Below are 55049 nucleotides of genomic sequence, written 5' to 3' on the forward strand. Positions count from 1 at the left end.
CAGCAGGGGGAAGTTCCACGGCACGATGGCCGCTACCACACCCACAGGCTCGCGGGTTACCAGGCCTAGCTGGTCGTGCGGGGTGGCCGCGACTTCGTCGTAGATCTTGTCGATGGCTTCGCCGTTCCAGCTCAGTGCCTGGGCAGCGCCCGGCACGTCGATGTTCAGCGAGTCGTTGATCGGCTTGCCCATGTCGAGGGTTTCGAGCAGGGCCAGCTCCTCGACGTTCTGCTTGAGCAGCGCGGCGAAACGGATCAGGGTAGCCTTGCGCTTGGCCGGGGCCAGGCGTGACCACACGCCGGACTCGAAGGTGGCGCGGGCGTTTTCCACGGCGCGCTGGGCGTCGGCCTCGTCGCAGCTGGCGACCTGCGCCAGAAGGCGTCCGTCAACCGGGCTCAGGCACTCGAACGTGGCGTTGGAAACGGCGGCGGTGTATTCACCATTGATGAAAGCACGGCCTTCGATCTTGAGTTGCTGGGCACGCTGTTCCCAGTCCGCACGAGTCAGGGTGGTCATACGAAACTCCTCCTGTTGTTGAAATGCAGCGCCGCACGAGGGGCCAGGGCGCTGTCAGAATACGGCCGGAGCGATTGTCGCTCTACGGCACTCGACACCCTAAACTCTGGCACCTGAATTATCAATATATTTGACAATACATGGCCAAATGCCTAGTGATGTGCACTTTATTTAACAATCAGGGGACCCAAACATGAATATCCAGCAGATTGTCGACTTCGCACAGGTACTGACCGAGGCCGAGCGCTACCGCCCGGCTGCCGAAAAAGTGCTCAAGGGCGACCCGGAGCAGGCGGTCTACAACCATTACGCCAGCCCTTGCGGGCAATTCGCCGCTGGCGTGTGGGAGGGAGCGCCCGGGCAATGGACCGTCAATTACACTGAACACGAATACTGCGAGATCGTGCACGGCGTATCGGTGCTGCGCGACGAAGAAGGCAACGCCAAGACCCTGCGCACCGGTGACCGCTTCGTGATCCCGGCCGGCTTCAAGGGCACCTGGGAGGTGCTGGAGACCTGCCGCAAGATCTACGTGATGTTCGAGCCCAAGGCATAGGCCATAGATAGATACCGCCGCGCCAGCCCTCCCTGGCGCGAGCATGGCGAGGTCCTTATCCGGACCCACCTGAACTCAAGGAGCCTCACCATGCAAAAGGATCAACCGGTCGTCTGCCCCATCGAAGCGTTGCAACTGAGCAACGACGAAGTGCTCACCTGCATCGGCCGCCTGGTCGGCACCCGCTACGTGCCGACCGTGAAGGCCTACATCAGCGAACTGACCGGGCGCCAGCGCGTGGTCGGCATCGGCGAGATGTCGACCCGCGAAATGGACCCGCAACGCGTGAACATCAGCGGCAACGAGGCGGGCCTGATCAGCGGTTTCCATTTCGGCTGAACAGAAAATCGCCATAAAAAAAGGCCCGCATCGTGAGATGCGGGCCTTTTTTCGTAAGCCGGGATCAATTACTTGATCTTGGCTTCCTTGTAGATCACGTGCTTGCGAACAACCGGATCGAATTTTTTGATTTCGATTTTGTCCGGAGTGGTGCGCTTGTTCTTGTCGGTGGTGTAGAAGTGGCCGGTATTAGCGGTCGACACCAGACGGATCAATTCACGCATGATTTTCTCCCTTAGACCTTGGCGCCGTTACGGCGAATTTCGACCAGAACGGCATCGATGCCGCGCTTGTCGATGATACGCATGCCTTTGGCAGAAACGCGCAGACGCACGAAACGCTTCTCCGACTCGACCCAGAAGCGGTGATGCTGCAGGTTCGGCAGGAAACGACGACGGGTTTTGTTATTCGCGTGGGAAATGTTATTCCCGGTTACCGGACCCTTACCGGTAACTTGACAGACTCTCGACATGCCTCAGCCCTCTAAAACCACATGCCCAACCCGGCATGGGTTGGCCGCTTAATCTCTCAGTCTTTGGCGCCAGGCGCCGTGTTTCTTCAGGGTCTTATCGGCAAGATCTGCAGATGCGACAAACCGAGCCCCTAGAAAAGAGCGCTGCTTTATACCAGAAAGGCCGGGGTACAACAACATTTGATGTGATCGCACGATGCATGAATCAACCCAGGCCGCCCGGATGCAGGGCTTCCAGCGACAAAACCGCTCGTCGCAATATTCCTTGAAAAAGGAGTTGGCCATTTACGGCCTTGCGCACTAGGGTAGGAGTTTTCCAGACTGCACGGGCAGATGGGCCATTGATCAGCCAAGGAGTCACCATGCGTCGTGCCGCTTTACCCCTGTTGCTCGCAGCGCTGCTAAGCCCCGCACTGGCCCAGGCAGGCGCCTTGAGCGTATGTACCGAGGCCAGCCCCGAAGGCTTTGACGTGGTGCAGTATAACGCGCTGACCACCACCAATGCTTCTGCCGATGTGCTCATGAACCGGCTGGTGGAATTCGACGCCACCAGCGGCAAGGTGGTGCCGAGCCTGGCCGAAAGCTGGACGGTATCGGCCGACGGCCTGGTCTACGACTTCAAGCTGCGCCCGGGGGTAAAGTTTCACAGTACGCCGTACTTCAAGCCCAGCCGCGTGCTGAACGCCGACGACGTGCTGTTCAGCTTCCAGCGCATGCTCTACCCCGCCCACTCCTGGCACAAGATCACCCAGAGCGGCTACCCGCATGCCCAGTCGTTGCAGCTGCCCAGCCTCATCAAGCAGGTGGAGGCACCCGATCCGCTGAGCGTGCGCTTTACCCTCGACCATCCGGACGCGACCTTCCTCGCCACCCTGAGCATGGGCTTCGCCTCGATCTATTCGGCCGAATACGCCGACCAGTTGCTCAAGGCCGGCACCCCGGAGAAGCTCAACAGCCAGCCGATCGGCACCGGCCCGTTCGTGTTCCAGCGTTTCCAGAAGGACGCAGTGATCCGCTACCGCGCCAATGCCGACTATTTTGCCGGCAAGCCGAGCGTCGACCCGCTGATTTTCGCGATCACCCCCGACGCCAACGTGCGCCTGCAGAAACTGCGGCGCAACGAGTGCCAGATCGCCCTGTCGCCCAAGCCGCTGGACGTTGCGGCAGCCGCCGAAGACGCAAACCTGAAGGTCGAGAAGACCGAGGCGTTCATGACCGCGTTCGTCGCGATCAACAGCCAGCACCCGCCGCTGGACAAGGTCGAGGTACGGCAGGCGATCAACCTGGCGCTCGACAAGACCAGCTACCTCAAGGCCGTGTTCGAAGGCACCGCAGTCGCCGCTGAAGGCCCCCTGCCGCCCAACACCTGGAGCTACGCCAAGGACTTGCCGGGTTACCCGACCGACGCGACCAAAGCCAAGGCGCTGCTGGTCAAGGCCGGGTTGCCGGACGGCTTCAGCACCACAATCTGGACGCGCCCTTCGGGAAGCCTGCTCAACCCCAACCCGAGCCTGGGGGCACAACTGCTGCAGGCAGACCTGGCGAAGGTCGGCATCAAGGCCGAGATTCGCGTGATCGAATGGGGCGAGCTGATCCGCCGTGCCAAGGCCGGTGAGCACGATTTGCTGTTCATGGGCTGGGCCGGCGACAACGGCGACCCCGACAACTTCCTCAGCCCGCAGTTTGCCTGCCCGGCAGTCGAGTCGGGGACCAACTTCGCGCGGTACTGCGACAAGCGCCTGGACCAGTTGATCAGTGCCGGCAAGACCACCAACGACCAGAGCGTGCGCAGCCGCCTGTACCAGCAGGCCCAGGGGCTGATCCAGCAGCAGGCGCTGTGGCTGCCACTGGCGCACCCCACGGCAGCGGTGCTGATGCGCAAGGATGTGGAGGGCTACACGGTCAGCCCGTTCGGCCGGCAGGACTTTGCCACGGTGAAGACCGCACGCTGAACGACTCGCGCCTGCAGGCTTCTGACAGCGTCCTCTGGTAGCCCGAAGGACACTGCAGCAGCCTGCAGCGCGTGTTCAGCCGCCAGGTGACTCTCGCCATCGACTTACGATGGTTGCCCAGCGAACCGCACCGTACGGATAGCCGCATTGGATATTGAATACTGGACCGAAGCGGCTATCGCCGGCCTCACCGTGGCACTGATACTCGGCCCGGTGGTCTTCGGCGCACTGCTTCTCTACATTGCCACCCAGCGATTGGCCGAAGCACTCGAGCACCTTCACAACTCGCCGCTGGTTGACGCTCATCGGTACAGCCTCAACCTGGGCCTGCGCCAGCGATTCAGGGCAGTGGGCGACATTGCCGGCCTGTTGGCCTACCCCGATTGCCCGGTCGAGTTCGGGGGCCTGAGCGCAGAGGACATCAAGCGCTTCCCCGGCAACCTCAGAACGCTGCTGGTTCTTAGCCACCACCTCAGGCTGGCAATGCTGGCCGTTCTGGTGCTGCTGGCCCTTGCCCTGCAGGTGCTCAAAGCCGTTCAGCACCAGGGCGAGCCGACGGAGTTCGGGCTCGGCGGGTATTCACCCTATTGGCTGCCCCTTGCACTGCAACTGCCTTGCATCGCCGGCCTGGGGTGGGTCGCCACCCAGTACGCACAGGCTGGCATGCGCTACATGACCAGTGCATCCCGGTACCTTGCCAACTGCAAGGCGGTGGTGAATCGACAGCGCCCGGTGATGTACAACACGGTGTTTGGCAGAATCGTGTTTACCGTATGCATCGCTGCGCTTCTGGCTCATGCGAAGCTCTTCATCAGAACAGGATCGCTGCAGGCCGCAGACGTGGAGTCCTTTCCAGCCACGATCAGAACCGAGCTTGTGGTGCGTCACTACCTGCTGCTGGCTTCGGTTGTCGGGCTGGCTGCGTCGTTTGTTGCAACAAAGCTGATCGACTAGTACCGCCCACGCACAGCAGCGTCAGGCAGCGAACAAGCCCCGCTCCACCATCGACAATGGCTCCCCATCGCCGATGATGATGTGATCCAGCACCCGCACCTCGATCAGGCCCAGGGCTTTCTGCAAGCGCAGGGTCAGATTGATATCTGCCTGGCTTGGCTCGGAAACACCTGACGGATGATTGTGGCAAAGGATCAATGCTGCGGCATTTCTGGCCAACGCACGCTTGATGACTTCCCGAGGGTAGACGTTGGCACTGCTGATGGACCCGCGGAACAACGCCTCGAACCCTAGAGGACGGTGCTTGTTGTCCAGGTACAGGCAGCCGAACACCTCGCTTTCTTCATGACGCAGCATCGATTTCAGGTAACGCCGGACCGCCCCCGGGCTCTGCAACGCCGGGTCGCGGATGATGGTTTCGGCCAAGTGCCGGCGCCCAATCTCCATCACCGCCTGCAGTTGCGCATACTTCGCCGGGCCCAGCCCCAGCTCGCGCTGAAACGTCGGCTGATCGGCCTCCAGCAGTTGCCGCAAGCCGCCAAACTGCTGCAACAGGTGGCGCGCCAGGTCCACCGCGCTCTTGCCTGCCACACCGGTGCGCAGGAACACCGCCAGCAACTCGGCGTCCGACAGGCTCGCGGCCCCTCGCTCCAGCAACTTCTCCCGCGGGCGTTCCGCCGACGGCCAATCCCTGATACCCATAGCTGTCCCTCTGTCTGTGTGTGGCTGCTCCCCATTTCAGCCCTGTGCTATCGTAGCCCCCTCTTTTTACGCGACGATTCGGCCTGGGGAGGCGTCGTCGCCGCGTGCAAACACTGATCAAAGAAAGGCAAGCCTATGCAGCGGCTGTATCGGAAACGCATCGTTCTTGGCGTCGGCGGCGGCATTGCTGCCTACAAGAGCGCCGAGCTGGTTCGCCGACTCCTGGAGCACGGCGCGCAAGTGCGCGTCGTCATGACCCACGGCGGGGCCGAATTCATCACCCCGCTGACCATGCAGGCCCTGTCCGGGCACCCCGTGCACATGGACCTGCTCGACCCTGCCGCCGAAGCGGCGATGGGCCATATCGAACTGGCCAAGTGGGCCGACCTGGTGCTGATCGCACCTGCCACCGCCGACCTGATCGCGCGCCTGGCGCAAGGCGTTGCCAACGATCTGCTGACCACCCTGGTACTGGCTACCGACGCCACCGTGGCGCTGGCACCGGCCATGAACCAGGCCATGTGGCGCGACCCGGCCACCCAGGCCAACCTGCAGCTGCTGCAAAGCCGCGATATCCAGGTGTTCGGCCCGGCCTCCGGCAGCCAGGCCTGTGGCGACGTGGGCCTTGGCCGCATGCTCGAAGCCACCGACCTGGCCTGGTGCGCCGCCGAAACCTTCAAGCGCCAGTCGCTGACCGGCAAGCACGTGCTGATTACCGCAGGCCCGACCCAGGAAAACATCGACCCGGTGCGCTACATCACCAATCATAGCTCGGGGAAGATGGGCTTTGCCCTGGCCGAAGCGGCGGTGGAAGCCGGTGCTCGGGTAACCCTGGTGACAGGGCCGGTGCACCTGCCCACACCCGACCGGGTGACCCGTATCGACGTGGTGAGCGCGCGGGACATGCTCGCCGCGTGCGAAGCGGCGATCCCGTGCGATGTGTTCATCGCATCGGCTGCGGTTGCGGACTACCGCCCCGAAGTCGTCGCCCCGCAAAAGCTCAAGAAAGACCCTACGACAGGTGACGGCCTGCTGCTGCAGATGGTGCGCAACCCGGACATTCTGGCCACCATCGCCACCCGCCCCGACCGCCCGTTCAGCGTCGGCTTTGCCGCCGAGACCGAACACCTGCTCGATTACGCCGCGCGCAAGCTCAAGGACAAGAACCTCGACCTGATCGTCGCCAATGACGTGGCCAACCCCAGCATCGGCTTCAACAGCGAGGAGAACGCCTGCAGCGTGATCGATCGCCAACTTCAAGCAACACTCTTTGCACAGACCAGCAAGGGCAAGATCGCCCGTCAGCTGGTAGCCTTCATCGCCGAACGTCTCAACCAGGTTTAACTCTGCATGCACGCCTTACAAGCCAAGATTCTCGATCCGCGCCTTGGCAGCGAATTCCCGCTGCCGCAATACGCCACCCCCGGTTCTGCCGGCCTCGACCTGCGCGCCATGCTCAAGGAAGAGACCGTCCTGGAGCCGGGCCAGACCATACTGATCCCTACCGGCCTGTCGATCTACGTCGGCGACCCGGGCCTGGCCGCGCTGATCCTTCCGCGCTCGGGCCTGGGCCACAAGCACGGCATCGTGCTGGGCAATCTGGTCGGCCTGATCGATTCGGACTACCAGGGCGAGCTGATGGTGTCGTGCTGGAACCGCGGCCAGACCCCTTTCACCATCGCCATCGGCGAGCGCATTGCGCAACTGGTGCTGGTACCGGTGGTACAGGCGCACTTCGACATCGTCGAAACCTTCGACGAAACCCAGCGTGGCGCTGGCGGCTTCGGCCATTCGGGCAGCCATTGAACAACGCGCGAGCCCTGCTGCCAGGCCTGTATTGGGGCCTGGCCGGCATGCTCGTCGCCGGGCTCGCGGTGTGGCTGACGCTGGTAATCCCTCTGCAACGCGAGCAACGTAACCTGCAGACGTATTTTCCGGCCTTCGGGCTGGTCATTGCGCTCGACCAGCAGATCGCCCGTCTGGTGTCCGAGGTCGACATCGTGGCCCGCCATCCGGCCCTGCTTGCCGCTGCCAAGGCGGCTGACGCCCGCCAGGCGCGCCAGGTGCTGGACGACTTCAGCTACCTCGAAGGGTTGGTCAGCAGTCGGTTGCTCACGCCCGGCCAGGCCAGGCGCGAGAGCCTCCACGACCGCTCACTCAGCCCGCCATTGCTGGACATGATCGGACGAGCCGAACGCGGGGTACCACCGAACCTGGAGGCCCACCCGACCAACGGGCAACTGCATATCCACAGTGTCACGCCCATTCGAGGCAGTGCGACAGGCCCGGTGCAGGCCGTGCTGCTCATGACTTTCGAGCTGCAACGTGTAAGTGCTGCTCTGAAAATAGACATGCCGGAAATCGGCAAGGCCAGCCTCGTGCAAGGCGTGTTCGACGACCCTCAGGCCGTACTGGCCAGCGCAGGCGAAAGTGATAGCCCGGCAATAACCCCGATAGGGACCTTCAACGATGCATGGAGCCTGCACTTTCAGCCCGGGGCGATCTTCCAGAGGTGATCGACGGATGAATCGCCCGGCTCAAGAACTCTATGTCGAAAATGCCGTCAAAGCCGGACATCTTTAGCCGCGCGGCGCGCCGGGTGCCTGCAGCGCATGCGACCGTCGACCCAACATAGCCCCTTCCAATTGGAGTTTCCCCAGGTGAGCAACATGGAACGCATGACCCCGAACCTCCCCGCCAGCATCTTCCGCGCCTACGATATCCGAGGTGTGGTCGGCGAAGGCCTCACCGCCGAAACCGCCTACTGGATCGGCCGCGCCATCGGTGCACAGAGCCTGGCCCAGGGCGAGCCGCATGTATCGGTTGGCCGCGACGGTCGCCTGTCCGGCCCGATGCTGGTCGAGCAACTGATCAAGGGCCTGGTCGAGGCCGGGTGCAAGGTCAGCGACGTCGGCCTGGTGCCCACGCCAGCCCTGTACTACGCCGCCAACGTGCTGGCCGGCAAGTCCGGGGTGATGCTCACTGGCAGCCACAACCCGCCGAACTACAACGGCTTCAAGATCGTCATCGCTGGCGACACCCTGGCCAATGAGCAGATCCAGGCCCTCCTGATTCGCCTGCAGACCAACGACCTCACCCGCGGCGAAGGCAGCGTCGAGAAGGTCGAGATCCTGGACCGCTACTTCACCCAGATCACCGGCGACATCAAGCTGGCGAAGAAGCTCAAGGTGGTGGTGGACTGCGGAAACGGCGCCGCCGGGGTGATCGCCCCGCAGCTGATCGAGGCGCTGGGCTGCGAGATGATCCCGCTGTTCTGCGAGGTCGACGGCAACTTCCCCAACCACCACCCCGACCCGGGCAAGCCGGAAAACCTGGTGGACCTGATCGCCAAGGTCAAGGAAAGCGGCGCCGACCTGGGCCTGGCCTTCGACGGTGACGGCGACCGTGTCGGCGTAGTGACCAACACCGGCAACATCGTCTACCCCGATCGCCTGCTGATGCTGTTCGCCCAGGACGTGCTGGCGCGCAACCCGGGCGCCGAGATCATCTTCGACGTCAAATGCACCCGCCGCCTGACCCCGCTGATCGAACAGTACGGCGGCCGCGCGCTGATGTGGAAGACAGGTCATTCGTTGATCAAGAAGAAGATGAAGCAGACTGGCGCCCTGCTGGCCGGCGAGATGAGCGGGCACATCTTCATCAAGGAGCGCTGGTACGGTTTCGACGACGGCATCTACAGCGCCGCGCGCCTGCTGGAGATTCTGAGCAAGGCCGATAGCGATGCCGAAACGCTGTTCGCGGCGTTCCCGAACGATATTTGTACCCCTGAAATCAACATTGATGTGACGGACGAGGGTAAATTCAGCATCATTGAGGCACTGCAACGCGACGCCGACTGGGGCCAAGACGCCAACCTGACCACCATCGATGGTGTACGGGTCGACTACCCCAACGGCTGGGGCCTGGTTCGCGCCTCCAACACCACGCCGGTGCTGGTACTGCGCTTCGAGGCCGACAGCGAAGCCGAGCTGCAGCGAATCAAGGACGTGTTCCTTGCCCAGCTCAAGCGCGCAGCCCCTGATCTGCAACCAACGTTCTGACCGACCCCTTGTTCCAACTGGAGCCCTGCATGACCCTTGATCGTGATGCCGCCACCCATGTCGCCCAGGTACTGTCCGAAGCGCTGCCCTACATCCGCCGCTTTGTCGGCAAGACGCTGGTGATCAAGTACGGCGGCAACGCGATGGAGAGCGAAGAGCTCAAGACCGGCTTCGCCCGCGACGTGGTGCTGATGAAGGCAGTCGGCATCAACCCGGTGGTGGTGCACGGCGGCGGCCCGCAGATCGGCGACCTGCTCAAGCGTCTGTCCATCGAAAGCCGGTTTGTCGATGGCATGCGCGTCACCGATGCGCAGACCATGGACGTGGTGGAGATGGTGCTCGGCGGCCAGGTGAACAAGGACATCGTCAACCTGATCAACCGTCATGGCGGCAGCGCCATCGGTCTGACCGGCAAGGACGCCGAGCTGATTCGCGCCAGGAAGCTCACCGTCACCCGCCAGACGCCAGAGATGACCAGCCCTGAAATCATCGACATCGGCCATGTGGGCGAAGTGGTCGGGGTGAACACCGACCTGCTGAACATGCTGGTCAAGGGCGACTTCATCCCGGTGATCGCGCCAATCGGCGTTGGTGCCAACGGCGAGTCGTACAACATCAACGCCGACCTGGTGGCAGGCAAGGTGGCCGAAGCGCTCAAGGCCGAGAAGCTGATGCTGCTGACCAACATCGCCGGCCTGATGGACAAGCAGGGCACCGTGCTCACCGGCCTGACCACCGAGCAGGTTGACGAACTGATCGCGGACGGCACCATCTACGGCGGCATGCTGCCCAAGATCCGTTGCGCACTGGAAGCAGTACAGGGCGGCGTGCACAGCTCGCACATCATCGACGGCCGCGTGCCGAATGCGGTACTGCTGGAGATCTTCACCGACAGCGGCGTAGGTACCCTGATTACCAATCACGAACCGCGCTGAGGTATCCGCCGGCAAGGCCGGCTCCTACAGGAGCGGGCCACCACAGGTACAAAAAAGGCGACCCGCGGGTCGCCTTTTTGTTTGCCTCAGATACCGTACTGGGCCCGGTAGGCCTCGACGGCCGGCAAGTGCTGCTTGAGCGCCGGGTCATCGGCGAGGAACTGCAGCACCTGGGTCAGCGATACGATGCTGACCACCGGAATGCCGAAGTCACGCTCCACTTCCTGGATCGCCGACAGGTCGCCGTTGCCACGCTCCTGGCGATTCATCGCGATCAGTACGCCCGCCGCCCTGGCCTGCTGGCCCTGGATGATCTGCATCACCTCGCGGATGGCCGTGCCGGCAGTGATCACGTCGTCGATGATCAGCACGTCGCCTGCCAGTGGCGAGCCCACCAGGCTGCCACCCTCGCCGTGTGCCTTGGCTTCCTTGCGGTTGAAGCACCACGGCACATCCAGCCCATGGTGCTCGGCCAGTTGCACCGCCGTCGCGGCAGCCAGGGGGATGCCCTTGTAGGCCGGGCCGAACAGCACGTCGAACGGGATCTTGCTGTCGACGATCGCCGCCGCATAGAACCGACCGAGCTGAGCCAGGGCAGCGCCACTGTTGAACAGGCCGGCGTTGAAGAAATACGGGCTGATGCGGCCCGACTTGAGGGTGAACTCACCGAAGCGCAGAACCCCACGATCGATGGCAAAACGAATGAATTCGCGCTGATACGGCTGCATGAAGAGTCCCGGCTACCACAGATTTAGCTAAATGAGTACAGCTCGGGTATCATACACGCACGAGATTTTTGGGGCCATTTATGCGGATCATCAGTGTGAACGTTAATGGCATTCAGGCTGCAGTCGAGCGTGGTTTGCTCAGCTGGCTACAAGCCCAGAATGCCGACGTCATCTGCCTTCAGGATACCCGCGCCTCGGCCTTTGAACTCGACGACCCAGCTTTCCAGCTCGATGGCTACTTCCTTTATGCCTGCGATGCAGAAGTTCCAGCCCAAGGCGGCGTGGCACTCTACTCGCGTTTGCAGCCCAAGGCAGTCATCAGCGGCCTGGGCTTCGAGACAGCCGATCGCTACGGGCGTTACCTGCAGGCCGATTTCGACAAAGTCAGTATTGCCACCTTGCTGTTGCCTTCGGGCATGAACGGTGACGAAGACCTCAACCAGAAATTCAAGTTGATGGACGACTTCGGCAAATACCTGGACAAGCAGCGCCGCAAGCGTCGCGAGTACATCTACTGCGGCTCGCTGTATGTGGCGCAGCAGAAGCTCGACGTGAAGAACTGGCGCGACGGCCAGCAGTCGCCGGGTTTCCTGGCGCCAGAGCGGGCCTGGATGGACGAGATCGTCGGCAACATGGGCTATGTGGATGCGTTGCGCGAAGTCAGCCGTGAGGGCGACCAGTACAGCTGGTGGCCGGACAACGAGCAGGCCGAGATGCTCAACCTGGGCTGGCGTTTCGACTACCAGCTGCTGACCCCGGGCCTGCGCCGCTTCGTACGAAGCGCTCGCCTGCCGCGTCAGCCACGCTTCTCCCAGCATGCGCCACTGATCGTGGACTATGACTGGACGCTGACGATCTGATCGCTCAGCCACAAAAAAGCCGACTGCGTGTCGGCTTTTTCGTATCTGGCCTTTGGGCCCTTTCGCCAGCAAGGCCGGCTCCTACCGGGTCAACGCAACCGCCGTAGGAGCCGGCCTTGCCGACGAAGCATGTCAGGTCAGCACACGCCAGGCCCACGGATAACGAAAGGCCTTGCCCTGCTTGACCTTGACCGCCGCAATGACGATCAGTACCGCCACCCCCAGCGAGATGATGGTCAGCGCAAGCTTGGCCATCGGTACGGTAAACCCCACCACGCACACCATGCCCAGCAGTGTCATGGTCAGCTGGAAGTTCACCGCCTCCTTGCCCTGGGCGTCGACGTACGGGTCGATGCCGCGCTTGAACCACCACAAGGCCAGCGGCGCGATCAGGTTGGCGAACGGCACCACCATGCCGGCAGCCGCCGCCAGGTGGCACAACATGCCCCAATGACGGGCTGCATCACCGGGCATCGGCGCGTTGGACGGATCGGCCATGTCGACTCCCGATCAGTCCGCCAGCGCGGCCTGCTGCAGTTGGAACAGGTCGGTCATGCCCTTCTGCGCCAGCGCCAGCATGGCGTTGAGCTCTTCAGGCTGGAACGGAGCACCTTCGGCGGTGCCCTGGACTTCGATGAAACCACCGGCGCTGGTCATCACAACGTTCAGGTCGGTTTCGGCCGCCGAATCTTCCGGGTAGTCCAGGTCGAGCACCGGCACGCCCTGGTACATGCCGACCGATACGGCCGCAATCATGTGCTTGACCGGGTCGCCGCCCTTCAGGCCGCCACGCTTCTTGACCACGCGCAGGGCGTCGACCAGCGCAACCATGGCACCGGTGATCGACGCGGTCCGGGTACCGCCATCGGCCTGGATCACGTCGCAGTCGACGTACAGGGTGATGTCGCCCAGCTTGCTCATGTCCAGCGCGGCGCGCAGCGAGCGGCCGATCAGGCGCTGGATTTCGAGGGTACGACCACCCTGCTTGCCGCGGCTGGCTTCGCGCTGGTTGCGCTCGCCGGTGGCGCGCGGCAGCATGCCGTACTCGGCGGTCAGCCAGCCCTGGCCCTGGCCCTTGAGGAAGCGCGGTACGCCGTTCTCGACGCTGACCGTGCAGATGACTTTGGTGTCTCCGAACTCGACCAGTACAGACCCCTCGGCGTGTTTGGTGTAGTTGCGGGTGATGCGGATCGAGCGCAGCTGATCGGCAACGCGACCACTTGGACGTTTCATTTGGGCTACCTGTACTGGATATGAATCTGCCCGGCATTATAGGGCTACAGGGCCCTCGGTGGACATGCCTGCGGCCAAATGCACGGCCAGCCGATCATCGGCGCACCACGCCAAAAGCCCCGATCTGCCCGCGCCGCCCGGTATTTGCGGCGCCCTGCCCGCTGCTTTGTAGCATCAGCGCATTGGGAGCCGGCGCCGCACTGCGTTACAATCCTGCGCCTTTGCAGGCTGTCGGCTTGCTCCCTAATCTGCGAGGTACTTCCCATGGTGCACAGCATGACCGCCTTCGCCCGCGTCGAGCAGGCCGGGACCCAGGGCACACTGATCTGGGAACTGCGCTCGGTCAATCATCGCTACCTCGAGCCGCACCTGCGCCTGCCCGAAGCCCTGCGCGACCTCGAAGGCGCGGTGCGCGAGTCCCTGCGCCAGGGCCTGTCGCGCGGCAAGGTCGAATGTACCCTGCGCTTCAATGAAGAGAACGCCGGCAAGCCGCTGCAGGTCGACCGCGAGCGTGCCGCTCAGCTGGTCGCCGCCGCCGAGACCGTGGCCGGCCTGATCAAGCAGCCCGGCCCCCTCAACCCGCTCGAGGTGCTGGCCTGGCCGGGCGTGCTGGTGGCCGATGCCAGCGACCCGCAGGCGCTCAATGCCGAGGCCATGGGCCTGTTCGAACAGGCCCTCAAGGAGCTCAAGAACGGCCGCAACCGCGAAGGCGCGGAACTCGCCCGACTGATCAACGAGCGCCTCGACAGCATGAGCGAGGAAGTCACCACCCTGCGCGCCCTGGTGCCGCAGATGCTCGCCGCCCAGCGCCAGAAGGTGCTGGACCGCTTTGCCGACATGCAGGCCGAACTCGACCCGCAGCGTCTGGAGCAGGAGATGGTGATGCTGGCGCAGAAGAGCGATGTGGCCGAAGAACTCGACCGCCTCAGCACGCATGTCACCGAAGTGCGCCGCGTGCTCACGTCGGGCGGCGCCGCCGGCCGGCGCCTGGATTTCCTGATGCAGGAACTCAACCGCGAAGCCAACACCCTGGGCTCCAAAGCCTTTGACACACGCAGCACCCAAGCGGCGGTCAACCTCAAGGTTCTGATCGAGCAGATGCGTGAACAAGTACAGAACATCGAGTAAGGCCACCCCTACCATGACCCACAGCAGCGGCACCCTTTTCATCGTCTCGGCCCCTTCGGGCGCCGGCAAGACCAGCCTGGTCAAGGCGCTCACCGACGACCTCAACCACATTCGCGTGTCGGTCTCGCACACCACGCGGGCCATGCGTCCGGGCGAGCATGACGGGGTGAACTACCACTTCGTCGACCGCGCCGAGTTCGACCGCATGATCGCCCAGGGCGACTTCCTGGAGCAGGCCGAAGTCTTCGGCAACTGCTACGGCACCTCGCGCAGCGCACTGCAGCAGACCCTTGACCAGGGCCATGACCTGATCCTGGAAATCGACTGGCAGGGTGCACAGCAGGTGCGCAAGCTGATGCCCGAGGCGCGTTCGATCTTCATCCTGCCGCCCAGCCAGCAGGCCCTGCGCCAGCGCCTGACCAACCGCGGCACTGACAGCGACGAGATCATCGAAGGGCGCATGCGCGAGGCGGTCAGCGAGATGGTGCATTACGACGAATACGAGTTCGTCATCATCAACGACGACTTCGCCACGGCACTGGACGACCTCAAGGCGGTGTTCCGTGCCAACCGCCTGCAGCGCGGCCAGCAGCAGCAACGTCACAGCGAACTGCTCAGGCAACTGCTTGCCTGAGCAGCGTGCCTCGGCCGCTTAACCGCGGCCGGGCACCGTTGCGTGACGGCGCAGGGTCATGCCCAGGAAGAACGCCGGCGCACGCAGGCGCGACAGCATCATCAGCACCAGGCCCAGCAGGGTGATAATCATCGCGATCACGAACACCAGCCCCAACCCCCCTACATGCGAACCGCTGCCGAACGACGGCGAAGCACTGTCATAGGCTGTCTGCAGGAAAATCACCGAAAGAATGCCGCCGCCCAGCAACGGGCACAGGCCGCGCATCAGGAAGTGACGCAGGCTGTCGGTGAGGCTGTGGCGGAAGTACCACACGCAGGCGAACGCGGTCAGCGAGTAGTAGAAGCAGATCATCATGCCCAGGGCAGTGATGGTGTCGGCCAGCACGTTCTCGCTCAGGGTACGCATGGTCACGTAGAACACGCCTGCGGCCACGCCGGCACAGATGGTGGCATAACGCGGGGTTTTCGAACGCGGGCAGACGCTCGCGAAGCGCTCCGGCACTGCGCCGTAGTACCCCATCGCCAGCAGCGTGCGCGCCGGCGAAACGAAGGTCGACTGCAACGAGGCCGCGGTGCTGGCCAGTACCGCGATCGACATCAGGATCGCCAGCGGCCCCATCACCGGGCCGGCCAGGTGGGCGAAGACGTTTTCCTGGATACGCGGGTTGCCCAGGCCCAGGCCGATATCGCTGATGCCGGCAAACTGCAGGGTGGCAATTGCGGTCACCAGGTACAGGCCCAGAATCAGCAGCACGGTCAGGGTCGCTGCCTTGCCCGGTACGTCATCGCTGCCCACCGATTCTTCGCTGATGCTCAGGCACACGTCCCAGCCCCAGAAGATGAAGATCGACAGCGACAGGCCGGCGGTGAAGGCCGAGAACGACTCCACCCCGAACGGGTTGAACCAGTCCATCTCGAAGGTCAGCGGCGGCGCCTCCGACGACCCGCCGAATGCGGCCATGGCAAAACCCAGCAGCACGATCAGTTGCAGCGCCACCAGGCCGTACTGCACGGTCATGGTGGTGGCGATGCCGCGACAGCAGATCCACACGGCCATGGCGATGAACACGCAACAGGTGGTCACATTGACCAGCAGGTTGTCGGCCAGCGCCGCCACCTCGTGTTTGCCGGTGATCTGCCCGAGGAACAGATAGAAGAAGTCCACCGCCACACCGGCGAGGTTCGACAACACGATGGTGGTGGCGGTGACCAACCCCCAGCCACCGATCCAGCCGATCATCGGGCCGAAGGCACGTACCGACCAGGTGAACGAGGTGCCGCTGTCGGGTTCGGCGGCATTCAGCTCGCGATAACCCAGCGCCACCAGCAACATGGGCAGGAAACCGACGATGAACACCGCCGGCAGGTGGGCGCCGACTTCGCGTACGGTCGGGCCGAGGGCGCCGGTGAGGGTATACACCGGCGCAATAGTGGAAATGCCCAGCACGATGCTGGCCAGCAGTCCGAGCCGGCCCTTGGCCAGCCCTTTGGATCGCCCGCCCACACCTGGGGACAGGCCTGCTTTGTGTTCGCTCATGAGTAGTTGCCGTCACTATTGGTATTATTTTCCGGGCCCCCCGTGGGGTGCCCGCTATCACTCAATGAAACTTGTTGCAGTGCATCGCCGGTTCAGCCGGGTGACCTCATAGGGCCTTCTCCCGGCGCAGCGCATGGGCGATGCAGGCTTCGCGAAACGCCTCGAACAGGCGCAGCGACACCGGGTTTTCGGCAAAGCGGTATTCCGGGTGCCATTGCACACCGACCACAAAGCCTGGGGCGTCATCCATGGACACGGCTTCGATCAGTCCATCGGGAGCTAGGGCTTCGGCGCGCAGGCCGGCGGCCAGGCGATCGATGCCCTGGCTGTGCAGCGAGTTGACCATGAAGCGGGCAGGCAGCCCCATCTGCTCGAATTTCCCCCCGGGCTGGCATGTCACCAGGTGGCGGGGGCTGTATTGCTCTTCCAGCGGCGCATCCTGCGACTCGCGATGGTCCAGGTAGCCTGGCAGCTCCTGCACACGCTGGTGCAAGGTGCCGCCCAGGCTGACGTTGAGTTCCTGGAAGCCCCGGCACACGCAGAACACCGGCACACCCCTGGCAATCGCGGCCTGCAGCAGCGGCAGGGTCAGCCGGTCACGAAACACGTCGTGGCGGGTGCCTTCCACGCTGGGGGCGCCATTGTAATGATGCGGCTCGACATTAGAAGGCGAACCGGTAAAAAGAATGCCATCCAGATGCTCCAGCACAAGGTTCGGGTCGCTTGCGACGTCCCGGGCCGGGAGAATCAGCGGCAATCCGGCAAAACCGGCCGCCTCGACATACTTGTCGCCCACGGTATGCGACGAGTTCTTGCCCAGTTGCTGGCGGCAAGCACTCACACCAATCAGGGGCAGCCGCCCTGCGCGCTCGTTCATCGGTTAAGCCTCCGTTGCAGCTTTATCCAGCCATCACACCGTATGCAGGTACCAGTTGTATTCGAGGTCGGAGATCGACACTTCGAACTCCGCCATCTCGCTTTCCTTGCAGGCCACGAAGATGTCGATGTAGTCGGGGCTGATGTACTGGTTCAGCACCTCGCTGTCATCGAGCTCGCGCAGCGCATCGCGCAGGTTGTTCGGCAGGCTCTGCTCCAGTTGCTCGTAGGAGTTGCCCTCGACCGGCTCGCCCGGGTCGACCTTGTTGGTCAGGCCGTGGTGAATGCCGGCCAGGATCGAAGCCATCATCAGGTACGGGTTGGCATCGGCGCCGGCCACGCGGTGCTCGATACGTACGGCATCGCTGCTGCCGGTAGGCACGCGCACGGCCACGGTACGGTTGTCCAGGCCCCAGCTCGGGGCATTGGGCACGTAGAACTGCGCGCCGAAACGGCGGTAGGAGTTCACGTTGGGGCACAGGAAGGCCATCGATGCCGGCATGGTTTCGAGCACGCCGCCGATGGCGTGGCGCAGGGTTTCGCTGTTTTCGGGGTCGTCGGTTGCGAAGATGTTCTTGCCGGTCTTCTTGTCCAGCAGCGAGATGTGCACGTGCAGGCCGTTGCCCGCCTGGCCAGGGTACGGCTTGGCCATGAAGGTGGAGTCCATCTCATGGTCGTAGGCGATGTTCTTGATCAGGCGCTTGAGCAGCACTGCGTAGTCGCAGGCCTTCATCGCGTCAGCCACGTGGTGCAGGTTGACCTCGAACTGCGCCGGGGCGCTTTCCTTGACGATGGCATCGGCCGGGATACCTTGCTCCTTGGCCGCTTCGAGCATGTCCTGCAGGCAGTCGACATACTCGTCCAGGTCATCGATCAGGTAAACCTGGGTCGATTGCGGGCGTTTGCCGGAGATCGGCGAGCGCGGCGGCTGCGGGCGACCGTTCAGGTTGTCCTGGTCGATCAGGTAGAACTCCAGCTCGAACGCGGCGCAGATATCCAGGCCCAGCGCGTCGAACTTCTCCACCACGCCGCGCAGCACTTCGCGCGGGTCGGCGAAGAATGGCGTGCCGTCCAGTTCATGCATGGTCATCAGCAGCTGCGCGGTGGGGCGCTTCTGCCAGGGCTCGAAGCTCAGGGTGCCGGGGATCGGGTAGCAGATACGGTCGGCGTCGCCGATGTCCAGGCCCAGGCCGGTGCTTTCGACGGTGGAACCGTTGATGTCCAGGGCGAACAGCGAAGCCGGCAGGTTGATGCCTTTTTCGTAGACCTTGACCAGGCTCGCACGCTCGATGCGCTTGCCACGCACCACGCCGTTCATGTCTGCAATCAGCAGATCGACAAATTGCACCTCAGGGTGGGCCTTGAGAAATTCACCCATCTCGTCGAGAGGGATGGCGCACGGGGAGACCGACGTCATGGCTAGGCATCCTTTGATTTTTTATCGGGCGGCAATGGAGGAGGTGTTACTGCGCTATCGGGAGCGGCGATGGTTTCATTTGTTCTTTTTAAGGTTCCCATCGTGGGGAATGCCGAACGCCGCGGCATTGCACGGTCGTTCCAGGTTCTGACAACGTCGCGGGTTGATTCACGACTGCCGCCTCACTATAGAATGGCCCCCACGCAACAGACATTGGCATTTAGGCAAGCAAAGAGTGCACCCATGCAATATCAGATCAGTCACGCCGACCTTTCCCTGGTGCTCGCGCTGGTACGCGGACGCTCCCTGGCCAAGGCTGCAGACCTGCTGCGGGTCGATGTGTCGACGGTGTTCCGCTCGATCCGGCGCATGGAGGCCGCACTGGGCACCGCGCTGTTCGTGAAGAGCCGCAAGGGCTACATCCCCACCGGCACCGCCCAGGCCCTGGCCGAGCAGGCCGAACGCGCCGAGCAGGCGCTGGATGCGGCGCGGGTGGCGCTGGAGCACGGCGAACAGGTGGTCAGCGGCACGGTGCGCCTGACCTGTACCGATGCGGTGCTGCACAGCCTGCTACTACCCGCCCTGGCCGACTTCATGCCGGCATACCCGGCCCTGTCACTGGAACTGGCGACCTCCAACACCTTCGCCAACCTCAGCCGGCGCGACGCCGACCTGGCGCTGCGCCTGACCAATTCGCCACCCGAGCACCTTGTGGGGCGCTGCCTGGGGGCGGCCTCGTATGTGGTGTGCGGGCGCGAGGAGTACCGCGAGCGGCTGGCCGAGGCCCCGGCCAGCGTGCCCTGGATTGCCCCCGACGACTCCATGCAGGACCACGCCACAGTGGTGTGGCGCAGCCAGCAGTTGCCGGGGGTGATGCCGCGCTATCGCTGCAGCGGAATCGCGGCGATTGCACAGCTGGTGGCGGCCGGGCTGGGGGTGGCTGCCCTGCCCGACTACATGGCCGATACCTTGCCGGGGGTGGAACAGTTGAGCGGTGCCCTGCCCGGGTGCAATACCGAACTGTGGCTGCTGACCCGCCCCGATTGCCGTGCGCTGCGTTCGGTGCAGACCCTGTTCGACGAATTGACCCCGCGTTTGCGCGGGATGCTGGGGCGCCAGGAGGGCCAGGCCTGACTTTCGGGCCCCTTCGCCGGCAAGGCCGGCTCCCACGGGGCAGGTGCGCAGTTCTGCAGGCGCCGACCTTGCCGGCCAAGCATTTGAATCCACCCCCACAAGACAGTTGTGCTAGAGCCTCACAACTGGTTATTGTCGGCTTACACAGGTCTCGACGTGAAATCAGCGCTTCCCTAAAGGCTGGTGATTTTTTAAACTATCGAGTCCGCTCGCCCATTCGGGCTGAACACCGCATTTGCTACTGAGGAAGACCATGGCCCGCGTAACCGTTGAAGATTGTCTAGAACACGTGGATAACCGCTTTGAGCTGGTCATGCTGTCTACCAAGCGTGCCCGCCAACTGGCCACCGGCGGCAAAGAGCCGAAAGTGGCGTGGGAAAACGACAAGCCGACCGTCGTCGCCCTGCGCGAAATCGCCGAAGGCATCTGCACCCCAGAATTCATGGCCGAACAGGACATCGTCCACGAAGACCCGGTCTTCGCTGCATTCGGTGAGGACGAGGCCAACGAGGCCGTCTAAGTCCATGCCTGGTCGACGTTGTACGGCGCAGGGCCCACTTTCTCGGCAGGAGCTAACATCGTGCCGAGCATAGACGCCCTCGCCGATCGCCTCTCGACCTACCTCGGCGCCGACCAGGTCAACCTGGTACGCCGGGCGTATTTCTACGCCGAACAAGCCCACGACGGCCAGCGCCGTCGCAGCGGCGAGCCATACGTCACGCACCCGCTGGCGGTGGCAAGCATTCTTGCCGACATGCACATGGACCATCAGAGCCTGATGGCCGCCATGCTGCATGACGTGATCGAAGACACCGGCATCGCCAAGGAAGCCCTCAGTTCCCAATTCGGCGAAACCGTCGCCGAACTGGTCGATGGCGTCAGCAAGCTGACCCAGATGAACTTCGAGACCAAGGCCGAAGCCCAGGCCGAAAACTTCCAGAAGATGGCCATGGCCATGGCCCGCGACATTCGCGTGATCCTGGTCAAGCTGGCCGACCGCCTGCACAACATGCGCACCCTGGAAGTGCTGTCGGGCGAAAAACGCCGGCGCATCGCCAAGGAAACCCTCGAGATCTACGCCCCCATCGCCAACCGCCTGGGCATGCACACTGTGCGCGTGGAGTTCGAGGACCTGGGCTTCAAGGCCATGTACCCGATGCGCTCGGCGCGTATCTACCAGGCAGTCAAGCGTGCCCGCGGCAACCGCAAGGAGCTGGTCAACAAGATCGAGGAATCGCTCAGCCACTGCCTGGCCGTGGACGGTATCGAAGGCGAGGTCAGCGGGCGGCAGAAGCACATCTACGGCATCTACAAGAAGATGCGCGGCAAGCGCCGCGCCTTCAACGAGATCATGGACGTGTACGCCTTCCGCATCGTGGTCGACAAGGTCGACACCTGCTATCGCGTGCTCGGCGCCGTGCACAACCTGTACAAGCCGCTGCCGGGGCGCTTCAAGGACTACATCGCGATCCCCAAGGCCAACGGCTACCAGTCGCTGCATACCACCCTGTTCGGCATGCACGGTGTGCCCATCGAGATCCAGATCCGCACCCGCGAGATGGAAGAGATGGCCAACAACGGCATCGCGGCGCACTGGCTGTACAAGTCCAGTGACGACGAGCAGCCCAAGGGCACCCATGCCCGGGCGCGCCAGTGGGTCAAGGGCGTGCTGGAAATGCAGCAGCGCGCGGGCAACTCGCTCGAATTCATCGAAAGCGTGAAGATCGACCTGTTCCCGGACGAGGTCTACGTGTTCACGCCCAAAGGCCGCATCATGGAGCTGCCAAAGGGCTCCACGGCGGTCGACTTTGCCTACGCGGTGCATACCGACGTCGGCAACAGCTGCATCGCGTGCCGCATCAACCGCCGCCTGGCACCGCTGTCCGAACCGCTGCAGAGCGGCTCGACGGTCGAGATCGTCAGCGCCCCGGGCGCACGACCGAACCCGGCCTGGCTGAACTTCGTGGTCACCGGCAAGGCGCGCACCCATATCCGCCATGCCCTGAAGCTGCAGCGCCGCTCCGAATCGATCAACCTGGGCGAGCGCCTGCTCAACAAGGTGCTCAACGGTTTCGACAGCGCGCTGGACAAGATCCCCCAGGAGCGCATCCAGGCCATGCTGGCCGAGTATCGCCTCGAAGTGATCGAAGACCTGCTCGAAGATATCGGCCTGGGCAACCGCATGGCCTACGTAGTGGCCCGCCGCCTGCTCTCCAGCGAAGGCGAGCAGTTGCCCAACCCCGAGGGTCCTCTGGCCATTCGCGGCACCGAGGGCCTGGTGCTCAGCTACGCCAAGTGCTGCACGCCGATTCCGGGCGACCCGATCGTCGGGCACCTGTCGGCGGGCAAGGGCATGGTGGTGCACCTGGAGAACTGCCGCAACATCAGCGAAATTCGCCACAACCCGGAAAAATGCATCCAGCTGTCCTGGGCCAAGGATGTCACCGGCGAATTCAATGTCGAGCTGCGCGTCGAGCTGGAACACCAGCGCGGCCTGATTGCCCTGCTGGCCAGCAGCGTCAACGCCGCCGACGGCAACATCGAGAAGATCAGCATGGACGAACGTGATGGCCGCATCAGCGTGGTCCAGCTGGTGGTCAGCGTGCACGACCGTGTGCACCTGGCCCGCGTGATCAAGAAACTGCGTGCCCTGACCGGGGTGATTCGCATCACCCGCATGCGCACGTAGCCCTCCCCCTGCAAGGAGTCACCATGACCAAGACCGTCATCACCAGCGACAAGGCCCCAGCGGCCATCGGCACCTACTCCCAGGCGATCAAGGCCGGCAATACCGTGTACATGTCGGGCCAGATCCCGCTGGACCCGAAAACCATGGAGCTGGTCGAAGGCTTCGAAGCCCAGACCGTACAGGTGTTCGAAAACCTCAAAGCCGTGGCCGAAGCTGCCGGCGGCTCGTTCAAGGACATCGTCAAGCTGAACATCTTCCTGACCGACCTGAGCCACTTCGCCAAGGTCAACGAGGTCATGGGCCGCTACTTCGAACAGCCCTACCCTGCCCGCGCCGCCATCGGCGTCGCTGCGCTGCCACGCGGCTCGCAGGTTGAAATGGACGCGATCCTGGTCCTCGAGTAATACCTCGCGCGGCGGGCCGGCCGGCTCGCCGCCGCACTGTTCTGGAAGGACCCCGCCATGCGCCACGCGCTTGCCCTGGCTCTGGCCGCCGCACTGTTGAGCGGCTGCGCCAGCCACAAACCCGAAGACTACAACGGCATCTGGATCAACCAGCAGGCCATCGATGCTGCCGCCAAAGGCGTGAGCCTGCGCAAGGCGCTGCAGGACAGCGGCGGCAACCTGGAATGGAAGGTCAACGTCGCGGCCGAACAGGCCAGCTACACCAACGGTTTCGAGATCGTCGAAGGCCAGCTCAAGGCCGGCGAAAAACAACGGGACGTGGTATTCCCGGGCAATGAGATACAGACGTTGAGCCTGGATGGCGACGAACTGGTGCAGCACGCCACCCCGATGGCGCCGCAGCACAGCTTCCAGAAGGCCAGCTCTCCCGCCCCAATGGAAGCCCGCACCGGGACCACCTTCGAGCAGGCGCTGTACGGCGCCTACCTGAAGGGTGACTGGAAGGTGATCGAGGGCCCTGGTCAGGGCAATGTCGTACGCTTCGGCGACACGGGCAGTGTCGAGGGCCTGCCCAATCTGGACCGCTACGCACTGTGCCTGGCCGGCGACTGCGCCAGCATGAGCGGCGAGTACGACAGCCTGTGGCTGGAGCGCAACCAGCAGGGCAACCCGTGGATCTTCAAGCGTGATGGCAAGACGCTGGAAATCCTGCGTGCCCTCAACAGCGCCCAACCAGACGAGATGCCGCAGCTGTATCCCGGCGCCCGGCAATGGCTGCTCGAGCGCGACTGATCGGGTGAGCCCTCAGGTTTGCGCCGCCAGAATCGCCGCGTAGCCTTCCTTGTAGCTCGGGTACTGTGGCACCCAGCCCAGTGCCCGGGCACGCGCATTGCTGCAGCGCTTGCTGCCGGTGCGCCGCACACGCTGCTGCTCCGACCAATGCGTGACGCCCATGTACTCGCGCAACCAGGCCACCACGTCGGCCAATGGCGCCGGCGCATCGTCCACCCCGATGTAGCAGTCCTCCAGCGCACGCCCTGCCGCATCGGCCTTGAGCAGGAAGGCCAGCAGCCCTGCCGCGTCCTCGGCATGGATGCGGTTGCCGTACAGCGGCGGCTCTTCGGTCACCCGATACCCCTGGCGCACCTGGCTGAGCAGCCATTCGCGGCCCGGCCCGTAGATACCGGTCAGGCGCACGATGCTGGCCGGAATGCCGCTGGCCAGTGCCAGCTGTTCGGCCTGGAGCATGACCTGCCCCGAGTAACCTGACGGCAAGGTGGCGGCGGTTTCATCGATCCACTCGCCGTCCTGCTGGGCGAACACACTGCTGCTGGACACGAACAGCAGGCGCTGCGGTCGCTGGCCACGCTCGGCCAGCCAGCCCAGTACATGCTTGAGGCCCTGTACATAAGCCGCCTGATAGCCCGCCTCGTCATGCTGGCTGGCGGCCACGCAGTACACCAGGTAGTCGGGTGCGACCAAAGGCCAATCGGTCGGGCACTGCGGGTTTTCCAGGTCTGCCGCGATGCCGGCAACCCCCGCGGGCAAGGCCGCCACATTTCTGCGCAAACCGCTTACCGACCAGCCAAGGCCCAGCAATTGCTGGGCCAGACGGCCACCCACATCGCCGCAACCGACGATCAGAACTGAAGGCGAAGACATCCGCACACTCCGTCAGACAAAGCCACAGCCTATCTGTGGAAATCGATAGGCGGCTAGTTAATATGCAAAAAAAGATACTGTGTATCTTCTGTTAACAAGAATTACTTGCAATAATGGCCGCCCAAATTTTGTTCTCGGCCCGACTCGAGGCCTGGAAGGACAACCACCCATTTCTTCTTCATCAGGTCCGGCCAGCATGACACGTATTCAACCTTCCGCTTCGCCAACCCTGTCGCGCGCCTGGCGCGCCATTGCCGCGCTGATGTTCAGCCTGGTACTGGCCCCCGCCGCCATGGCCGATGAGCCCGCCGCACAGAACGCCACACCGGCCGCCGCCGTTGCCCCTGCCGATGCTACCCCGGCCGCACCTGCTGCCCCGGGCGCCGAGCCTGCGGATGCCGCCGCCGCGCCGGGCGCTGCCCCTGTCGAAGGCCAGGCCGACGACGCCACCCAAGCGCTGGTCGAAGACACCAGCCTGGGCATGGCCCACGACCTGTCGCCATGGGGCATGTACCAGAACGCCGACATCGTGGTGAAGATCGTGATGATCGGCCTGGCCATCGCCTCGCTGATCACCTGGACCATCTGGATTGCCAAGGGCTTCGAACTGATGGGCGCCAAGCGCCGCCTGCGTTCTGAAATCGCCCTGCTGAAGAAGGCCACCAGCATCAAGGACGCCAGCGAAACCGCCGACAAGCCCGGCACCCTGGCACACCTGCTGGTGCACGATGCCCTCGAGGAAATGCACCTGTCGGCCAATGCCCGTGAAAAAGAAGGTATCAAGGAGCGCGTGAGCTTCCGCCTCGAGCGCCTGGTCGCGGCCAGCGGTCGCAACATGAGCAGCGGTACCGGCGTGCTTGCCACCATCGGCTCCACCGCTCCGTTCGTCGGTCTGTTCGGTACCGTGTGGGGCATCATGAACAGCTTCATCGGCATCGCCAAGACCCAGACCACCAACCTCGCGGTGGTTGCACCCGGTATCGCCGAGGCCCTGCTGGCCACCGCCCTGGGCCTGGTTGCCGCGATCCCCGCAGTGGTCATCTACAACGTCTTCGCCCGTTCCATCGCCGGTTACAAGGCACAGGTTTCCGACGCTTCGGCGCACGTGCTGCTGCTGGTCAGCCGCGACCTGGACCACCAGCCAGGCGAGCGTTCCGCTGCGCCACACATGGTGAAAGTGGGGTAAACCATGGGCCTGCATCTTAACGAGGGCGGCGACGATCTCGCCGAGAACCACGAAATCAACGTCACGCCGTTCATCGACGTGATGCTGGTACTGCTGATCATCTTCATGGTGGCGGCGCCCCTGGCCACGGTCGACATCAAGGTCGACCTGCCGGCCTCGACCGCCAAGCCCGTGCCCAGGCCGGAGAAGCCGGTGTTCCTCAGCGTCAAGGCCGACCAGAACCTGTACGTCGGCGACGATCAGGTGCAACGCGACCAGCTGGGCGCGGTACTGGACGCCAAGACCAAGGGCGACAAGGACACCACCATCTTCTTCCAGGCTGACAAGGGCGTCGATTACGGCGACCTGATGGAAGTCATGAACACCCTGCGCGCAGCCGGCTACTTGAAGGTCGGCCTGGTGGGACTTGAGACGGCAGCCAAGAAATGACCAATACGCGGCATAAACTGGCGCGCTACGGCGTCAGCCTGGCGATTGTGCTGGCCGTGCATGCCGTTGCCGTGGTGCTGATGCTCAACTGGTCGGTGCCCCAGGCAATCGAACTGCCGCCTGCGGCGATGATGATCGAGATGGCGCCGATGCCCGAGCCGGCCCCACCACCGCCGCCGAAGGTCGTGGCCCCGCCACAGCCGCCGACGCCGGTCGAGGAGCCACCACTGCCCAAGGTGGCAGAAGCGCCCAAACCGAAAATCGCGATACCCAAGCCACCGCCCAAGCCCAAGGCCAAGCCCCAGCCTCCGAAACCGGAGAAAAAACCGGAGCCGCCGCAGGACAAGCCGGTCGACCAGGAAACCGTGGATTCCCCGCCAAGCAACGCTCCGGCGCAGAAATCCGCAGCACCGGCGCCAAGCATCGCCGCCAACAGCAATGCCCTGCCGACCTGGCAGAGCGACCTGTTGCGTCACCTTGGCAAGTACAAGCGCTACCCGGAAGACGCGCGTCGACGGGGCCTGCAGGGCATCAACCGGCTGCGCTTCGTGGTCGACGCCGAAGGCAAGATCCTGTCGTACTCGCTGGCCGGTGGTTCAGGCAGCGCGGCACTGGACCGGGCAACCCTGGAAATGATCCGCAAGGCTCAACCCGTGCCCAAGCCGCCTCAGGAACTGCTCAACAACGGCAGTATCGAAGTGGTCGCGCCGTTCGTGTACTCGCTGGACAAGAAACGCTGAGTTGTTTGTTTCTGTCACACGCACGCAAGTCTGATAACGTGCGTCTATCGATTGCAGCCGCTATGCTGGGCTCGCAACTTCATGGACGCACGTTATGACCCTCACAGAATTGCGCTACATCGTCACCCTCGCTCAGGAACAGCACTTCGGCCACGCGGCCGAGCGTTGCCACGTCAGCCAGCCGACCCTGTCGGTGGGCGTGAAGAAGCTGGAGGACGAGCTGGGCGTGCTGATCTTCGAGCGCAGCAAGAGCGCGGTGCGCCTGACCCCGGTCGGCGAAGGCATCGTGGCCCAGGCGCAGAAGGTACTGGAGCAGGCCCAGGGCATCCGTGAACTGGCCCAGGCCGGCAAGAACCAGCTGACCGCGCCGCTCAAGGTGGGGGCCATCTATACCGTCGGCCCGTACCTGTTCCCGCACCTGATTCCGCAACTGCACCGGGTTGCCCCGCAGATGCCGTTGTACATCGAAGAAAACTTCACCCATATCCTGCGTGACAAGCTGCGCAACGGCGAGCTGGACGCGGTGATCATCGCCCTGCCGTTCAATGAAGCCGACGTGCTGACGCTGCCGCTGTACGACGAGCCGTTCTACGTGCTGATGCCCAGCGAGCATCCCTGGACAAAGAAAGAGACCATCGACGCCAGCCTGCTCAACGACAAGAGCCTGCTGTTGCTCGGCGAAGGCCACTGCTTCCGCGACCAGGTGCTGGAGGCCTGCCCGACCCTGACCAAGGGCAACGACGGCGCCAAGCACACCACGGTGGAGTCCAGCTCGCTGGAAACCATCCGCCACATGGTCGCCTCGGGGCTGGGCGTGTCGATCCTGCCGCTGTCGGCCGTGCATAGCCATCACTACGCGCCGGGCATCATCGAAGTCCGCCCATTGAGCCCGCCGGCACCGTTTCGCACCGTGGCGATCGCCTGGCGCGCGAGCTTCCCGCGGCCCAAGGCCATCGAGATTCTGGCCGACTCGATCCGCCTGTGTTCGGTGGCCAAGCCACCCGCCGCACCTTAGGGCCCGAGCATGACCGAGTTGTCGAAGGTGTCGGTCACGGCACTGAAGGGCGTTGGCGAAGCCTTGGCCGAGAAGCTGGCCAAGGTTGGCCTGGAGAACATCCAGGACGTGTTGTTCCACCTGCCCCTGCGCTATCAGGACCGCACCCGCGTGGTGCCGATCGGCGCCCTGCGCCCGGGCCAGGATGCAGTGATCGAAGGCGTGGTCAGTGGCACCGACGTGACCATGGGCAGGCGCCGCAGCCTGCTGGTGCGCCTGGGCGATGGCACAGGTTCGCTGAGCCTGCGCTTCTACCACTTCAGCAACGCCCAGAAAGAAGCGCTCAAGCGCGGCACCCACCTTCGCTGCTACGGTGAAGCGCGCCCCGGCGCCTCGGGCCTGGAGATCTACCACCCCGAGTACCGCGCCCTGACCGGCGACGAGCCGCCCCCGGTCGATACCACCCTGACCCCGATCTACCCGACCACCGAAGGCCTCACCCAGCAGCGCCTGCGCCAGCTGTGCCAGCAGAGCCTGGGCCTGCTCGGCCCGCGCAGCCTGCCCGACTGGCTGCCGCTGGAACTGGCACGCGACTACCAGCTGGCACCGTTGGCCGATGCTATCCGCTACCTGCACCACCCGCCGGCCGATGCCGATGTCGAAGAACTTGCCGTGGGCCACCACTGGGCCCAGCACCGCCTGGCCTTCGAAGAGCTGCTGACCCACCAGCTGTCGCAGCAGCGCCTGCGCGAGAGCCTGCGCGCCCAGCGGGCCCCGGTGTTGCCCAAGGCGAGCAGGCTGGCGGCCCAATACCTGGCCAACCTGGGCTTCGCTCCAACCGGCGCACAGCAGCGCGTGGGCAACGAGATCGCCTACGATCTCAGCCAGCCCGAGCCGATGCTGCGCCTGGTGCAGGGCGATGTGGGTGCCGGCAAGACAGTGGTCGCCGCGCTCGCAGCCCTGCAGGCACTGGAAGCCGGCTACCAGGTGGCGCTGATGGCCCCCACCGAGATTCTTGCCGAGCAGCACTTCGTCACCTTCAAGCGCTGGCTCGAACCGCTGGGCATCGAAGTCGCCTGGCTGGCCGGCAAGCTCAAGGGCAAGGCGCGCACTGCCGCGCTGGAGCAGATCGCCGCCGGCGCGCCAATGGTGGTGGGTACCCATGCGCTGTTCCAGGAAGAGGTGAAGTTTCACAACCTGGCCCTGGCGATCATCGACGAACAGCACCGCTTTGGCGTACAGCAGCGCCTGGCCCTGCGCCAGAAAGGCGTGGGCGGCCAGTTGTGCCCGCACCAGCTGATCATGACTGCCACGCCGATCCCGCGCACCCTGGCCATGAGCGCCTATGCCGACCTCGACACCTCGGTGCTCGACGAGCTCCCGCCGGGGCGTACCCCGGTCAACACTGTACTGGTGGCCGACAGCCGCCGCATCGAAGTGGTCGAGCGCGTGCGCGCCGCCTGTGCCGAAGGGCGCCAGGCCTATTGGGTATGCACCCTGATCGAAGAGTCCGAAGAGCTGACCTGCCAGGCCGCCGAAACCACCTTCGAAGAGCTCACCAGTGCCCTGGGCGAGTTGCGCGTGGGGCTTATCCACGGGCGCATGAAGCCGGCCGAGAAGGCTGCGGTGATGGCCGAGTTCAAGCAGGGCAACCTGCAACTGCTGGTGGCCACCACCGTGATCGAGGTGGGCGTGGACGTACCCAACGCCAGCCTGATGATCATCGAGAACCCCGAACGCCTTGGTCTTGCCCAGCTGCACCAGTTGCGCGGGCGAGTCGGACGCGGCAGTGCGGCCAGCCATTGCGTACTGTTGTATCATCCGCCACTGTCGCAGATCGGGCGTGAACGCCTGGGGATCATGCGCGAAACCAATGACGGCTTTGTCCTTGCGGAGAAAGACCTGCAACTGCGTGGCCCGGGCGAAATGCTCGGGACCCGCCAGACCGGCCTGTTGCAGTTCAAGGTCGCCGACCTGATGCGCGACGCCGACCTGCTGCCGGCGGTGCGCGATGCTGCACAGGCCCTGCTGGCACGCTGGCCGGACCACGTCAGCCCGTTGCTCGACCGCTGGTTACGCCACGGGCAGCAATATGGCCAGGTGTGACGTACCTCCCATGTCGACGCGGGCCGCCCCCATCGAGCCGGCTATACTGGCCGCTGAAAAAATACTGGATACAGACCATGACTGAAGTTGCCCTGGATACCGCAACCCCCCACACACCGTCTGTTATCCGGTTGCTGCTCGACAAGCTCGGCATCGCCTACCGCGAGGTCATCGACCACCCGCAGCTGGCGCCCGAGGCCAAGGTCCAGGCCGTGCTGCTCGACGACGCGGTCGGTGCGCTGATGGTGCTGTTCCCGCAGAACCAGCTGCTGGACCTCAGCCACCTGACCGAGCTGACCGGCCGCAAGCTCACCGCCGTGCCGCTCGAGCGGCTCGAACTGATGCTCAAGAAGCACGGCCTGACGATCCTGCCCGCCATTCCGGCGCTGACCAGCTCACCGTGCCTGTACGAGGAGCGCCTGCTCAAGCAGCCGGCCCTGCTGATTCATTCCGGAACCCCCGGCCTGCTGCTGGAAATCCACAGCGAGCACTTCAGGAAGATGCTGGCCAAGGCCAGTGCCGGGCATTTCGGTGTAATGCTCAGCGAGATCCGCCCCAACCTCGACCGTCCGGCCGATGACAGCAAGGAGATCACCGAGGCGGTGCAGGCATTTACCGCACGACGCATCCAGCAGCGCCTGGAATCGACCATCGAGATCCCGCCGCTGGCCGAGACCGCACAGAAGATCATCAAGCTGCGGGTCGACCCCAACGCCACCATCGACGACATCACCGGTGTGGTCGAGACCGATCCGGCGCTGGCCGCGCAGGTGGTCAGCTGGGCCGCCTCGCCCTACTACGCCTCCCCCGGCAAGATCCGCTCGGTGGAAGACGCCATCGTGCGGGTGCTGGGCTTCGACCTGGTGATCAACCTGGCGCTGGGCCTGGCCCTGGGCAAGACCCTGAGCCTGCCCAAGGATCACCCGCAGCAGACCACCCCCTACTGGCAGCAATCGATCTACACCGCCGCCGTGATCGAGGGCCTGACCCGCGCCATGCCCCGCGCCGAGCGTCCTGAGTCGGGCCTGACCTACCTGGCCGGGCTGCTGCACAACTTCGGCTACCTGCTGCTGGCGCATGTGTTCCCGCCGCATTTCTCGCTGATCTGCCGCCACCTGGAGGTCAACCCGCATCTGTGCCACAGCTATGTCGAGCAGCACCTGCTGGGCATCAGCCGCGAGCAGATCGGTGCCTGGCTGATGCGCTTCTGGGACATGCCCGAAGAGCTGGCCACCGCCCTGCGCTTTCAGCACGACCCGCATTACGCGGGCGACCATGCCGCCTTCCCCAACCTGGTGTGCGTGGCGGTACGCCTGCTGCGCGCGCGCGGCATCGGCTCGGGGCCGGACGACCGCATCCCCGACGCGTTGCTGGAGCGCCTGAACATCAGCCGCGAGAAGGCCGAGGACGTGGTGCACAAGGTGCTTGAAGCCGAATCGCTGCTGCGTGAACTGGCGTCACAGTTCACCCCGCACTGACAACCTGAAGCCTGGGCGCTGCGCTCAGGCTTTCTTCTTGCGCGGCATCAGGTACTTCATCAGGCCCTGGAACCAGATCACCAGGGCCGGGTTGCCCTTGATCTGGATCGACTTGTCCTGAATCCCCTGCATGAACGCCAGCTGCTTGTTCTTGGCCTGCAGCGTGGCGAAGCCGTAGGCGGCATCCTTGAAGGCAATGGCGAACGCAGGCTCGGCATGGGTGCCACCCTTGCTGCGGATGCGCTGGTTGCTGACGATGAAGTGCCGGGCGACCTTGCCGTCGAGGGTCTGCAACTGGAACACCAGGTCCTTGTCCTTCAGTTGCTGCTGGAACGCCGGGTTGTTGCGGCTGGCCCGGGCCATCAGCAAACCCATGGCCCAGAGCAGAAAACGAAACTTCATATGCGCCCCTAGGCGAAAAGTGACTGAGGGGCGCAGTTTAGCTTTTTTGCGACCAAAGGCTACAGCCGACTTCGCTTTGTTGAAGGCGACTGTATGTCAGGGTGTGCGGCCTACCGGTTGGGGTCGGCAGCCGGTACCGCATCCAGGCGCAGTTGCACCCGTGACGGAATCTTCTGCGCCGCGCCGGCCTCCAGCATCTGCTGGCGATAGCGCGCGTAGTAAGGGCCGGCTTCGCGCGAGTTGCCGTAGCCCCAGAGAATGTCGGCAATGTTCAGCTGCAGCGCCCGACGCCCCTGGGCAAAGGGCTCGATGGCGCGATAGATGCGCAGCATCAGGTTGGGGTTCCAGTCGTCGCCGATCAGGTAGCCCATGTCGTTGTAGCCGGGCACGTTGTCCTGGGGCGCATGGCAGGCCATGTAGGAATCCAGGCCCATGTACACCTCTTCGGCCAGTACGGCGTGACGCGCGGGTATCTCGCGGTTCTCGCTGCTGTGCAGCAGGCCTGCGACCTTGGCCGGCTTGATGGTTTCCAGCTTGGTAGCCCAGGGCAGCTTGTTCTCCGGCTGCCAGGCGCCGTTCTGCCAACGGCCCACGCAGTACTGAGCCAGCCGCGTGGCCATCACACAACCGGTGTCCATCGCCACCATGTCGCAGCGCAGCGTGGGGGGCGTGAACTGCCGCCCCGACTGGCGCAGGCGGTAGAGCATCACGAAGCGCCCGTCAGGCGACACTGCCGAAGCGTCGCCATCGATCGCATCCCGCGCAAACTCGTGCGGGTACAAGGTGAAGCTCTTGCCATTGGCGCCTTGCCACTGCACCGCATGCCAGCCGTTCTCCTCGGCGCTCCATTTGGAGAACGAAAGCTTCGCCCCGCCTGCGCCCTCGATGGTTTTTTCGGCAGGTACTGCGGCATGGGCAGTGCCTGCCAGTGACAACGCCAAGGCAACGGCGTGAGGGGTACGCTTCATTTCGAACCCTTGAAGATGAGGTTGAGAAAGTGACGGTGCAGCTGCGCATTCGCGCCGATGGCCACCAGGGTCACACTGGCAGACAGTGTGCTGTAGAACAGCGCCCGCAGCGGATGCTCGGGCCACAGGTAGAAGCCGATGATCGCCGCCATGAACACCGTGGCCTGTACCTTGCCCCACACCCGTGGCAGCAGGGCGATCAGCAGGTTCATGCCGACGAAGAACCAGAACACCATGTACATCGCTATGCCAACGGCTACACCGCGCGACGTCAGCCCGCCGGCGTACTGCTTGTACCAGCTCACCAGCGTGCCGTTGAGCGCCACGTAGGCCACCACCGCAAACAGGTGCACCACTATCGGCAGCACCCAGCGCAGCAACTGGCGATGGGTGACCGGGCTGTCGCCACGCCAGTGTTCGGGCAGTGGCGCCAGCCCGGGCGACGGAGGCTGGTGGTCGATGTGCGCCAGATACTCTGCCCAGCCACGCGGTGCGTTGTGGCGCAGCAGGTAGGCCTGCTGGCGGGCCTTGCCCAGGCGCAACCAGAACGGCCACCAGCAGTAACGCCAGTAGTGTTCGAAATCGCCCTGCAGGCTGCCCAGCCCCTGCGGGTCGAGCTCGGGAAAGCTGACCCAGGGCGCGGGCGGGCTCAGCGTCGGGTCTTGCAGGCATTCGCGCCAGTTGTGGGCTACAGGCATGGCTGGTCCTTGTCGGCGCGGGCGCCGCGTTTGATCATCTCCTGGGCATTGAAGTCCGCCCAGTCTGCACCGTGCGCCACCGCCTCGGTGTAGCAGGCCAGCGAGCGTGCCGGTTGAGCGGGCACGATTTCACCGCGCGCATACACGCTGCCCAGCTCGTTGAAGGCATTGCCCGAGCCCATCGCGGCGGACTGACGCAAGGCGTCGAGGGCCTTCTGCGGGTGTTTGCAGGTGTTGTCGTCGGGGCGGTACTGGCCCTCGTCGCAATAGAAGCTCGCCAGCATCAGTGCCCCTTCAGGGACAGTGGCCGACGACAGGCGCAGCAACTGCTCCAGGCGCTGGTTGCTCAGGCGCGGCGCCATGCCCGACAGGCTGATTGCCGCAGCGCTGTAGGCAGCGTAGGCAGAGCCCTGGTCCACGGCATCGAGGTAGCTGTTGAGCGCAGCGATGAACAGCTGCTTGTCGATGGGCTTGATTTCACCCTGGCCCAGTTGCTCGTAGGCATCGCCGCGCAGCAGCGCACGCACGCCGGGGGCGGCATCATCGCGGGTTTTCACGCTCTTGAGCGCGTCGCTCGGCGACCAGTCCTCGACCCGCGCCAGCGCCCAGCAGTCGGCCTGCTCGAAGATGAATGCCTGCAACACCTCGCCGCGCTGGTCGCGCAGGTAAACCCGGTCGGGCAGCGCGATTTCACGGATCAGACCGTTGGCCGCCACCCGCTCCGACGACAGCTGCGAAAGATCAGGACGCAGGGCTGGCTCGAGCTTGCGTACCACCGGTTGCGGCCCCTCGGGCCCGGCCTGGAGGCGCTGCTCGACCAGGGTATGGGCGGTAAAGTCGGCCTGCAGCTGCGCATCCTCGGCAAACGCCTTGAAAAACATCGCGAAGTCGCGGCTGGGGCAAACCGGCGCGGCCTGCGCCAGCGCACTTGCCAGCAGGCCGGCCAGCAGCATCGGGATACTCGACTTCATGGCTGATACACCGGAGGCGGGTTGATGTAGTACTCGGTTTGCGTGCAGGGGTAGTCGCTGACCCACACCAGCCACAGCCACAGGTCCCAGAAGTAGCGCACCAGGTGCTCGGGTTTGCGGCAGCGGGCCTGTTCTTCGGCCACGGTGTAGTCGGTATTGGCGATGAAGCTGTTGAGCCAGTGCGGCTCCCATTGCGGCATGGCGATGTCGAAATGTCGGTCGCGCTTGTTGAAATTGATCCAGTAGATGCCCACTTCGGCTTCATCCTCGAAGTCGCGCATGTCCAGCGACTGCAGGTCGTACAGCGGCGTGCGCCAGACCTCGCCCGGGCGCTCGCGATCGGTCACGCGCATGTAGCCCATGCCGCCGAAGGGTATCAGCCAACTGCGCGCCGGCACGTTCTGGAAACGGTAACGCCCCGACTCGCTGACGAACGAGGTCTGGCCGGGTGCCTCGATCAGCGCGTGAATCTGATAGCCCACCCACGCCAGCACGCCCAGCACCACCAGCCAGCGCCACAGTTGCTGCTTTACGGTCGGGCTGCTCATTTACGCCTCAGCCAGTGCGAGATCAGCACCGCCGACAGGCTGAGGCCGCCCGCCAGGCAACTGAAGAAGTACGCCCGCACCGGGTGCTCGGGCAACAGCCACCAGAGGATCAACACGATTTGCGCGGCCACCAGCCAGTACTTGAGCTTCCAGTTGGTCAACAGGGGCAGCACCACATTGAGCGGCACGAACACCCACATCACCAGGAACACAATGCTGCCGGAGGACACGCCACGGGCGGTAAAGCCGCCGTAGTGGCCCTTGTACCAGTCCACGGCAATATCGTTGAGCACCCCGTAGAGCACGATGGCCAGTGCATGCAGGGCGACATTGATCAGCAGTTGTCGCTTCATTTGGGCGGCGTTCCTTGCAGCGCATTGCACCAGCTGCGCACATCGTCACGGTCGAACGCCGGGCAGTGATTGTCCTTGGCGATATAGCGATAGGGGTGAGCGGGCTCATGCGTGAAGTGGTAGTAGTAACGGTCGTCCTCGCCGTACAGCCAATAGTTCGATGAGCCCTGGGACACCTGATACGGCTCGAAACTCAGCAGCGACGATTCGGCGGGGATGAAGTTGTCGCGGTCCATCAGCAGCATCAGCAGGTTGCCGAACAGCGGCGTGCCCACCCCCAGCGCCAGCACGGCCACCAGTATCACCCCGATTACTGCCTTCATCACGGTACCTGGGTATTCATGCAGTAGGTGCCCACACCGTGCAGCAGCACCACCGACAACAGGCAGCCAAACGTCAGCAGCCTAACCCAGCGCGTGTTGCGCTGGCGCTCGCCGAGGTTCAGCAGCAAGGCGAACAGGCACAGGATGGCCAGGCTGCCGAACAGGTTGCTGTCGGCGAGACCTGCCAGGTAATTCTTCAGCTCAAGATCCATTGCACAGGCGCCTTTGCGCCGCCAGCAGCAGCGCGGTCAGGGTGACGAAAAAATAGCCGGCGCCCAGCAGGTAGGGCACAAAGGCCACCCACATCAGCATCAGGCCCAACCCGGCGATACGACCGGTGAGCAGGTAGACCAGGCCATACAGCACCCAGGGCAGTGCGTAGAAAGGGACGCACCACAACGGCGCCCACCACAGGTGCCGAGGCGCCAGGTGCAGGCGGCGGCTGGCCCACAGCGCGAACAGGGGGTAACCAAGCAGGCCGAAGCCCAGCAGGTAGATTTGCAGGAACGGCTCGAAACCGGCCACGCGCAGGCCGTACTGGTAGACATCCAGGCACAGCAGCGAAACCAGGCATACCCAGGGTAACCAGACGTAGAAGCGATAGGGGGGCGCACAGCTCACAGGCATGAGCCGAACGATTCGATGAATGATGAGTTGCCCATGCCGCTCCCTCCCTGGAACACCGCCGCGCGGGTGTGGGCGGCGGCGTATGCTAGTCACAAGCACGGGGCACGGCAATAGCGCACTGCACGGTGGGTTCCTCGCCGGCAACGCCGGCTCCTGCAGACGGCGGTTATCTCCTGCAGGCGCCGGCATTGCCGGCGAAGAGCCGCCACACAAACAAGAACGGGCACCTTGTAGGGGTGCCCGCTCTTCAATGCAATCAGTAGCCCACGGCCTTACGGATTGACGCTGTCCTTGAGGAACTTGCCTGGTTTGAACGCCACGGTGTTGCTGGCCTTGATCTTCACCGGCTCGCCCGTCTGAGGGTTCTTGCCGGTGCGCGCGCCACGGTGGCGCTGCAGGAACGTGCCGAAGCCTACCAGGGTGACGCTGTCTTTCTTGTGCAGCGCGTTGGTGATTTCTTCCAGTACGGCATTGAGCACGCGGTTGGCCTGCTCCTTGGTAAGGTCGGCTTTCTCGGCAATGGCTGCGGCGAGTTCTGGTTTACGCATGGTGAAGCCCCTCTGACGGATTTTTTGTTGTTATGCCGTGCTGCCTTGCAGGCAGCGCCTAAGGCACCGCAGGCTCTAAACTGCGGCAGACGGGTGTGAGAATGGCACGCCGCCAGTGGCCGCGCCAGTCTCTGGGCGGCCATTGTTCAGGCAATGGCAGGGTATATCCGACAGAACGACAGCTATTTATGCCAGCAACGGCGGAAGTTGACGGTTCAGCGCCAGCTTTTCCATCACTGCCGTACCGGTCAATACATAGCCCAGCAGTTGGCCATCGGCATCCCGGCAGAGCACCTTGATGTCGCTGCCCTGCCCTTCGACCTGCCACTGGCCTTCGCGGGCGCGTGGCGGCGGCGAAACGACCAGCGGGCATACCGGGGTCTTCACCGTGATGGGCATAGGCCCGTAGCTGACCACCGTCGGATTGCCCGCCAGGGTCTGCGCCAGCGCGCGCGCGCAGGCCATCAGCGGCATCACGTACAGCAGGTTGATGCCGTCGACCTCGGCACAGTCGCCCAGGGCATGGATATTGGCGTGCGAGGTGCGCAGGTGGCGGTCGACCACCACCCCGCGATTGACCTGCAGGCCAGCGGCGGCAGCCAGGTCGATGCGGGGGCGCAGGCCGATGGCCGATACCACAAGGTCGCAGACGATCACACTGCCATCGGACAGATGCGCTTGCAGGGCATCGGCCGAACGTTCCAGGCGGGTCAGCACCGGGCCCAGGTGAAAGCGCACACCAAGCCCTTGCAGCCCAGCCTGCACCGCAGCCGCGGCGGCCGGGTGCAGCAGGGTCGGCATGACCTGCTCGCAGGGGGCGACGATGTCGATCTCGAAGCCACCCAGGTGCATGTCGTTGGCGAACTCGCAGCCGATCAGCCCGGCCCCCAGAATCAGTACCCGGCGCTTGCCGGCCGCCGCGGCGCGAAAGCGCGCGTAGTCTTCGAGGTCGTTGATCGGGAAGATCGCATCGGCTGCGTCGCCCTGCACCGGCACCTGGATGGTCTGCGCGCCCAGCGCCAGCACCAGGTCGCGGTACGGCACCTGCTCCTCGCCGATCCACAGGCGCTTGTGGCCCGGGTCGATGCCGCTGATGCGCGTATGGGTACGCACCTGGGCCTTGAGCTGCTCGGCCATGGCCCCCGGCTCGGCCATGCTCAGGCCGTCGGCGTCCTTGTCCTTGGCAAAGCCGGTGGACAGCATCGGCTTGGAATACGAGCGACCATCATCGGCGCTGATCAGCAGCAACGGCGTCTCGCCGTCGAGCTTGCGAAATTCGCGGGCGAGGTTGTAGCCCGCCAGCCCCGTACCGACAATCACCACCGGATCGCTCATGCCTTCATCCCTTCCCTGTATAAAAAATGATCAGTTGATTTCGATCATCTCGAAATCCATCTTGCCCACACCGCAGTCCGGGCACAGCCAGTCTTCCGGCACGTCCTGCCACAAGGTGCCCGGCGCAATGCCGTCATCCGGCCAGCCATCGGCCTCGTTGTAGATAAGCCCGCATACCACGCATTGCCACTTCTTCATGATCGCTCTCCCTCCAGTAATCCAGACGCACATCGGTTGTGATCATTACAGTCTTGGCGCTGCATGGATCGTCAGGGGGCTTTGTACTGAGGCTGGTGGCGCGATGCAAGCGCAACCGGCAAACATGCTAAGCTCGGCGCCTCACTGGCTTGTAACCGCATACCTACCGTGCCGTACGAAACCTCGCAAGTGCCCGCGCCACACTGGCTGCAGCAGCAAACGCCGCTGGCCGCAAGCGCCGACCCCCTTACCGCCGACTGGCTGTTCGACCAGGGCTCGTTGACCCGCCGCCTGACCCGATTATCCGCCGATCACTTCAGCGTGACCCCCCTGTACGAGGGCTGGCAGCCGCTGCGCGCCGACGAGTGCACCAGCCTCGGCCTGGCCCCGGGCAGCGAAGGCTGGGTGCGCGAGGTGTACCTGCGCGGGCATGGCCAGCCGTGGGTGTACGCACGCAGTGTGGCCGCGCGCAGCGCCCTGCGGCAGGGCGGCCTGGACATGGAAGCGCTGGGCAGCCGTTCGCTGGGCGAGTTGCTGTTCTGCAGCCCCGGGTTTGCCCGCCAGGCCATCGAGGTGTGCCACTACCCTGCCGCCTGGTTGCCCCGCGAGCAGCGCCATGACGGCCTGTGGGCACGCCGTTCGCGGTTCGACCAGGGTGAACTGAGCATCCTGGTGGCCGAGATCTTCCTGCCCGCCCTGTGGCAGGCCACCGACACCCGCCTGGAGGACCGCTGATGTACCTGAGCCTGCTCAAGTCGCTCAATCGCCTGCACCCCCGGGCGTGGGACTTCATCCAGCTCAGCCGCATGGACAAGCCGATCGGCATCTACCTGCTGCTGTGGCCCACCCTCACGGCGGTATGGATCGCGGCCAAAGGCACGCCCACCGTGGCCAACGTGCTGATCTTCCTGTTCGGCGTGGTGCTGATGCGCGCCGCAGGCTGCGCGATCAACGATTTTGCCGACCGCAAGGTCGACGGTCACGTCAAGCGCACCGCCGAACGCCCGCTGGCGGCCGGACGCATCAGCGGGCGCGAGGCGCTGGTCCTGTTCGCGACCCTGGTGGGGCTGAGTTTCGTGCTGGTGCTGTGCACCAATGCGCAGACGGTATGGCTGTCGTTCGGCGCCGTGGCGCTGGCAGCCTGCTACCCGTTCATGAAGCGCTACACCTATTACCCGCAGGTGGTGCTGGGCGCGGCCTATTCCTGGGGCATCCCCATGGCCTTCACCGCCGCCACCGGCGAGCTGCCGGCCATCGCCTGGCTGCTGTACATCGCCAACCTGCTGTGGACCGTGGGCTACGACACCTACTACGCGATGGTCGACCGCGACGACGACCTGAAGATCGGGGTCAAGTCCACCGCGATCCTGTTCGGCGAAGCCGATCGCGCCATCATCCTGACCTTGCAGCTGCTGTCGCTGGGCTGCCTGCTGATGGCCGGCAACCGCTTCGAGCTGGGTGGCTGGTTCCACCTGGGGCTGGTAGGCGCGGCGCTGTGCTTCGCCTGGGAATACTGGTCGACCCGCAGCCTGGATCGCGACGCCTGCTTCAAGGCCTTCCTGCACAACCACTGGGCCGGACTGCTGGTGTTCATCGGCGTGGTACTGGACTACGCCCTGCGCTAGCCGCCCCCGGGGGCGGCCGCGCAAGGCCGGCCTCATGGCTTGGCGGCGTGCCAGACGTCCTTCATGCCGTCGCCGGTCATGTCACCGCCCTTCTTGTCCTTGACGAAGGTGTACAGCGGCTTGCCATCGTAGGCCCACTGCATCGAGCCGTCTTCGCGCTTGATCTGCGTCCACTTGCCCTCGGCGGCGTCGCCCGCCATGGCCTTGAGGGGCGGCCAGTTCTTGGCGCAGTCGTCATTGCACATGGATTTGCCGCCGGCATCCTTGTCGAAGGTGTACAGCGTCATGCCGGCAGAATCAACCAGCACGCCGTTCTTCTCCATCCCCGGCGCGGCCGCTGCCACCCCCGGCAGGGCCAGTGCTGCAACAGCAAAGAGAGCCATCCAGTTCAGCGTATGTCGTGTCATTGGATTCACCGTTTTTGGTGATGGGTGGGAGCTAAAGCGTAGCTCAGCCAAGGAATGTTGCCGCCAGGCCACACGACCTGTCACACGACTGCAATAATTCCGTTATCTAATGCGGGCCAAGACACCTTAATGGGAAGAGGTTTGAGCATGGTTGGCAGGAACATTCTGATCGTTGACGACGAGGCGCCGATTCGCGAGATGATCGCCGTTGCATTGGAAATGGCCGGCTACGACTGCCTGGAGGCGGAAAACTCGCAGCAGGCCCATGCCATCATCGTCGACCGCAAGCCCGACCTGATCCTGCTCGACTGGATGCTGCCGGGCACTTCGGGCATCGAACTGGCGCGGCGCCTCAAGCGCGATGAGCTGACCGGCGACATCCCGATCATCATGCTCACCGCCAAGGGTGAGGAAGACAACAAGATCCAGGGCCTGGAAGTCGGCGCCGACGACTACATCACCAAGCCGTTCTCCCCGCGCGAACTGGTGGCCCGCCTCAAGGCCGTGCTGCGCCGTGCCGGCCCCAGCGATGGCGAGGCCCCGATCGAGGTCGGCGGCCTGCTGCTCGACCCGATCAGCCACCGCGTGACCATCGACGGCAAGCCTGCCGAGATGGGCCCTACCGAATACCGCCTGCTGCAGTTCTTCATGACCCATCAGGAGCGCGCCTACACCCGTGGCCAACTGCTCGACCAGGTATGGGGCGGCAATGTGTACGTGGAGGAGCGCACCGTCGACGTGCATATCCGCCGTCTGCGCAAGGCGCTGGGTGAAGCCTACGAAAATCTGGTACAAACCGTGCGCGGCACGGGATACCGGTTCTCAACCAAGAGTTGAGAACACGGCAAGCTACAAGCCTCAAGTAAGAGCAAAAGCAAACGCAGATCCGCTTCAATCTTGCAGCTTGCCGCTTGCAGCTTGCAGCGGGTCCTAAGGACCCACCGTGAACCAAAACTGGCATGGCACCCTGATTCGCCACATGCTGCTGCTGACCACCGTCTGCCTGCTGGCCGGGCTGATCAGCGGCCATTACGGCTGGAGCCTGGCCCTGGGCCTTGGCGTGTATCTGGGCTGGACCCTCAAGCAGCTGCTGCGCCTGCACGACTGGCTGCGCCAGCACAAACCCGACGAGGCCCCGCCCGACGGCTATGGCCTGTGGGGCGAGGTGTTCGACAGCATCTACCACCTGCAACGCCGCGACCAACGCGTGCGCGGGCGCCTGCAGGCAGTGATCGACCGCGTGCAGGAGTCCACCGCCGCCCTCAAGGACGCGGTGATCATGCTCGACAGCGACGGCAACCTGGAGTGGTGGAACCGCGCCGCCGAGACCCTGCTGGGGCTCAAGACCCCACAGGACAGCGGCCAGCCGGTCACCAACCTGGTGCGCCACCCGCGCTTCAAGGAGTACTTCGAACAGGAGAACTACCTCGAGCCGCTGGAAATCCCCTCGCCCATCAGCGACCGCCTGCGCATCCAGCTGCACATCACCCGCTACGGCAACAACGAACACCTGATGCTGGTGCGCGACGTGACCCGCATCCACCAGCTCGAACAGATGCGCAAGGACTTCGTCGCCAACGTCTCCCACGAGCTGCGCACGCCACTGACGGTGATTGCCGGGTACCTGGAGACCCTGCTCGACAACGTCGAGGAGGTGAACCCGCGCTGGGTGCGGGCCCTGACCCAGATGCAGCAGCAAGGCGTGCGCATGCAGACGCTGCTCAACGACCTGTTGCTGCTGGCCAAGCTGGAGGCCACCGACTACCCCTCCGACAATCAGCCGGTGGCCATCGACAGCCTGCTGCAGTCGATCAAGGGCGATGCCCAGGCCCTGTCCGGCCAGCGCAACCAGCGCATCACCCTGGACGCCGAGCCGGGCGTGCGCCTCAAGGGCAGCGAGGCGGAACTGCGCAGCGCGTTCTCCAACCTTGTGTTCAACGCCGTCAAGTACACCCAGGATGAGGGCCAGATCCGCATCCGCTGGTGGGCCGACGCCCAGGGCGCGCACCTGAGCGTGCAGGACTCGGGCATCGGCATCGACCCCAAGCACCTGCCACGCCTGACCGAGCGTTTCTACCGCGTCGACTCCAGCCGCAACTCCACCACCGGCGGCACCGGCCTTGGCCTGGCGATCGTCAAGCACGTACTGCTGCGCCACCGCGGCCGGCTGGAGATCAACAGCGTACCGGGCCACGGCAGTACCTTTACCTGCCATTTCGCCCCCGTTCAGGTGGCAACCCGCACCGTTTCCTGAGCGACCGCCCTTTAAATTTGCGCAGTCAGCCGCTACATTGGCTGACTCGCGCCAGTACCTGCTGGCATTGCCACACTCCCTTATTTCAGAAGACGGACCCCGTAAAACTCCATCATGGACCCTTCCCCTGGTATCACCCTCGCTTCACTGTTCGCCGATTTCGGCATGATTCTTTTTGCTCTGCTGCTGGTTCTGCTCAACGGATTCTTCGTTGCGGCCGAGTTCGCCATGGTCAAGCTGCGCTCGACCCGGGTCGAGGCGATTGCCGGCAAGAACGGCTGGCGCGGGCATATCCTGCGTACCGTACACAGCCAGCTGGACGCCTACCTGTCGGCCTGCCAGCTGGGCATCACACTGGCCTCGCTGGGCCTGGGCTGGGTCGGCGAGCCGGCCTTCGCGCACCTGCTCGAGCCGCTGCTGGCGGCGGTGGGCGTGCAATCGCCCGAAGTCATCAAGGGCGTATCGTTCTTCAGCGCCTTCTTCGTGATCTCCTACCTGCACATCGTGGTCGGCGAGCTGGCGCCCAAGTCCTGGGCCATTCGCAAGCCCGAACTGCTGTCGCTGTGGACGGCGGTACCGCTGTACCTGTTCTACTGGATGATGTACCCGGCCATCTACCTGCTCAACGCCAGTGCCAACGCCATCCTGCGCATCGCCGGCCAGGGCGAGCCCGGCCCGCACCACGAGCACCATTACAGCCGCGAGGAACTCAAGCTGATCCTGCACTCCAGCCGGGGCCAGGACCCCAGCGACCAGGGTATGCGCGTACTGGCCTCGGCGGTGGAGATGGGCGAACTGGAGGTGGTCGACTGGGCCAATTCCCGTGAAGACATGGTCAGCCTCGACGCCCATGCGCCGCTCAAGGAGATCCTCGCGATGTTCCGCCGGCACAAGTTCAGCCGCTACCCGGTGCTCGACGCCGAAAGCGGCGAATTCGTCGGCCTGCTGCACATCAAGGACCTGCTGCTGGAACTGGCCGCGCTGGACCACCTGCCCGAGTCGTTCAACCTGGCCGAGCTGACCCGCCCGCTGGAACGCGTATCGCGCCACATGCCGCTGTCGCAGCTGCTGGAGCAGTTCCGCAAGGGCGGCGCGCACTTTGCCCTGGTCGAAGAGGCCGATGGCAAGGTGATCGGCTACCTGACCATGGAAGACGTGCTCGAAGTGCTGGTGGGCGACATCCAGGACGAACACCGCAAGACCGAGCGCGGTATCCTCGCCTACCAGCCCGGCAAGCTGCTGGTGCGCGGCGACACCCCGCTGTTCAAGGTCGAGCGCCTGCTGGGCGTGGACCTGGACCATATCGAGGCCGAAACCCTTGCTGGCCTGGTCTACGAGACGCTCAAGCGCGTACCGGAAGAAGAAGAGGTGCTGGAGGTCGACGGCCTGCGCATCATCATCAAGAAGATGAAAGGGCCCAAGATCGTGCTGGCCAAGGTGCTCAAGCTCGATTGACGCGCCTTACGGGTTGCCGGCGGTAAAGCTCGGCAGCCCGCCGATGGGCTGGTTGAACTGGTACGGGATCGACTCCAGCGCCAGCCCCACGTTGCGCTGCACCACGAAATGCAGGTGCGGCCCGCTGCTGTTGCCGGTGTTGCCGGACCTTGCCAGCGGCGTGCCATAGGCCACCCGCTGGCCTTCGCTGACCACCACCGACCCGCGCATCAGGTGCAGGTACACGCCCATGGTGCCGTCGGCATGCAGAATCCGCACGAAATTGCCTGCCGGGTTGGTACCGCGCCCGCTCTGGGTGTTTTCCGTCTTGATCACCACCCCTGCCCGCGCCGCAATGATCGGCGTGCCTTCGGGCATGGCGATGTCCATGGCATAGCGGCCCTTGGGGCCGAAGTGGCTGTAGGTGCCATTGGGGCCCTGGGAGAGGCGGAACGGGCCGCCGCGCCAGGGGAACGGGTAGCGATAGGCCTGGGTGCGCTGGGCGGGGTTGCCCAACGTGTAGTTGAACTGCTCGCGGTAGCTGACCGGGGTACCGGGCTTGCGCGCACCGAGGGCAGTGAGCAGCAGCGTGGAACGGGCCGGCACCACCCGCCGGACGATGCGCGGCGCCAGGTTCTGCACGTTGCCCAGGCGCTCCAGGCGCAGTTCCACTTCGACCGGGGCGTGCAGCTCGTTGCGGGCACTGAAACGCACGCCGTCGGCGTACTTGCTGACCTGCAACTGCACCTGCTGGCCCAGCTGCTCGACCATGCGATCACGGAACACCAGTGCGCGAGCGCCGGGGCTGGGGCGATCGGAATAGGACACCACGCCGTCGGCGTCGGTGTTCTTGTAGATGGTCATGGCCCAGCTCGGGCCGGCAGCCAGCAACAGGGCGCAGAACAGCAGCAGGTGTGGCGGCATCGGTAGTGGCCATCTGACAGGTTAGCTGTGAGCAAGCCTAGCAGGGGAATATGGAGGGCGTGTTGCGGGGAGTGATGCTGGGTATGGCAGGCGATCAGTGGTGTGTCCTTCGCCGGCAAGGCCGGCTCCTACGGCTGTAGGAGCCGGCCTTGCCGGCGAAGAGGCTGCGAGCAGCAAAGGGCCTGTCAGGCCCCCGGCACGAAGTGCTTGAGCGCCGTACCGCGGGCAATCAGCCGCGACAGGTAGTCGAGCTTCTGCGCATCCTGATCGACAAAGCGGAAGGTCAGCTGCAGCCAGTCGCTGTCCGGCTTGGATTCCACCGCCACCACCGCATGCAGGTACCCGTTGAGCCGCGCGATCTCGGCATTGTCGCCCTGCTCCAGGTCCAGCACCGCGCCTTCCAGGATCTGCGGAAGCACTTCGCCACGGCGTACCACCAGCAAGGCTTCCTTCAGGCTCAGGGCCTTGATCACGCAGGCCTGGTTGCCGCTGGACAGGCGCAGCTGGCCCTGTCCGCGGCCCGCCGGCGCCGCCGCCTTGGCCGCGCCCGGTTGCGGCGCATTGATCAGTGGCTTGGCCGCCGCCACCGGGGCCGCAGCTGGGGCGGCCGGGCGCACGGTCTCGGCCTTGCCGCCGGTCAGGGCCGACAGCGAGTCATTGGCAAACGCGGAGGTGGCGCGGGTGGGCGCACTGGCCATCAGGGTATCGAGCTTGCCCAGCTTGGTCAGCGCCTTCTTCACCTTGGTCAGCAACTGCTCGTTGGTGAACGGCTTGCCGACAAAGTCCGACACACCGGCCTGGATCGCCTGCACCACGTTTTCCTTGTCGCCACGGCTGGTCACCATGATGAACGGCATGGCCTTGAGCGCTTCGTGCTGGCGGCACCAGGTCAGCAGCTCCAGGCCCGACATCTCGGGCATCTCCCAGTCGCACAGCACCAGGTCGAAACGCTCGCGCTCCAGCAGCACCTGGGCCTTGCGACCGTTGACCGCGTCCTCGATGACCATGCCGGGGAAGTAATTGCGCAGACACTTTTTCACCAGGTCACGGATAAACGGCGCGTCATCCACGACCAGAACACTGACTTTACTCATCGCCACTCCTTCAAGACCCGGCTAGCATAACGTTGACTGATGGCCATTTGCCAAGACTTCGCTCATGCCGGGGCTCCGTCAAATCATTCGCGGGTGCGTGCTGTTGCGCTGCCGCAAACGAAAACGCCCGGCCAAGGCCGGGCGTTCATTCTCGGGGCAGTCCTATTTATCGTCAGGTTTGCCCGGAACATTAGCTTTTTCGCCGTTGCCGTTGCCCTCGACTTCTTCCTTCATTCGCTTCAGGCCCAGGTGACGCACGTCGGTACCGCGCACCAGGTAGATCACCAGCTCGGCGATGTTGCGCGCGTGGTCGCCGATGCGCTCCAGCGAACGCAGCGCCCAGATCACGCTCAGTACCCGCGAGATCGAGCGCGGGTCTTCCATCATGTAGGTCACCAGCTCGCGCAGGGCGGTCTTGTACTCGCGGTCGATGGTCTTGTCGTACTGCGCCACCGACAGCGCCAGCTCGGCATCGAAGCGGGCAAAGGCGTCGAGCGCGTCGCGCACCATGTTGCGTACCTGGTCGCCGATGTGACGCACCTCCACGTAGCCGCGCGGCGACTCGCCTTCTTCGCACAACTGGATGGCGCGGCGGGCGATCTTGGTCGATTCGTCGCCGATGCGCTCCAGGTCGATCACCGACTTGGAAATGCTGATGATCAGGCGCAGGTCCGACGCCGCCGGCTGGCGCCGGGCCAGGATGCGCACGCACTCCTCGTCGATGTTGCGTTCCATCTGGTTGATCTGCTCATCGACTTCGCGCACCTGCTGGGCCAGGCCCGAATCGGCCTCGATCAGCGCGGTGACGGCGTCGTTGACCTGTTTCTCGACCAGGCCGCCCATTGCCAGAAGATGGCTGCGAACCTCTTCAAGTTCGGCGTTGAACTGCTGGGAGATGTGATGGGTAAGGCTGTCTTTGTCGATCATGAGAAATCCTTGGCGCGTCCGGTAAGTGCTGTCAGGCGGCGTTCAATCGTTGAATCCTAGCCATACCGACCGGTGATGTAGTCTTCGGTCTGCTTCTTCGCCGGGTTGGTGAACAGGGTGTCGGTGTCACCGTATTCCACCAGCTTGCCCATGTACATGAACGCGGTGTAGTCCGAAACCCGCGCGGCCTGCTGCATGTTGTGGGTCACGATGACGATGGTGTACTTGGACTTGAGTTCGTAGATCAGCTCTTCGACCTTGAGCGTGGAAATCGGGTCCAGCGCCGAGCACGGTTCGTCGAGCAAAAGCACCTCTGGCTCCACCGCGATGGTACGGGCGATCACCAGGCGCTGCTGCTGGCCGCCGGACAGGCCCAGGGCCGAGTCGTGCAGGCGGTCCTTGACCTCCTCCCACAGTGCGGCACCCTTGAGTGCCCACTCCACGGCTTCATCCAGTACACGCTTCTTGTTGATGCCCTGGATGCGCAGGCCGTACACCACGTTCTCGTAGATGGTCTTGGGGAACGGGTTGGGCTTCTGGAACACCATGCCCACGCGGCGGCGCAGCTCGGCCACGTCCTCGCCCTTGCGGTAGATGTTGTTGCCGTCGAGGTTGATCGCGCCTTCCACCCGGCAGCCGTCGACCAGGTCGTTCATGCGGTTGAAGGTGCGCAGCAGGGTCGACTTGCCGCAGCCCGAGGGGCCGATGAAGGCGGTCACGCGCTGCTTGGGAATGTTCAGGCTGACATCGAACAGCGCCTGCTTCTCGCCGTAGAACAGGCTCAGGCCCGGCACTTCGATGGCCACGGTCTCGTCGGCCAGCTGCAGGCTCTGCTTGGTGCGACCCAGGGCGGACATGTCGATGCCGTGGGTGTGGGATTCATGCTGCATGGTAAGACTCCATACGCTATCAATTTCGTTTCATCGTACCGCCCGGCACAACACACGGGCGGCGCTTGCAATAAGGGGTATCAGCTGTCCAGCGCCTTGTACTTCTCGCGCAGGTGGTTGCGTATCCATACCGCCGAGAGGTTGAGCGTGGCGATCACCATCACCAGCAGCAGCGCCGTGGCGTACACCAACGGCCGCGCGGCCTCGACGTTGGGGCTCTGGAAGCCGACGTCGTAGATGTGGAAGCCCAGGTGCATGATCTTCTGGTCCAGGTGCAGGTACGGGTAGTTGCCGTCCACCGGTAGCGACGGCGCCAGTTTCACCACACCCACCAGCATCAGCGGCGCCACCTCGCCCGCGGCACGGGCCACGGCCAGGATCATGCCGGTCATCATCGCCGGGCTGGCCATCGGCAGCACGATCTTCCACAGCGTCTCGGCCTTGGTCGCACCCAGGGCCAGCGAGCCCTCGCGCACGGTCCGCGGGATCCGCGCCAGGCCTTCTTCGGTGGCCACGATCACCACCGGTACCGCCAGCAGCGCCAGGGTCAGCGAGGCCCACAGCAGGCCCGGGGTACCCAGGGTCGGCGCCGGCAGTGCTTCGGGGAAGAACAGGTGGTCGAGCGAGCCGCCCAGCACGTACACGAAGAAGCCCAGGCCGAACACGCCGTAGACGATCGCCGGCACGCCGGCCAGGTTGTTCACCGCGATGCGGATCAGCCGGGTCACCGGACCCTGGCGGGCATATTCACGCAGGTACACCGCCGCCAGCACGCCGAACGGGGTGACGATCACGGCCATGATCAGGGTCATCATCACGGTGCCGAAGATCGCCGGGAAGATCCCGCCCTCGGTGTTGGCTTCACGCGGGTCGTCGCTGAGGAACTCCCACACCTTGGCGAAGTAGGTGCCCAGCTTGGTGAAGTTGTTCATGGCGTTGGGCTGGTAGGCGTGCACCACCTTGTCGAGGTTGATCTCGACTTCGCGGCCATTGCCGTCACGGGCCACCAGGCTGTCGCGGCTGAAGTCCTGGTGCAGCTTGCCCAGGCGGTCCTCGATGGCCTTGTAGCGGTTGTTCAGCTCGGCGCGCTCGGCATCCATGTCGGCCTGCGCTACAGGGGTCAGCTTGCCTTGCAGTTCCAGCTTGCGGGCTTGCAGGCGCAGGCGCTCAAGGCCATGGTTGATCGCACCGATGTCCTTCTTCTCGAGCTTCTGCAGCTCGCCGGCCAGGCCGGCAGCACGCTTGAGGCGTGCCTGCAGCTCGTTCCAGGCGGCCTGCCCTTCGGCAACCACCTTGCCGTTTTCCTTGACGCTGACCAGGTAGCCGTAGAAGTTGCCCCACTCGCGGCGCTCCAGGGCGATCAGGTCGACCGGCTTCTGCTGGTCCACCAGCCAGTCGCCGACCACCCAGGTGAAGTCACTGCCGTTGAGGTCGCGGTTGCCGACCTTGATCAACTCGCGGGTCATGAACTCCGGGCCGTTGTCGGGTACCGGCAGGCCGGCCCCCTTGAGGCGTGCCAGCGGCACCTCTTCCTTTTGCACCACTTCGCCGATGACGATGTGGTTGGCCTGGCCCGGCACGTTGTAGCTGGCCTGAATCAGGTCGGCCGGCCAGAAGTGCGCCAGGCCGCGCACGGCGATCACGGAGAGCAGACCGATGGTCATGATCACCGCGATGGACACCGCGCCACCGCTTATCCAGACGCCAGGGGCGCCGCTCTTGAACCAGCTCTTGAGGGAATCCTTTTTCACGGATCTCTACCTTTCTATCAAAGCGACGAGTATTTCTTGCGCAGACGCTGGCGAATCAGCTCGGCCAAGGTGTTCATCACGAAGGTGAACATCAGCAGCACCAGCGCGGCGAGGAACAGCACGCGGTAGTGGCTGCCACCGACTTCCGATTCGGGCATCTCCACCGCGACGTTGGCCGCCAGGGTGCGCATACCTTCGAACAGGTTCATTTCCATGACCGGGGTGTTGCCCGTGGCCATCAGCACGATCATGGTTTCACCCACCGCGCGGCCCATGCCGATCATCAGCGCCGAGAAGATGCCCGGGCTGGCGGTCAGGATGACCACGCGGGTCAGGGTCTGCCACGGCGTGGCGCCGAGTGCCAGCGAGCCCAGGGTCAGGCTGCGCGGCACGCTGAACACGGCGTCCTCGGCAATCGAGTAGATGTTCGGGATGACCGCAAAGCCCATGGCGATACCGACCACCAGGGCGTTGCGCTGGTCGTAGGTGATGCCCAGGTCATTGGTGATCCACAGGCGCATGTCGCCGCCGAAGAACCAGGTTTCGAGGAACGGGCTTAGGGTCAGCGCGCCCCAGCCGGTGAACAGGATCACCGGGATCAGGATCGCCGCTTCCCAGCCATCCGGCACACGCAGGCGGATCGACTCCGGCAGGCGGCTCCAGATGAAGCCGGCCAGCAGGATGCCGAACGGCATCACCACGAACAGGCTGAACACACCGGGCAGATGCCCTTCCAGGTACGGCGCCAGGAACAGCCCGGCGAAGAAGCCGAGGATCACCGTGGGCATCGCCTCCATCAGCTCGATCACCGGCTTGACCTTGCGGCGCATGCCCGGGGCCATGAAGTAGGCGGTGTAGATCGCTGCGGCAATCGCCAGCGGTGCGGCCAGGATCATCGCGTAGAACGCGGCCTTGAGCGTACCGAAGGTCAGTGGCGACAGGCTCAGCTTGGGCTCGAAGTCGGTGTTCGACGCGGTGGACTGCCAGACGTACTTGGGCTCGTCGTAGTTCTCGTACCAGACCTTGCTCCACAGCGCGCTCCAGGACACTTCCGGGTGCGGGTTGCGCAGGCTGGCCGGGATCAGCTTGCCGCCCTCTTCGACGAACAGGCGGTTGGCCCGTGGCGACAGTGCCAGCACGCCGGCGCCTTCGGCCATCGGCTCCACCAGCAGGGTGCGGTGCGCGGTGCTGTGGAACACGCCGAGCTTGCCGCTGGCATCCAGTGCCACGAAGCCCTTGCGGCGCTCTTCGGCATCGATCTGCACGATCGGCGCCTTGCCCATCTGGAAGGTACGGATCTGCTTGAAGCGCTGCTCGCCGTCCGGGTCGCGGGCCATGAACCACTGAGCCAGGCCACCCTTGGAGTCACCGATGATCAGCGAGATGCCGCCCACCAGCTGGGCGCTGGCGGTGACTTCGGCATCGGCGTCGTCGAGCAGCTTGTAACGACCGTTGAGGCTCTTGTCGCGCAGGCTGAACACATCGGCCTGGGCCCGCCCGTTGATCACGTACAACCACTGCTGGCGCGGGTCGATGAAGATCGCCTTGACCGCCTCGGTCATCTGCGGCAGTTCGATGTGGTTCTGCTCGCTGGTGACTTCGCCGGTCATCATGTTTTCTTCGCGGCTCAGTTGCAGTACCTGCAACTGCGCACCGCTGGAGCCGGCCACCACCAGGGTGTCGCCATTGACGTTCAGGCTCACGTGCTCCAGGGCACGGCCCGAATCGCCGAGGGCGAACGGTTGCTGGCCATAGGGGTAGTCGATGGCCGGGGTGATGGTCTTGTGGTTGTCCGGGTAGGTGATCTTGTAGCTGTGGCTGAACACCAGTGCCTGGCCGTTGGACAGGCCCAGCACCACCAGCGGGTTGCCCGGCTGGTCGGCGCCGATCGAGGTCACCTGGGTGCCGGCCGGTACCGGCAGGTCGACACGCTTGAGCTCGGCACCGGTCTTGGTGTCGAAGAACAGCGCCTGCCCCTTGTCCGAGACGCGCATGCCGACCAGGTTCTGCTCTTCGAGCGCGATCATCAGCGGCTTGCCGGCGTCCTGGGTCAGCCAGGCCGGGGTCATGGCCTTCTTGGTGGTCAGTTCGGCGCCTTGAAACAGCGGCACCACCACGTAGGCCAGGTAGAAGAAGATCAAGGTGATCGCCGCCAGCACGGCGAGCCCGCCCACCAGTACATACCAGCGGGTCAGGCGGTCCTTGAATGCACGCAGGCGACGCTTGCGTTGCAGCTCGGGCGTATTGAAATCAATCCGCACGGGGGGAGAATTTTGGGTCATGGTGGAGTTGGCCAGATCATTCATGCGCTCACCCTAGCGGTCCCGTATGACAAAAACATGACAATGCAGTGACGCAAAAAAGCCCGCCGCTCAGGCATGCCTGGCAGCGGACTCGCAATTTGCAGCGCGGCCCGCACAAATGCAGGGCGCGCCCGTTCACACTCAGTTTGCAGCGACGCCTTTGGCGGCGTGGTTCAGGCCCAGGTCGGCCAGCGCTTTCTCGGCCACTTTGGCGGGCAGCGGGATGTAACCGTCTTTCACCACGACCTGTTGACCGGCCTGCGACAGCACCAGCTTGACGAACTCGGCTTCCAGCGGGGCCAGAGGCTTGTTCGGGGCCTTGTTGACGTAGACGTAGAGGAAACGCGACAGCGGGTAGGTACCGTTGAGGGCGTTGGCTTCGTTGTCTTCGACGAACGCGCCGCCTTCCTTCTTGGCCAGGGCCACGGTTTTCACGCTGGCGGTCTTGTAGCCGATGCCCGAGTAACCGATACCGTTCAGCGAGCTGCTGATCGACTGCACGACGGACGCCGAGCCAGGTTGTTCGTTGACGTTAGGCTTGAAGTCGCCTTTGCACAGGGCTTCTTCCTTGAAGTAGCCGTAGGTGCCGGATACCGAGTTGCGACCGAACAGCTGGACCGGCTTGTTGGCCAGGTCGCCGGTCACGCCCAGGTCGCCCCAGGTTTTCACGTCGGCCTTGGCACCGCACAGGCGGGTGGAGGAGAAGATGGCGTCGACCTGAGCCATGGTCAGGCCCTTGATCGGGTTGTCCTTGTGCACGAACACGGCCAGGGCGTCGACGGCGACCGGGATGGCGGTCGGCTTGTAGCCGTACTTCTGTTCGAACGCCTGCAGCTCGACGTCTTTCATCTTGCGGCTCATCGGGCCCAGGTTGGCGGTGCCTTCGGTCAGCGCGGGTGGCGCGGTGGAGGAGCCGGCGGCCTGGATCTGGATGTTTACGTTCGGGTATTCCTTCTTGTAGGCCTCGGCCCACAGGGTCATCAGGTTGGCCAGGGTATCGGAACCGACGCTGGAGAGGTTGCCCGATACGCCGGTGGTTTTGACGTAGGTCGGAATAGCAGGATCAACAGCGGCAACTGCGTTGGCAGTCGCAACGCCAGCGGCGGCAAAGGTCAGGGCCGCCATCAAACGCTTCAGTTTCATGCCTTACTCCTAGCAGGAATTGGGGGTAGATGGATCGGGCCCAAGTATCTGCAGGCCGTATGACTACTCTATGAACTGAATGTGACAATTAGATGAAAGGCCATCACCTCGTTCGAGGGATGGCCTTTATAGCGGACGCGGGGCGGGGTTTCAGCGCTTGGTGAGCAGCAGGTAGATGCCTACCAGCAGGCCCAGGGTGCAGATGCCGGCGACATAGTAGGCCGGGCCGAGCGGGCTGAACTTCATCAGCGAGGTGACCATGATCGGGGTCAGGCCACCGAAGATCGCGTAGGCCAGGTTGTAGGAAAACGACAGGCCGCTGAAACGCACCACCGGCGGGAAGGCGCGCACCATCACGTAAGGAACCGCACCGACGATGCCCACGCACAGCCCGGTAACGGCGTACATCGGGTACAGCCACTCAGGGTGCGCCGCCAGGTTGTGGTAGAAGCTCCAGGAGCTGGCCAGCAGCGCCAGGCTGCCGACGATGAACACGCGCCCGGCGCCGAAGCGGTCGGCCAGGCGCCCGGCCACGATGCAGCCGATGCTCAGCAGCACGATGGCCAGGCTGTTGGCCTTGAGGGCCTCGGTGGCGCTGATGCCGTAGAGGGTCTGCAACACGGTCGGGGTCATCAGGATGACCACGATGATGCCGGCCGACAGCAGCCAGGTCAGCAGCATCGACAGTACGATGGCGCCACGGTGGTCACGCAGCACCGCGCGCAGCGGCACTTCCTCGGCCAATGCCTTGCGCTGCTGCATCTCGGCGAACACCGGGGTTTCGTGCAGCCAGCGGCGCAGGTACACCGAAAACAGGCCGAACACGCCGCCGAGCAGGAACGGGATCCGCCAGGCGTAGTCGCTCAGTTGCTCGGGGGTGTACACGGTGTTGATCAGGGTCGCGACCAGCGAGCCGAGCAGGATGCCCGAGGTGAGGCCCGCCGTCAGCGTGCCGCAGGCGTAGCCGATGTTGCGCGCCGGCACGTGTTCGGACACGAACACCCAGGCACCCGGCACTTCACCGCCAATGGCGGCGCCCTGGATCACGCGCATCAGCAGCAACAGGATCGGTGCCCACATGCCGATCTGCGCGTAGGTGGGCAGCAGGCCCATGATCAGGGTCGGCACGGCCATCATGAAGATGCTCAGGGTGAACATCTTCTTGCGCCCCAGCAGGTCGCCGAAGTGGGCCATCACGATGCCGCCCAGCGGGCGCGCCAGGTAGCCGGCAGCGAAGATGCCGAAGGTCTGCATCAGGCGCAGCCACTCGGGCATGTCGACCGGAAAGAACAGCTTGCCCACCACCGCGGCGAAGAACACGAAGATGATGAAGTCGTAGAACTCCAGCGCCCCGCCCAGGGCGGAGAGCGACAGGGTCTTGTAGTCACTGCGGGTGAGCGGCCGCGAGGGCTGCTCTATGGAGGGGGGCACGGAGGTCATCGAAGCGTCTCTTATTGGCAAATCAGGCCGCGGCAGCGCTGGCCCCGGCCTGTCAGGAGGTCGAACGATAGCAAATTGTTCGAAAAAGCACATGGATCGACATAATCGGGGCAGATAATCATGACCGCATGGTCGTCGCCCCACGCGCGGCTCTATATACTG

Annotated in this window: 59 protein-coding genes and 1 pseudogene (1 of these 60 running past the window's edge); 28 read left to right on the forward strand and 32 right to left on the reverse strand. The window is 64.2% G+C overall.

Annotated features, from left to right (window positions below):
- Positions 1-516, reverse strand: the 5' end (the start) of a protein-coding gene (locus N0B28_RS25610) for an aldehyde dehydrogenase (RefSeq protein ID WP_043859850.1). Its footprint begins 978 nt before the window's first position; only the first 516 of its 1494 coding nucleotides appear in the window; it begins with the start codon at positions 514-516; the stop codon falls past the left edge of the window.
- A 193-nt stretch (positions 517-709) separates the two neighbouring features.
- Here N0B28_RS25610 and N0B28_RS25615 point away from each other — a divergent pair, with 193 nt between their 5' ends.
- Both N0B28_RS25615 and N0B28_RS25620 read left to right on the forward strand, forming a co-directional pair.
- Entirely contained in the window at positions 710-1072 is a 363-nt protein-coding gene (locus N0B28_RS25615; protein ID WP_043859851.1) for a cupin domain-containing protein, read from the forward strand.
- Positions 1073-1207: 135 nt separating this feature from the next.
- A complete protein-coding gene (locus N0B28_RS25620; protein ID WP_054916677.1) occupies positions 1208-1411 on the forward strand; it encodes a hypothetical protein in 204 nt (67 codons plus the stop codon).
- 68 nt (positions 1412-1479) lie between these two features.
- On the opposite strand, the gene rpmG is transcribed toward N0B28_RS25620, so the two are convergent.
- Positions 1480-1635 carry a 50S ribosomal protein L33 gene (gene rpmG / locus N0B28_RS25625; RefSeq protein WP_010225867.1) on the reverse strand — a complete coding sequence of 52 codons (156 nt, stop codon included), beginning with the start codon at positions 1633-1635 and terminating at the stop codon, positions 1480-1482.
- A gap of 11 nt (positions 1636-1646) precedes the next feature.
- Positions 1647-1883 carry a 50S ribosomal protein L28 gene (rpmB, locus tag N0B28_RS25630; RefSeq protein ID WP_043859852.1) on the reverse strand — a complete coding sequence of 79 codons (237 nt, stop codon included), beginning with the start codon at positions 1881-1883 and terminating at the stop codon, positions 1647-1649.
- Between the two features lie 362 nt (positions 1884-2245).
- Here rpmB and N0B28_RS25635 point away from each other — a divergent pair, with 362 nt between their 5' ends.
- Both N0B28_RS25635 and N0B28_RS25640 read left to right on the forward strand, forming a co-directional pair.
- On the forward strand, positions 2246-3835 hold the full coding sequence (locus tag N0B28_RS25635) for an ABC transporter substrate-binding protein (protein ID WP_058541936.1): 1590 nt from the start codon (positions 2246-2248) through the stop codon (positions 3833-3835).
- Between the two features lie 147 nt (positions 3836-3982).
- Entirely contained in the window at positions 3983-4789 is an 807-nt protein-coding gene (locus N0B28_RS25640; RefSeq protein WP_058541937.1) for a hypothetical protein, read from the forward strand.
- A 21-nt stretch (positions 4790-4810) separates the two neighbouring features.
- Here the strand turns inward: N0B28_RS25640 and radC are convergent, their stop codons facing one another.
- The gene (gene radC / locus N0B28_RS25645; protein WP_058541938.1) at positions 4811-5491 is read right to left on the reverse strand and encodes a DNA repair protein RadC; all 681 of its coding nucleotides are present in this window, start codon (positions 5489-5491) and stop codon (positions 4811-4813) included.
- Positions 5492-5626: 135 nt separating this feature from the next.
- Between radC and coaBC the strand changes: the two genes are divergently transcribed.
- From coaBC to argB, 5 genes and pseudogenes are all read left to right on the forward strand, one after another.
- Complete coding sequence (gene coaBC / locus N0B28_RS25650) at positions 5627-6835, forward strand: bifunctional phosphopantothenoylcysteine decarboxylase/phosphopantothenate--cysteine ligase CoaBC (RefSeq protein WP_058541939.1); 1209 nt, start codon at positions 5627-5629, stop codon at positions 6833-6835.
- Between the two features lie 6 nt (positions 6836-6841).
- Entirely contained in the window at positions 6842-7297 is a 456-nt protein-coding gene (gene dut / locus N0B28_RS25655) for a dUTP diphosphatase (protein WP_043859857.1), read from the forward strand.
- The gene (locus N0B28_RS25660) at positions 7294-8007 is read left to right on the forward strand and encodes a hypothetical protein (RefSeq protein WP_275729555.1); all 714 of its coding nucleotides are present in this window, start codon (positions 7294-7296) and stop codon (positions 8005-8007) included. Before dut ends, N0B28_RS25660 begins: the two co-directional genes overlap by 4 nt.
- A gap of 174 nt (positions 8008-8181) precedes the next feature.
- Positions 8182-9552, forward strand: a pseudogene (locus tag N0B28_RS25665) (phosphomannomutase/phosphoglucomutase); the annotation flags it as partial.
- Between the two features lie 29 nt (positions 9553-9581).
- On the forward strand, positions 9582-10487 hold the full coding sequence (gene argB / locus N0B28_RS25670; RefSeq protein WP_043859860.1) for an acetylglutamate kinase: 906 nt from the start codon (positions 9582-9584) through the stop codon (positions 10485-10487).
- An 86-nt stretch (positions 10488-10573) separates the two neighbouring features.
- Here argB and pyrE read toward each other — a convergent pair whose 3' ends face one another.
- Positions 10574-11215 (reverse strand): orotate phosphoribosyltransferase, encoded by a 642-nt coding sequence (pyrE, locus tag N0B28_RS25675; RefSeq protein WP_043859861.1) that lies wholly within the window; start codon positions 11213-11215, stop codon positions 10574-10576.
- Positions 11216-11295: 80 nt separating this feature from the next.
- Here pyrE and N0B28_RS25680 point away from each other — a divergent pair, with 80 nt between their 5' ends.
- Positions 11296-12075, forward strand: coding sequence for an exodeoxyribonuclease III (locus tag N0B28_RS25680; protein WP_043859862.1), 780 nt, complete (start codon positions 11296-11298; stop codon positions 12073-12075).
- 132 nt (positions 12076-12207) lie between these two features.
- On the opposite strand, the gene N0B28_RS25685 is transcribed toward N0B28_RS25680, so the two are convergent.
- Both N0B28_RS25685 and rph read right to left on the reverse strand, forming a co-directional pair.
- Positions 12208-12573, reverse strand: coding sequence for a DUF4870 domain-containing protein (locus tag N0B28_RS25685; protein ID WP_255002056.1), 366 nt, complete (start codon positions 12571-12573; stop codon positions 12208-12210).
- A gap of 12 nt (positions 12574-12585) precedes the next feature.
- A complete protein-coding gene (rph, locus tag N0B28_RS25690) occupies positions 12586-13308 on the reverse strand; it encodes a ribonuclease PH (protein ID WP_043861576.1) in 723 nt (240 codons plus the stop codon).
- Positions 13309-13572: 264 nt separating this feature from the next.
- Between rph and N0B28_RS25695 the strand changes: the two genes are divergently transcribed.
- Both N0B28_RS25695 and gmk read left to right on the forward strand, forming a co-directional pair.
- Entirely contained in the window at positions 13573-14436 is an 864-nt protein-coding gene (locus N0B28_RS25695) for a YicC/YloC family endoribonuclease (protein ID WP_043861575.1), read from the forward strand.
- 13 nt (positions 14437-14449) lie between these two features.
- Positions 14450-15070, forward strand: coding sequence for a guanylate kinase (gmk, locus tag N0B28_RS25700; protein ID WP_043861574.1), 621 nt, complete (start codon positions 14450-14452; stop codon positions 15068-15070).
- Between the two features lie 18 nt (positions 15071-15088).
- On the opposite strand, the gene N0B28_RS25705 is transcribed toward gmk, so the two are convergent.
- From N0B28_RS25705 to N0B28_RS25715, 3 genes are all read right to left on the reverse strand, one after another.
- Positions 15089-16609 (reverse strand): APC family permease, encoded by a 1521-nt coding sequence (locus N0B28_RS25705; RefSeq protein WP_043861573.1) that lies wholly within the window; start codon positions 16607-16609, stop codon positions 15089-15091.
- 106 nt (positions 16610-16715) lie between these two features.
- A complete protein-coding gene (locus tag N0B28_RS25710; protein WP_054916675.1) occupies positions 16716-17486 on the reverse strand; it encodes a gamma-glutamyl-gamma-aminobutyrate hydrolase family protein in 771 nt (256 codons plus the stop codon).
- A 33-nt stretch (positions 17487-17519) separates the two neighbouring features.
- Entirely contained in the window at positions 17520-18902 is a 1383-nt protein-coding gene (locus N0B28_RS25715; protein ID WP_043861571.1) for a glutamine synthetase family protein, read from the reverse strand.
- 243 nt (positions 18903-19145) lie between these two features.
- Here N0B28_RS25715 and N0B28_RS25720 point away from each other — a divergent pair, with 243 nt between their 5' ends.
- The 5 genes from N0B28_RS25720 (at position 19146) to N0B28_RS25740 (ending at position 23921) form a co-directional block, all read left to right on the forward strand.
- Entirely contained in the window at positions 19146-20036 is an 891-nt protein-coding gene (locus N0B28_RS25720; RefSeq protein WP_054916676.1) for a LysR family transcriptional regulator, read from the forward strand.
- 253 nt (positions 20037-20289) lie between these two features.
- Positions 20290-20556, forward strand: coding sequence for a DNA-directed RNA polymerase subunit omega (gene rpoZ, locus N0B28_RS25725; protein WP_043861569.1), 267 nt, complete (start codon positions 20290-20292; stop codon positions 20554-20556).
- 60 nt (positions 20557-20616) lie between these two features.
- Complete coding sequence (gene spoT, locus N0B28_RS25730; RefSeq protein ID WP_043861568.1) at positions 20617-22725, forward strand: bifunctional GTP diphosphokinase/guanosine-3',5'-bis pyrophosphate 3'-pyrophosphohydrolase; 2109 nt, start codon at positions 20617-20619, stop codon at positions 22723-22725.
- Between the two features lie 23 nt (positions 22726-22748).
- Positions 22749-23129, forward strand: coding sequence for a RidA family protein (locus tag N0B28_RS25735; protein ID WP_043861567.1), 381 nt, complete (start codon positions 22749-22751; stop codon positions 23127-23129).
- A gap of 57 nt (positions 23130-23186) precedes the next feature.
- Positions 23187-23921 (forward strand): hypothetical protein, encoded by a 735-nt coding sequence (locus N0B28_RS25740; RefSeq protein WP_043861566.1) that lies wholly within the window; start codon positions 23187-23189, stop codon positions 23919-23921.
- A 12-nt stretch (positions 23922-23933) separates the two neighbouring features.
- Here N0B28_RS25740 and N0B28_RS25745 read toward each other — a convergent pair whose 3' ends face one another.
- Positions 23934-24791: an SDR family oxidoreductase gene (locus tag N0B28_RS25745; RefSeq protein ID WP_196932049.1), complete on the reverse strand. Its 858-nt coding sequence runs from the start codon at positions 24789-24791 to the stop codon at positions 23934-23936.
- A 196-nt stretch (positions 24792-24987) separates the two neighbouring features.
- On the opposite strand from N0B28_RS25745, the gene exbB reads away from it, so the two are divergent.
- From exbB to N0B28_RS25775, 6 genes are all read left to right on the forward strand, one after another.
- Entirely contained in the window at positions 24988-25977 is a 990-nt protein-coding gene (gene exbB, locus N0B28_RS25750) for a tonB-system energizer ExbB (RefSeq protein ID WP_043861564.1), read from the forward strand.
- Positions 25978-25980: 3 nt separating this feature from the next.
- A complete protein-coding gene (exbD, locus tag N0B28_RS25755; RefSeq protein ID WP_043861563.1) occupies positions 25981-26406 on the forward strand; it encodes a TonB system transport protein ExbD in 426 nt (141 codons plus the stop codon).
- Positions 26403-27146 (forward strand): energy transducer TonB, encoded by a 744-nt coding sequence (locus tag N0B28_RS25760; RefSeq protein ID WP_043861562.1) that lies wholly within the window; start codon positions 26403-26405, stop codon positions 27144-27146. The genes exbD and N0B28_RS25760 overlap by 4 nt, the downstream gene beginning before the upstream one ends.
- A 94-nt stretch (positions 27147-27240) precedes the next feature.
- Positions 27241-28161: a hydrogen peroxide-inducible genes activator gene (locus tag N0B28_RS25765; RefSeq protein WP_043861561.1), complete on the forward strand. Its 921-nt coding sequence runs from the start codon at positions 27241-27243 to the stop codon at positions 28159-28161.
- A gap of 9 nt (positions 28162-28170) precedes the next feature.
- Positions 28171-30246, forward strand: a complete 2076-nt coding sequence (gene recG / locus N0B28_RS25770; RefSeq protein WP_275729573.1) for an ATP-dependent DNA helicase RecG — start codon at positions 28171-28173, stop codon at positions 30244-30246.
- Positions 30247-30323: 77 nt separating this feature from the next.
- Entirely contained in the window at positions 30324-31724 is a 1401-nt protein-coding gene (locus tag N0B28_RS25775; protein WP_043861559.1) for an aminoacyl-tRNA deacylase and HDOD domain-containing protein, read from the forward strand.
- A gap of 24 nt (positions 31725-31748) precedes the next feature.
- Here the strand turns inward: N0B28_RS25775 and N0B28_RS25780 are convergent, their stop codons facing one another.
- The 12 genes from N0B28_RS25780 to N0B28_RS25835 all read right to left on the reverse strand — a co-directional run bounded on the left by N0B28_RS25780 (position 31749) and on the right by N0B28_RS25835 (position 38695).
- Positions 31749-32126, reverse strand: a complete 378-nt coding sequence (locus tag N0B28_RS25780) for a helicase (protein ID WP_043861558.1) — start codon at positions 32124-32126, stop codon at positions 31749-31751.
- Between the two features lie 110 nt (positions 32127-32236).
- Entirely contained in the window at positions 32237-33094 is an 858-nt protein-coding gene (locus N0B28_RS25785) for a hypothetical protein (protein WP_147303847.1), read from the reverse strand.
- Complete coding sequence (locus N0B28_RS25790) at positions 33091-33792, reverse strand: hypothetical protein (protein ID WP_058541948.1); 702 nt, start codon at positions 33790-33792, stop codon at positions 33091-33093. Before N0B28_RS25790 ends, N0B28_RS25785 begins: the two co-directional genes overlap by 4 nt.
- Positions 33783-34763, reverse strand: a complete 981-nt coding sequence (locus N0B28_RS25795) for a sel1 repeat family protein (protein ID WP_147303848.1) — start codon at positions 34761-34763, stop codon at positions 33783-33785. Before N0B28_RS25795 ends, N0B28_RS25790 begins: the two co-directional genes overlap by 10 nt.
- Positions 34760-35311 (reverse strand): hypothetical protein, encoded by a 552-nt coding sequence (locus N0B28_RS25800; RefSeq protein WP_052504257.1) that lies wholly within the window; start codon positions 35309-35311, stop codon positions 34760-34762. Before N0B28_RS25800 ends, N0B28_RS25795 begins: the two co-directional genes overlap by 4 nt.
- Positions 35308-35664 (reverse strand): hypothetical protein, encoded by a 357-nt coding sequence (locus tag N0B28_RS25805; protein WP_043861556.1) that lies wholly within the window; start codon positions 35662-35664, stop codon positions 35308-35310. Before N0B28_RS25805 ends, N0B28_RS25800 begins: the two co-directional genes overlap by 4 nt.
- Entirely contained in the window at positions 35661-35987 is a 327-nt protein-coding gene (locus N0B28_RS25810) for a hypothetical protein (protein WP_274096881.1), read from the reverse strand. Before N0B28_RS25810 ends, N0B28_RS25805 begins: the two co-directional genes overlap by 4 nt.
- Positions 35987-36199 carry a hypothetical protein gene (locus tag N0B28_RS25815; protein WP_078481444.1) on the reverse strand — a complete coding sequence of 71 codons (213 nt, stop codon included), beginning with the start codon at positions 36197-36199 and terminating at the stop codon, positions 35987-35989. Before N0B28_RS25815 ends, N0B28_RS25810 begins: the two co-directional genes overlap by 1 nt.
- Positions 36189-36614, reverse strand: coding sequence for a hypothetical protein (locus N0B28_RS25820; RefSeq protein ID WP_274096882.1), 426 nt, complete (start codon positions 36612-36614; stop codon positions 36189-36191). The genes N0B28_RS25815 and N0B28_RS25820 overlap by 11 nt, the downstream gene beginning before the upstream one ends.
- Before the next feature lie 272 nt (positions 36615-36886).
- On the reverse strand, positions 36887-37162 hold the full coding sequence (locus N0B28_RS25825) for an HU family DNA-binding protein (protein ID WP_008366879.1): 276 nt from the start codon (positions 37160-37162) through the stop codon (positions 36887-36889).
- A 186-nt stretch (positions 37163-37348) separates the two neighbouring features.
- Entirely contained in the window at positions 37349-38497 is a 1149-nt protein-coding gene (locus N0B28_RS25830; RefSeq protein ID WP_054916465.1) for an FAD-dependent oxidoreductase, read from the reverse strand.
- A 30-nt stretch (positions 38498-38527) separates the two neighbouring features.
- The gene (locus tag N0B28_RS25835) at positions 38528-38695 is read right to left on the reverse strand and encodes a rubredoxin (RefSeq protein ID WP_007954349.1); all 168 of its coding nucleotides are present in this window, start codon (positions 38693-38695) and stop codon (positions 38528-38530) included.
- Positions 38696-38902: 207 nt separating this feature from the next.
- On the opposite strand from N0B28_RS25835, the gene N0B28_RS25840 reads away from it, so the two are divergent.
- Positions 38903-39430 carry a chorismate lyase gene (locus N0B28_RS25840; protein ID WP_231390566.1) on the forward strand — a complete coding sequence of 176 codons (528 nt, stop codon included), beginning with the start codon at positions 38903-38905 and terminating at the stop codon, positions 39428-39430.
- Positions 39430-40320, forward strand: a complete 891-nt coding sequence (gene ubiA / locus N0B28_RS25845) for a 4-hydroxybenzoate octaprenyltransferase (protein ID WP_054916464.1) — start codon at positions 39430-39432, stop codon at positions 40318-40320. Before N0B28_RS25840 ends, ubiA begins: the two co-directional genes overlap by 1 nt.
- 32 nt (positions 40321-40352) lie before the next feature.
- Here ubiA and N0B28_RS25850 read toward each other — a convergent pair whose 3' ends face one another.
- Positions 40353-40727 (reverse strand): hypothetical protein, encoded by a 375-nt coding sequence (locus N0B28_RS25850; protein WP_043861550.1) that lies wholly within the window; start codon positions 40725-40727, stop codon positions 40353-40355.
- Between the two features lie 147 nt (positions 40728-40874).
- Between N0B28_RS25850 and phoB the strand changes: the two genes are divergently transcribed.
- From phoB to N0B28_RS25865, 3 genes are all read left to right on the forward strand, one after another.
- The gene (phoB, locus tag N0B28_RS25855) at positions 40875-41564 is read left to right on the forward strand and encodes a phosphate regulon transcriptional regulator PhoB (RefSeq protein ID WP_028942483.1); all 690 of its coding nucleotides are present in this window, start codon (positions 40875-40877) and stop codon (positions 41562-41564) included.
- A 142-nt stretch (positions 41565-41706) separates the two neighbouring features.
- Positions 41707-42981: a phosphate regulon sensor histidine kinase PhoR gene (gene phoR / locus N0B28_RS25860; protein ID WP_275732119.1), complete on the forward strand. Its 1275-nt coding sequence runs from the start codon at positions 41707-41709 to the stop codon at positions 42979-42981.
- A 114-nt stretch (positions 42982-43095) separates the two neighbouring features.
- Positions 43096-44436 (forward strand): hemolysin family protein, encoded by a 1341-nt coding sequence (locus tag N0B28_RS25865; protein ID WP_043861548.1) that lies wholly within the window; start codon positions 43096-43098, stop codon positions 44434-44436.
- A gap of 6 nt (positions 44437-44442) precedes the next feature.
- On the opposite strand, the gene N0B28_RS25870 is transcribed toward N0B28_RS25865, so the two are convergent.
- The 8 genes from N0B28_RS25870 to N0B28_RS25905 all read right to left on the reverse strand — a co-directional run bounded on the left by N0B28_RS25870 (position 44443) and on the right by N0B28_RS25905 (position 54887).
- On the reverse strand, positions 44443-45339 hold the full coding sequence (locus N0B28_RS25870; protein WP_054916463.1) for a M23 family metallopeptidase: 897 nt from the start codon (positions 45337-45339) through the stop codon (positions 44443-44445).
- A 185-nt stretch (positions 45340-45524) separates the two neighbouring features.
- Positions 45525-46433, reverse strand: a complete 909-nt coding sequence (locus N0B28_RS25875) for a response regulator (protein WP_088513972.1) — start codon at positions 46431-46433, stop codon at positions 45525-45527.
- Between the two features lie 162 nt (positions 46434-46595).
- Positions 46596-47360 (reverse strand): phosphate signaling complex protein PhoU, encoded by a 765-nt coding sequence (gene phoU, locus N0B28_RS25880; RefSeq protein WP_043861545.1) that lies wholly within the window; start codon positions 47358-47360, stop codon positions 46596-46598.
- A 56-nt stretch (positions 47361-47416) separates the two neighbouring features.
- Entirely contained in the window at positions 47417-48250 is an 834-nt protein-coding gene (gene pstB, locus N0B28_RS25885) for a phosphate ABC transporter ATP-binding protein PstB (RefSeq protein ID WP_043861544.1), read from the reverse strand.
- Positions 48251-48330: 80 nt separating this feature from the next.
- Positions 48331-50001, reverse strand: coding sequence for a phosphate ABC transporter permease PstA (gene pstA / locus N0B28_RS25890; RefSeq protein WP_043861543.1), 1671 nt, complete (start codon positions 49999-50001; stop codon positions 48331-48333).
- 17 nt (positions 50002-50018) lie between these two features.
- A complete protein-coding gene (locus N0B28_RS25895) occupies positions 50019-52307 on the reverse strand; it encodes an ABC transporter permease subunit (RefSeq protein ID WP_043861542.1) in 2289 nt (762 codons plus the stop codon).
- Between the two features lie 138 nt (positions 52308-52445).
- Positions 52446-53447 carry a phosphate ABC transporter substrate-binding protein PstS gene (locus N0B28_RS25900; protein ID WP_043861541.1) on the reverse strand — a complete coding sequence of 334 codons (1002 nt, stop codon included), beginning with the start codon at positions 53445-53447 and terminating at the stop codon, positions 52446-52448.
- Positions 53448-53597: 150 nt separating this feature from the next.
- Positions 53598-54887 carry an MFS transporter gene (locus N0B28_RS25905; RefSeq protein WP_043861540.1) on the reverse strand — a complete coding sequence of 430 codons (1290 nt, stop codon included), beginning with the start codon at positions 54885-54887 and terminating at the stop codon, positions 53598-53600.
- Positions 54888-55049: the final 162 nt, after the last annotated feature.

It is taken from the genome of Pseudomonas sp. SD17-1, from assembly GCF_029201585.1.
Lineage (GTDB): Bacteria > Pseudomonadota > Gammaproteobacteria > Pseudomonadales > Pseudomonadaceae > Aquipseudomonas > Aquipseudomonas palmensis.

Bases quoted from the DNA above. Each gene is read 5' to 3' on its own strand.
- N0B28_RS25615 (WP_043859851.1), top strand. From the start codon at position 710: ATGAATATCCAGCAGATTGTCGACTTCGCACAGGTACTGACCGAGGCC.
- rpmG (WP_010225867.1), bottom strand. From the start codon at position 1,635: ATGCGTGAATTGATCCGTCTGGTGTCGACCGCTAATACCGGCCACTTC.
- rpmB (WP_043859852.1), bottom strand. From the start codon at position 1,883: ATGTCGAGAGTCTGTCAAGTTACCGGTAAGGGTCCGGTAACCGGGAAT.
- N0B28_RS25635 (WP_058541936.1), top strand. From the start codon at position 2,246: ATGCGTCGTGCCGCTTTACCCCTGTTGCTCGCAGCGCTGCTAAGCCCC.
- radC (WP_058541938.1), bottom strand. From the start codon at position 5,491: ATGGGTATCAGGGATTGGCCGTCGGCGGAACGCCCGCGGGAGAAGTTG.
- coaBC (WP_058541939.1), top strand. From the start codon at position 5,627: ATGCAGCGGCTGTATCGGAAACGCATCGTTCTTGGCGTCGGCGGCGGC.
- dut (WP_043859857.1), top strand. From the start codon at position 6,842: ATGCACGCCTTACAAGCCAAGATTCTCGATCCGCGCCTTGGCAGCGAA.
- argB (WP_043859860.1), top strand. From the start codon at position 9,582: ATGACCCTTGATCGTGATGCCGCCACCCATGTCGCCCAGGTACTGTCC.
- pyrE (WP_043859861.1), bottom strand. From the start codon at position 11,215: ATGCAGCCGTATCAGCGCGAATTCATTCGTTTTGCCATCGATCGTGGG.
- N0B28_RS25680 (WP_043859862.1), top strand. From the start codon at position 11,296: ATGCGGATCATCAGTGTGAACGTTAATGGCATTCAGGCTGCAGTCGAG.
- N0B28_RS25685 (WP_255002056.1), bottom strand. From the start codon at position 12,573: ATGGCCGATCCGTCCAACGCGCCGATGCCCGGTGATGCAGCCCGTCAT.
- rph (WP_043861576.1), bottom strand. From the start codon at position 13,308: ATGAAACGTCCAAGTGGTCGCGTTGCCGATCAGCTGCGCTCGATCCGC.
- N0B28_RS25695 (WP_043861575.1), top strand. From the start codon at position 13,573: ATGGTGCACAGCATGACCGCCTTCGCCCGCGTCGAGCAGGCCGGGACC.
- gmk (WP_043861574.1), top strand. From the start codon at position 14,450: ATGACCCACAGCAGCGGCACCCTTTTCATCGTCTCGGCCCCTTCGGGC.
- N0B28_RS25705 (WP_043861573.1), bottom strand. From the start codon at position 16,609: ATGAGCGAACACAAAGCAGGCCTGTCCCCAGGTGTGGGCGGGCGATCC.
- N0B28_RS25710 (WP_054916675.1), bottom strand. From the start codon at position 17,486: ATGAACGAGCGCGCAGGGCGGCTGCCCCTGATTGGTGTGAGTGCTTGC.
- N0B28_RS25715 (WP_043861571.1), bottom strand. From the start codon at position 18,902: ATGACGTCGGTCTCCCCGTGCGCCATCCCTCTCGACGAGATGGGTGAA.
- N0B28_RS25720 (WP_054916676.1), top strand. From the start codon at position 19,146: ATGCAATATCAGATCAGTCACGCCGACCTTTCCCTGGTGCTCGCGCTG.
- rpoZ (WP_043861569.1), top strand. From the start codon at position 20,290: ATGGCCCGCGTAACCGTTGAAGATTGTCTAGAACACGTGGATAACCGC.
- N0B28_RS25735 (WP_043861567.1), top strand. From the start codon at position 22,749: ATGACCAAGACCGTCATCACCAGCGACAAGGCCCCAGCGGCCATCGGC.
- N0B28_RS25740 (WP_043861566.1), top strand. From the start codon at position 23,187: ATGCGCCACGCGCTTGCCCTGGCTCTGGCCGCCGCACTGTTGAGCGGC.
- N0B28_RS25745 (WP_196932049.1), bottom strand. From the start codon at position 24,791: ATGTCTTCGCCTTCAGTTCTGATCGTCGGTTGCGGCGATGTGGGTGGC.
- exbB (WP_043861564.1), top strand. From the start codon at position 24,988: ATGACACGTATTCAACCTTCCGCTTCGCCAACCCTGTCGCGCGCCTGG.
- exbD (WP_043861563.1), top strand. From the start codon at position 25,981: ATGGGCCTGCATCTTAACGAGGGCGGCGACGATCTCGCCGAGAACCAC.
- N0B28_RS25760 (WP_043861562.1), top strand. From the start codon at position 26,403: ATGACCAATACGCGGCATAAACTGGCGCGCTACGGCGTCAGCCTGGCG.
- N0B28_RS25765 (WP_043861561.1), top strand. From the start codon at position 27,241: ATGACCCTCACAGAATTGCGCTACATCGTCACCCTCGCTCAGGAACAG.
- recG (WP_275729573.1), top strand. From the start codon at position 28,171: ATGACCGAGTTGTCGAAGGTGTCGGTCACGGCACTGAAGGGCGTTGGC.
- N0B28_RS25775 (WP_043861559.1), top strand. From the start codon at position 30,324: ATGACTGAAGTTGCCCTGGATACCGCAACCCCCCACACACCGTCTGTT.
- N0B28_RS25780 (WP_043861558.1), bottom strand. From the start codon at position 32,126: ATGAAGTTTCGTTTTCTGCTCTGGGCCATGGGTTTGCTGATGGCCCGG.
- N0B28_RS25785 (WP_147303847.1), bottom strand. From the start codon at position 33,094: ATGAAGCGTACCCCTCACGCCGTTGCCTTGGCGTTGTCACTGGCAGGC.
- N0B28_RS25790 (WP_058541948.1), bottom strand. From the start codon at position 33,792: ATGCCTGTAGCCCACAACTGGCGCGAATGCCTGCAAGACCCGACGCTG.
- N0B28_RS25795 (WP_147303848.1), bottom strand. From the start codon at position 34,763: ATGAAGTCGAGTATCCCGATGCTGCTGGCCGGCCTGCTGGCAAGTGCG.
- N0B28_RS25800 (WP_052504257.1), bottom strand. From the start codon at position 35,311: ATGAGCAGCCCGACCGTAAAGCAGCAACTGTGGCGCTGGCTGGTGGTG.
- N0B28_RS25805 (WP_043861556.1), bottom strand. From the start codon at position 35,664: ATGAAGCGACAACTGCTGATCAATGTCGCCCTGCATGCACTGGCCATC.
- N0B28_RS25810 (WP_274096881.1), bottom strand. From the start codon at position 35,987: ATGAAGGCAGTAATCGGGGTGATACTGGTGGCCGTGCTGGCGCTGGGG.
- N0B28_RS25815 (WP_078481444.1), bottom strand. From the start codon at position 36,199: ATGGATCTTGAGCTGAAGAATTACCTGGCAGGTCTCGCCGACAGCAAC.
- N0B28_RS25820 (WP_274096882.1), bottom strand. From the start codon at position 36,614: ATGCCTGTGAGCTGTGCGCCCCCCTATCGCTTCTACGTCTGGTTACCC.
- N0B28_RS25825 (WP_008366879.1), bottom strand. From the start codon at position 37,162: ATGCGTAAACCAGAACTCGCCGCAGCCATTGCCGAGAAAGCCGACCTT.
- N0B28_RS25830 (WP_054916465.1), bottom strand. From the start codon at position 38,497: ATGAGCGATCCGGTGGTGATTGTCGGTACGGGGCTGGCGGGCTACAAC.
- N0B28_RS25835 (WP_007954349.1), bottom strand. From the start codon at position 38,695: ATGAAGAAGTGGCAATGCGTGGTATGCGGGCTTATCTACAACGAGGCC.
- ubiA (WP_054916464.1), top strand. From the start codon at position 39,430: ATGTACCTGAGCCTGCTCAAGTCGCTCAATCGCCTGCACCCCCGGGCG.
- N0B28_RS25850 (WP_043861550.1), bottom strand. From the start codon at position 40,727: ATGACACGACATACGCTGAACTGGATGGCTCTCTTTGCTGTTGCAGCA.
- phoB (WP_028942483.1), top strand. From the start codon at position 40,875: ATGGTTGGCAGGAACATTCTGATCGTTGACGACGAGGCGCCGATTCGC.
- phoR (WP_275732119.1), top strand. From the start codon at position 41,707: ATGCTGCTGCTGACCACCGTCTGCCTGCTGGCCGGGCTGATCAGCGGC.
- N0B28_RS25865 (WP_043861548.1), top strand. From the start codon at position 43,096: ATGGACCCTTCCCCTGGTATCACCCTCGCTTCACTGTTCGCCGATTTC.
- N0B28_RS25870 (WP_054916463.1), bottom strand. From the start codon at position 45,339: ATGCCGCCACACCTGCTGCTGTTCTGCGCCCTGTTGCTGGCTGCCGGC.
- N0B28_RS25875 (WP_088513972.1), bottom strand. From the start codon at position 46,433: ATGAGTAAAGTCAGTGTTCTGGTCGTGGATGACGCGCCGTTTATCCGT.
- phoU (WP_043861545.1), bottom strand. From the start codon at position 47,360: ATGATCGACAAAGACAGCCTTACCCATCACATCTCCCAGCAGTTCAAC.
- pstB (WP_043861544.1), bottom strand. From the start codon at position 48,250: ATGCAGCATGAATCCCACACCCACGGCATCGACATGTCCGCCCTGGGT.
- N0B28_RS25895 (WP_043861542.1), bottom strand. From the start codon at position 52,307: ATGAATGATCTGGCCAACTCCACCATGACCCAAAATTCTCCCCCCGTG.
- N0B28_RS25900 (WP_043861541.1), bottom strand. From the start codon at position 53,447: ATGAAACTGAAGCGTTTGATGGCGGCCCTGACCTTTGCCGCCGCTGGC.
- N0B28_RS25905 (WP_043861540.1), bottom strand. From the start codon at position 54,887: ATGACCTCCGTGCCCCCCTCCATAGAGCAGCCCTCGCGGCCGCTCACC.